Consider the following 57,671-nt stretch of genomic DNA (forward strand, 5'->3'; position numbering starts at 1 on the left):
GGTCTCCGAATTTGGTGGTAGCACGCCCATGGAGCGTCCCGGCCAACCGGCCGAGTTGGCGCCGAGCTATGTGTACCTGGCTTGCGAAGATGCCTCTTACGTCAGTGGACAGGTGCTGCATGTCAACGGCGGCACTGTCCTTAATGGCTGAACAGGCATCGCACTTATTTGCGGCTGTCCCTTGGATATGCCCTCCACACCAGGAGTATTACCGAAATGAACACGACTGCCTCCAGTACATCTGATCTGACTGCCGAGCAGACGCTTTCCCTGGCGCAAGCCTTGGAGATGCCGCGTATTGCCATAGAGAGCATCACGCCGGATGCTGGCGGCGAGCGCTTCGCGGCCAAGGCGGTGGTGCATCAGCCATCGACCATTTCCGCTGTGGTGTTTTCTGATGGGCATGATCAGCTCGCTGTGGATCTGGTCTGGCGGCGCTTCCCCGATGCGCATTGGCAGCGCACGCCCATGGAAGAGCTGGGCAACGATCATTGGAGCGCAGGCCTGACCCCGCATCTGGCCGGCCGCGTGTTATTTGCCATTGAAGCCTGGATTGATTTGTATGGCACCTTCCACTATGAGCTGCAGAAGAAACATCAGGCGGGTGTTTCGGTGGAGCTGGAGCTGCAGGAAGGCGCGACCTTGATCAGGGATTCCGCCGCCCAGGCGGCCGCCCAGCATGTGGAGCGGATGAATGAGCTGGTTGCCGCACTGGACGCCAGTGCTGGCAGAGACCAACTGTTGGCCCTGATGCTTGACCCCGGCACTGTCACTACCATGCGCAGCGCCGGCTTGCGCGCCCACCTGACGCGTAGCCCGGTACAGGCGCTGGAAGTGGAGCGGGAGCTGGCGCAGTTCGCCAGTTGGTACGAGCTTTTTCCGCGCTCAGTGACGGACGATCCACAGCGTCACGGTACCTTCGCTGATGTTACACAGCGCCTGCCGGAAATCAGTCAGATGGGATTCGACGTGCTGTATTTCCCGCCGATCCATCCTATCGGCCGTACCCATCGCAAGGGCCGTAACAACAGTCTGGTGGCAGAGGCTGGCGATCCTGGCAGCCCCTATGCGATCGGCAGCGAGGAGGGCGGGCACGACGCCATTCATCCCGAGTTGGGCAGTCTGGATGATTTTCTCGACCTGGTCGGCAAGGCGCGCGAGCACGGGTTGGAAATTGCGTTGGACTTTGCCATCCAATGCTCGCCTGACCACCCCTGGATTACCCAGCACCCCGGCTGGTTCAGCTGGCGCCCGGATGGCAGCATCCGCCATGCGGAGAACCCGCCGAAGAAATACGAAGATATTGTCAACGTGGATTTCTACGCCGAGGACGCGATTCCGGATCTATGGCTGGCGCTGCGTGATGTGGTCAAGGGCTGGGCCGAGCATGGGGTCACGCTGTTTCGCGTGGACAATCCGCACACTAAACCACTGCCGTTCTGGGAGTGGTTGATTGCCGATATTCGGCGTGACTACCCCGACACGATTTTTCTCGCTGAGGCCTTTACTCGTCCGGCGATGATGGCGCGTCTGGGCAAGTTGGGCTTTAGTCAGAGTTACACCTATTTCACCTGGCGTAACACCAAGGATGAGTTGCAAAGCTACTTTGCTGAATTGAACGAAAGCCCGTGGCGTGACTGCTACCGACCGAACTTTTTCGTCAACACGCCCGATATCAATCCGCGTTTTCTGCATGAGTCAGGCCGCGCCGGGTTTCTGATTCGTGCCGCGTTGGCAACCATGGGCTCGGGTCTGTGGGGCATGTATTCCGGTTTTGAGATCGCCGAAGCGGCGCCGGTGCCAAACAAGGAAGAGTATCTGGATTCCGAGAAGTACCAGCTGCGGCTGCGCGACTATCAGGCGCCGGGGAATATTGTCGCGGAGATCACCCGGTTGAACTTGATTCGCCGTCAGAACCCGGCGCTGCAGACGCATTTGGGCTTTCAGGCCTATAACGCGTGGAACGACAACATTTTGTATTTCGGCAAACGTACCGAGGATCTGAGCAATTTTATCCTGGTGGCCATCAGCCTGGATCCGTATCAGCCACAAGAAGCTCATTTCGACCTGCCGCTGTGGGAGTTTGGCTTGCCGGACGATGCCAGCATGCACGGCGAAGATCTTATGAATGGTCATACCTGGATCTGGCACGGCAAAACGCAGTGGATGCGTATTGACCCGGCTCACCAGCCATTTGGCATTTGGCGTTTGCGCACCGTAGAGGGCACGCAGTTATGACTCAGTCCGCTTTTTTAAACGATCCGCAGTGGTACAAGGATGCGGTGATCTACCAGGTGCACGTGAAATCCTTTTTTGATGCCAATAATGATGGCATCGGCGATTTTGCCGGCTTGATCGAAAAGCTTGATTACATTGCCGGGCTGGGGGTCAACACCATCTGGCTGCTGCCGTTCTATCCATCGCCCCGGCGGGATGATGGCTACGATATTGCTGCGTATCGCGGCGTGCATCCGGATTACGGCACCATGGCTGATGCCCGGCGCTTTATCGCCCAGGCGCACCGCCGTGGGTTGCGGGTGATTACCGAGCTGGTGATCAATCACACCTCCGATCAGCATCCCTGGTTTCAGCGCGCGCGGCAGGCCAAGAAGGGCTCGAAAGCCCGCGATTTTTACGTCTGGTCAGATACCGACGATCTGTATCAGGGCACCCGCATCATCTTTCTGGATACCGAGAAATCCAACTGGACCTGGGACCCGGTGGCCAAGCAATATTTCTGGCACCGTTTCTATTCGCATCAGCCCGACCTGAATTTCGATAACCCGCAGGTCTTGAAGGCGGTGCTCAGCGTTATGCGCTACTGGCTGGACATGGGCGTTGACGGCTTGCGTCTGGATGCCATCCCTTATCTGATCGAACGCGACGGTACCAACAACGAAAACCTGCCGGAAACGCACGTGGTGCTGAAGAAGATTCGTGCCGAACTGGACGCGCACTATCCTGACCGCATGTTGCTGGCTGAAGCCAACCAGTGGCCGGAGGATACCCAGCAGTATTTTGGCGATGGCGATGAGTGCCATATGGCCTTTCACTTCCCGCTGATGCCGCGTATGTACATGGCAATCGCCCAGGAAGATCGCTTTCCGATTACCGATATTCTGCGCCAGACGCCAGATATTCCCGAAGCCTGTCAGTGGGCGATCTTTCTGCGCAACCATGATGAGCTGACGCTGGAGATGGTCACCGACAAGGAGCGCGACTATCTGTGGAATTACTACGCAGCCGACCGTCGTGCGCGGATCAATCTGGGTATTCGCCGCCGGCTGGCGCCACTGGTCGAACGCGATCGCCGACGCATCGAGTTGCTCAACAGCCTGCTGCTGTCTATGCCGGGCACACCGACGCTGTACTACGGTGACGAGATCGGCATGGGCGATAACATCTTCCTTGGTGATCGCGATGGTGTGCGCACCCCAATGCAGTGGTCCATCGACCGCAACGGCGGTTTTTCCGCGGCGGACCCGGCCAGCCTTGTATTACCCCCGATCATGGATCCCTTGTACGGCTTCCAGACCATCAATGTCGAATCCCAGTCCAAGGATGCCCATTCGCTGTTGAACTGGACGCGGCGCATGCTCGCGGTGCGCAAGCAGCAAAAGGCCTTCGGTCGTGGCACGCTGAAAATGCTGGCGCCGAGCAACCGTCGGATTATTGCCTATCTGCGCGAATACCATGACGATGATGGCCGCCATGAAACCATCCTCTGCGTGGCCAATCTGTCGCGTGCGGCCCAGGCTGCAGAGCTGGATCTGGCCGCTTATGATGGACGGGTGCCGGTGGAAATGGTTGGCGGTACCTCGTTTCCACCGATTGGCCGGCTCAATTATCTGCTGACCCTTCCGCCCTATGGGTTTTTCTGGTTTTTACTGGCCGACGAGAAGCAAATGCCGACCTGGCACGTGGAACCACCGGAACCCATGCCGGATCTGCGCACCCTGGTGATCACCGATCATCTGTCCGAGCTGACGCGCGCTACCCAGCGTAATCAGCTGGAACGGGAATCCCTGCCGCCTTACCTGCATAACCGTCGGTGGTTCGCCGCTGGCGATTCGCTTCCCCAGGTGCAGATGCTCTACGCGGTGCCGCTGGATAACTCGTCCACTCCGTGTCTGCTGAGCGAATGGGAGGTCATGCGCGGACGCCAGCGCGAGTGCTATCAGTTGCCCCTTGCCTATGTTGACGAGCAGCACGCGGGCAGCGGCTCAATGCAGCAGGCGGCGCTGGCCATGGCCCGCCTGCGGCGCGGCCGGCAAGTTGGGCTGGTGACCGATGCGGTCAGTCTTGAGAGTTTCGCGCCGCAGATACTGGCACATCTGCGCCAGGGTAGTGTGCTCAAGGGCGAGATGCTGGCAGCGCAGGAAGCCTTTGAAATTCAGTTTTTGCCAGCCCCGGGCCTGCAAGCTCTGGAAGTGCATGAACCGGAGGTTGCCCAGCTCTCCAGTGCAGAGCAGTCCAATAGCTCAATTGCGCTGGGTGAGCGGATGATGCTCAAGGTTATTCGCAAGATCATGCCCGGCACTCACCCGGAAGTGGAAATGGGTACCTTCCTGACCAACGCAGGCTTTACTCATATTCCACCTCTGCTAGGCGAGGTACGCCGGGTAGATCAGGCCGGTGAGCCGCATACGCTGATGGTCTTGCAGGGCTATATGAGCAGCCAGGGCGATGCCTGGCAGTGGACGCTTGATACGCTGGAGCGTGCTGTTCGTGATCAGTTGGCGGGTGGTGAATCGCAAGTGGAGAGCCAATTCACCGCACTGGCTGAACTGGAAACCTTCTCTGGATTGCTCGGCCAACGTCTGGGTGAGATGCATGTATTGCTCGCCCAGCCCTCTGACAACGCCGATTTCGGCCATGTTGTGAGTACCCCGGAAGACGTCAATAACTGGGCCGACAGCGTGGCCGAACAGGTGCAACAGGCGTTGAGTGAGTCCTTGCGCTTTCAGGCTTATCTGAGCGAGAACGACCAACAGCTGTTGCAGTCGCTCGAAGCAAACCACGTCGGCTTGTTGCGCGAGATACAGCAACTGGCCGAGCGCGCCGAGGGCGGTATCTGTATCCGCGTGCACGGCGACCTGCACCTGGGGCAGGTGCTGGTGGTGCAGGGCGATGCCTGTTTCATCGATTTCGAGGGCGAGCCAACCCGCACGCTGGACGAACGCCGTGCCCGGCATAGTCCCCTGAAGGACGTCAGTGGCATGCTGCGTTCCTTCGATTATGCCGCCGCGATGGCGGTACGCAACTCACAGAGCACTGATCTGTCGGAGGAAGCAACGCAAGCCCGAGAGAGTATCGCGCAGACCTATATTGCGCAGGCGCGCACGGCGTTCCTTGACGCCTATCGGGCGGCGGCAGCGGAGTTGCCCCATGCCTGGCGTGACCGCGAGGGTGAGGGCGCTGCCTTGGCGCTCTTTGGTATTGAGAAGGCGGCCTATGAAATGCTGTATGAGGCGCACTACCGGCCAGATTGGCTGAATGTGCCGCTTCATGGGTTGGCCGTGCTGGTACAACCTCTTTTGGAGAGCAGTGCTGATGAGCAATCATGATTCCCGCAGCGATGATCAGCTGAAGCAAGGCCTGGATGCGCTGTTGCGCGCCGAGCACGGCGATCCCTTCGCTCTACTCGGGCCTCAGATAGATGAACAGGGTGTGGTGATACGCACCTTTCAGCCGGGCGCACTGCAGGTCGAATTGATCGCAGCAGAAACCGGGGAGTCCCTCGGCCTGCTAGAGCAAGACGGACACAGCGGCTTGTTCAGCCTGCGCCTGCCCGCGCTACTGGACTACCGGTACCGGATCAGCTGGCCCGGGGCGTTGCAGGAAACCGAAGACCCCTATGCCTTTGCGTCGCAGCTGGGGGAACTGGATATTTATCTGTTCAGTGAAGGTAAGCACCGGGATCTGGGCAAGAGCTTCGGTGCCCAACTGATTGAAGTGGACGCTGTGCAGGGCGTGCGCTTTAGCGTATGGGCGCCCAATGCACGCAGGGTCTCAGTGGTCGGGCAGTTCAATAGCTGGGACGGCCGCCGTCATCCGATGCGGCTGCACCCGACGGCAGGTGTCTGGGAGTTATTCATCCCGCGCCTGGGGCCGGGGGAAATCTATAAGTATGAAATTCTCGGTAGCCATGGTGTGCTACCGCTACGTGCCGATCCACTCGCGCTGGCTACGGAGCTGCCGCCGGCGACCAGCTCGGTGGTGGCTGAAAAGCTGGATTTCGACTGGCACGATGACGCCTGGATGCAGCAGCGGACCTCGGCATCAGCGCAATCCGGTGCGCTGTCCATCTATGAGTTGCACGCGGGGTCATGGCGCCATGGTCAGAGCGAGCAAGAGGGCGATGCGTTTCAGGTACTGAGTTGGCGCGAACTCGGTGAGCAGTTGATTCCCTATGTGCTGGACCTGGGGTTCAGCCATATCGAGCTGTTGCCGATCATGGAGCATCCCTTTGGCGGCTCCTGGGGTTACCAGCCGCTCTCGCAATTTGCCCCCACCGCGCGCTATGGCAGCCCGCATGATTTTGCTGCTTTTGTGGATGCCTGCCATCAAGCCGGGCTCGGGGTGATCCTGGACTGGGTGCCGGCGCATTTCCCCAACGATGAACACGGCCTGGCACGTTTTGATGGTACAGCGCTCTACGAATATGAACATCCCTTCGAGGGCTACCATCAGGACTGGAACACCTGCATCTTCAACCTTGGGCGTAACGAGGTGCACGGCTTTATGCTTGCCTCTGCGCTGCACTGGTTGCGCACCTATCATATCGACGGGCTGCGTGTGGATGCGGTGGCCTCGATGCTCTATCGCGACTATTCGCGCAAGGCCGGGGAGTGGATTCCGAATCGTCACGGCGGCCGCGAAAATCTGGAAGCAATTGATTTTCTTCGCCACCTGAATCAGGTGGTCGCCAGTGAGGTGCCGGGTGCCATGGTCATCGCCGAAGAGTCAACCGCGTGGCCAGGCGTCAGTCGGCCCAGCCACGAGGGCGGCCTGGGCTTTGACTTCAAGTGGAACATGGGCTGGATGCACGACAGCCTGAGTTACATGGCCGAGGACCCACTGCACCGCCAGCACCATCATCATCAGCTGACCTTTGGCCTGCTGTATGCCTTCTCCGAGCACTTCATCCTGCCGATCTCGCACGATGAAGTCGTGCACGGCAAGCGCTCGCTCCTGGACAAGATGCCAGGGGACCATTGGCAGAAGCTGGCGAACCTGCGCCTGTACTTCAGCTTCATGTGGACGCATCCGGGCAAGAAGCTGCTGTTCATGGGCTGTGAGTTCGGTCAATGGCGCGAGTGGAATCACGATGCCGAGTTGGACTGGTATCTCATGCAGTACGGTGAGCACCAGGGGCTACATGGTTTGTTGCGTGATCTGAATCGGCTGTATCGCAGTGAATCGGCGTTGCATAGGTTTGATGATCGCGAAGCCGGGTTCGAATGGCTGATTGGCGATGATCAGGCCAACAGTGTGTTTGCCTGGCTGCGCAAGGGGGAGGCCGACGCTGCGCCGGTGCTGGTCGTGCATAACTTCACGCCCACCCCACGCCTGGGCTACCGGGTCGGTGTGCCGAGCTCAGGTGACTGGCAGGTGTTGGTCAATAGCGACGCACAGCAATACGGCGGCTCAGCTGCCGGCAGTGTGGGGGCGGTGGCGAGCGAAGCGGTCGCCAGTCATGGCAAGGTGCAGTCGTTGCTGCTGGACCTGCCGCCGCTGGCGACGCTGATTCTGCGGGCCTAGCTGTTCTCCGGTTCAGCCCCCGACCCGTCATGCTGGCGGGTTCGGGCTTGCCGTTCCAGTGCCAGATAGACCACACAGGCCAGCGCCAGGGGGAACAGGAAATACAAAGCGCGGTAGCCGACCAACGCGGCCATGATCTCGCTTTGCGGAACCTGATGCTGCAGCAAAGCGATGAATACCACTTCAATGACGCCCAGACCCGCCGGGATATGCGTGATCACCCCAGCGATACTGCTGACCATGAGGATAGCCAGAATGCTCGGGTAGAAGACACCTTCCGGCAGGAGCAGAAAGATCAGCAAGGCCATGAGTGACCAGTTCGCGGCGCCCAGCGCGGCCTGAAGCAATGCAAATTTCAGTGGCGGCAGTACAATCTCGTGACCGCGTATATGCCAGCTGCGGCGCGTGGATAGACCGCACGCCAGCAGGTAGCCGATCGCTACCAGCAACAGCGCAATGCCGATCAGGCGCAGACCAGTCTGGCCGATTTCCCAGCTGTTCGGCAGTTTCAACAAGCCCAAACTGAACAGGCTGCCCGCCAGCAAGATATAGCCCAGCCAGTTGGTCACCATACTCAGGCTCATTACCCGGGTAATGGTCGGCACATCCAGACCGTAGCGTGAATAGAGCCGATAGCGCAGCGCCACGCCACCCACTATGGCGCCCATGTTCAAGTTGAAGGCATAGCAGACAAAGGTCACCGGCAGCACTTCACGGATGCGCATAGCATGACCGGTATACGCACGCCCCAGCAGGTCAAAGCAGCTATAGGTGGCGTAGCTGACCAGCGCAATGAGCGCGCCGATGGCCAGGGTGCTCAGGGGGTAATCGCGCAGGGTGGTAATGACTTCGGCCCAGTCGACATTGCGTGCTAGGTAAAACAGCAGCACCGGCACCGCGATGAAAAAACACCATGTCAGTATCCGCTTGGCCCAGAACCACCATGAACGTTTCGGTGATGGGGCAGCGCTTTGGTCGGCATTGCTCAAGAGGTTTTCTCCTGATTCAGCTGCAGCTCGGGTTCGGCACTAGCATCATTCGCCGGCTCAAGGTGCGGGCGCAGCAGCTTCATCATCGGCACATGGGCCGGCAGCTGACCGGCCATGGCGGGAAAGCGGCGGATGAAATGAAAGCACATCACGGTCAGTGGGGCACGCCACCAGGATCCGCGCATGGCAGTTTCCAGGGACACCTGCTGGCATTTTTCGGCAACCAGTTCCTTCAAGTGCTGGTGCAACTGCTGGTTGAACGGAGGATGGCGGATGATCAGGTTGGCTTCCAGGTTCAGCGACAGGCTCAGGGGATCCAGGTTACTCGAACCCACAGTGGCCCATTCCTGATCGACCAGCGCGACCTTGCCGTGCAGCGGCCGCTCGCGATATTCATAGATGCTCACGCCGTCACGCAGCAGATAGTTATACAGCAGCTTGGCGCAGGCCCGGACCCAGGGCATATCGGGTTGGCCTTGAAGGATCAGCGTCACATCCACGCCGCGCCGCGAGGCATTGCGTAATTCGCGCATCAGCCGGTACCCGGGGAAAAAGTAGGCATTGGCAATCACCAGCCGATAGTTGGCACTGCGGATAGCCTGCAGATACTGGCGTTCGATATCGGTTGGGTGCAGATCATTGTCGCGAATCGCCACGCGCATTCGCGCATCACCGGTGAAACGTGGCAGGCCCTGCATGGCGGGCAGGCTGCGGCGGGGGCGGCCACCTTCACGGTTCTGCCGAAACAGATCCAGGCTGGCACGGTGAATGTCCACCACAATAGGACCGGTAACGCGTACCGCGTAGTCCTGTTTGGCCATGGGCCCGAAGTCGGCCAAGTGATCGGCACTGAAGTTGATACCGCCGACAAAGGCCTCTTCGCCGTCGACGACGACGATCTTGCGGTGCAGGCGCCGAAACATGTTGGTGCGGTATCCGAGGATTTTCGGCTTCGGATCAAACATGTGCAATTTCACCCCGACGCTGGTCATCGCCGCCACAAAGGGCTTACTCAGATCAGCGGTGCCATAGCCGTCAACCATCACCTGGACTTCGACACCGCGGCTGGCGACCTCAATCAGTATCTGCTGCAGCTCATTGCCGACCTTGTCCTCGAAGATGATGAAGGTCTCCAACAACACCTGCTTTTGCGCAGCGCGGATGGCGGCAAAAACGGCGGGGAAGTAGGCTTCGCCGTTGATCAACAGTTCGACATCGTTACCTTCACGCCAGATATAGCTCATAGATGGATCTCCACCACCAACGGGACGTGGTCGGACAGGTGCGACCAGGGCCGTTTTGACAGGACTTCAGGGTTATGGGTACTGGCGTTGCGCACGTAAATGCGGTCCAGCCGCAGTAACGGCCAGCGCGCCGGAAAACTTTTTGCTGGTGCCCCATGCGCTTTGACAAAGGCTTCTTCGAGGCCGCGCTCGGCGAGCTGCGCATCGGCTTGCTGGCGCCAATCATTGAAATCGCCGGCGACGATTACCGGCGCATCGGGCGCCAGGCTGTCGAGCAGCCCGCCAAGCAGGTGCAACTGCTGGGTGCGGTGGCTTTCGCGCAAGCCCAGATGCACGCAAATGGCATGCACTTCTTTATGGCCCGGCACATCCAGGATCGCGTGGAGCATCCCGCGTTCCTCTGTACCATCTATGCTCACATCCAGATTGTTGAACTCGAGAATCGGGAACTTGGACAGTAGCGCGTTGCCATGGTGACCTTCGGGATATACCGCGTTGCGGCCGTAGGCAAAATCCTGCCAGAGGCTATCGGCGAGAAACTCGTAATGCGGTACGTCCGGCCAGTCACGCACCCTCTTGCCATGGCGGTGGTGTGCGCCGAGTACTTCCTGAAGAAAGACAATGTCCGAACTGGTGGTTTGCACTGCATCGCGCAGCTCCGGGAGAATAAAACGTCGGTTCAGCCAGGCAAAGCCCTTGTGCGTGTTGACGGTCATTATCCGCAGGCAGTGAACCTCGGGCGCCGTTTGGGTAGGGCGTTTGGGTATCGGATTGGGCATGTTCATGCGAGCTTCTCCGTCATCTCGCCTGGAGTGACTTCGAGTGTGTCGGTCAGCGTGAGTTTTTCCAGCAGGCGCCGAGCATCAAAGGGAGCACGTACTTTGATATCGTTATCGAAATAGCAGAACAGGTCTCGCGAGCTGCGTTTGGATGGCTGCTTTTTCGATACCCGCTGGGCGTCACGCGGTTGTGCTCCGGAGGTCCAGCTGCGTATGCGTTTTTCCCAATGAGTCAGGGCTTTTTCGCTGTAACCGCTGCTGTACAGCTGCTTGTCACCGTGCAGGCGCAGGTAGAGAAAATCACTGGTGACGTCTTCCAGAAACGGCCATTTGCCCGCCGTGTCTGCTATGACCAGCGCTACCTTGTATTTGCGTAACAACGCGATAAATTCGTCGCAGGCAAAACTGGAATGGCGGATTTCCACTGCATGGCGCAGGCGCGTTTTTGCTGGCAGCTTGGATGTCGGCTGCGGTTCGCCGCGTGTGGCCTGGGCCGCGCAGCGGCGAGCAGCGCTGACCGTCGCGGGCAACAGGCTCAGAAAGTGGCCAAAGCGTTCTGGGTCGAACTTGAAGCTGGGCGGGAATTGCCAAAGGGTAGCCCCGAGCTTGTCGCCTAATTCCAGCACCCCCGAAGCGTAAAAGTTGGCGATGGGTTCTTCGACATCGCGCAAGCGTTTTACATGGGTGATATAGCGTGGCGCCTTGACGCTGAAAACAAAGTTATCCGGCGTGTCCGCGTACCAGCCGGCATAGCGTTCCGGTGTTTGCAAGGCGTAGAAGGAGCCGTTGATCTCAATCGAACTGACTGCCCGGGAGGCGTAGGCGAGCTCCTGACGCTGCTTCAGACCTTCCGGATAGAAGTCGCCGCGCCACGGCGCATAACGCCAGCCGGAAATGCCGATATGGATATCACTCACTAACCCACTACCCCCAAATAGCCAAGGCTATTGCTCGCTTACGTTACCTTTTCCGACTGATTGATCCGCGCTTAGTTCATGCAGCGTCGTCCCTGTGCAGTTCAAACAGCAGCAGCGATCTGTTGGTGACCATGAATTGGCTGGCCAGGTCATGTTGTTCTTCATGACTAAGCTCAGGGCGGTGGGTATCGAGCAAACAGATCCAGTGGGTGCCCTGGGGGACTTCGGGCAGATGGAAATTCACCACATCGTCATGCGCGTTGAAGACCATCAGCATGGTCGAGTCATCCCCTTTGCGGCGCATGCCAGTGGGTCGCGCACGTCCATCCAGCAGCATGCCGATGCATTTGGCGTTCGAGTCCTGCCACTGGTCCTCGTGCATCTCCGAACCGTCGGGTGACAGCCAGGTGACGTCCTTGACCTCCAGTTCCTCATCGTAGTCGCCGACCAGAAAGCGGCCGCGGCGCAGGATTGGATAAGCCTTGCGCAACTTGATCACACGCCGGGTGAAGGCGAGCAAACTGCGGCCTTCATCGTCAATATCCCAGTGGATCCAGCCCAGCTCATTGTCCTGGCAGTAGACGTTGTTGTTGCCGTTTTGCGTGCGGCTGAACTCGTCCCCGGCGAGCAGCATCGGGGTGCCTTGGGAGAGCAGCAAGGTGGCCATCAGATTACGCATCTGGCGGGCGCGCAACTCGCGGATCTCCGGGTCGTCTGTAGGGCCTTCACAGCCATGATTATGCGAGTGGTTATTGTCGTTGCCGTCGTTGTTGTCCTCACCATTGGCTTCGTTATGTTTCTGGTCATAACTGACCACGTCGCGCAGGGTGAAGCCGTCGTGGGCGGTGATGAAGTTGATCGAGGCGAAAGGTCTGCGCCCGCGCTCGTTGAAAAAGTCGCCTGATGCGGTGAGGCGGCTGGCCAGTTCGCCGAGCTGGTTTTCCTGGCCCATCCAATAGGCCCGAACCGTATCGCGAAAGCGGTCGTTCCATTCCATCCAGCCGGGTGGAAACCCGCCTACCTGATAGCCACCGGGGCCACAGTCCCAAGGTTCGGCAATCAGTTTTACCTGGCTGAGGATCGGGTCCTGACGGCAGGCGACAAGAAAGCCGTGGCGCTCATCAAAGCCGTGGGCATGCCGAGCCAGGATGGTTGCCAGATCGAAGCGGAAGCCATCGACCTGCATCTCCGTGGCCCAATAGCGCAGGGAATCCGTGACCATCTGCAGCACGCAGGGGTGGCCCATATCCAGCGTGTTACCGGTGCCGGAGTCGTTGATGTAGTAGCGTTTTTCCTCGGGCATCAGCCGGTAATAGGTGGCATTGTCGATGCCGCGCATGGACAGCGTCGGCCCTAGCTCGTTGCCTTCGGCCGTATGGTTGTAAACCACATCCAGCAGCACCTCGAGGCCTGCCTCATGCATTTGCGCGACCATCTCCTTGAATTCGGCGATGCGGCCACTGGCCAGATAGCTGGGATGCGGGGCAAAGAAACCGATGCTGTTGTAACCCCAGTAGTTGTTCAGGCCCTTGTCCAGCAGGTGCTGGTCATTGACGAACGCATGGATTGGCAACAGCTCGACACTGGACACGCCGAGCGATTTGATGTGTTTGATGATCTCGGGGTTCTTCAAACCAGCGAAGGTACCGCGGAACGTTTCCGGCACATCGGGGTGCAGCATGCTGGTGCCGCGCACGTGGGTTTCGTAGATGATGGTATTGTTCCAGGGCACCTGAACCTTGCGCTGCTCGCCCCAGGTAAAGGCTGGATCAATGACCTTGGCCTTGGGCATAAAAGGCGCACTGTCGCGCTCGTCGAAGCTCAGATCGGCATCCGGTGAGCCGATGGTGTAGCCGAACAGGCTTTCGTCCCAGCACAGTTCACCCACCAGTTGCTTGGCGTAGGGGTCTATCAGCAACTTGTTGTGATTGAAACGGTGCCCGGCCTGGGGGTCATACGGACCATAAACGCGGTACCCGTAGATCTGCCCAGGATGGGCATCCGGCAGGTAAACGTGCCATATTTCGTTGGTGTACTCCGGCAGTGCAATACGTTCCAGTTCCACTTCGCCCTTGTGATCAAACAGGCAGAGTTCAACGCGGGTAGCGTGCGCGGAGAACAGCGCAAAGTTGACGCCCAGGCCATCCCAGGTGGCACCGAGCGGGAAGGGTAGCCCCTCCTTGACGCGCGAGCGTTGGGTCGGCTGGAACTGGGCGCGCTCGGGCTGTCGGTGCTTGGTCATCTGGGTTATCTCGCAATTATTGATCGGTGGACTTGCCGGGTTTAGCTGTTTTGGAAGCGCTGGCCGACGGCTTCTTGACCGCCGCCTTGCGTGCGCCGGGGGTGCCTAGAAGCGCCGGTTTTTCTGCCTGGGTTTCGGCTAGGCTAGGGGCCTTGCGGGTGCGCTTGATCTTGCCGGGCGGCGCGGCCGTGTCACCGTGGCTTTCGCTTTCTACCAGTTCACGGGCCAGTGCCCAGTGTTCCTCTGTTTTGCCCTCTGGTCGGCCTTCGTTCTCCCAGATCTGGTAGGCGAGTTCACGGATGCGTTGCTCGTCATGGCTCATGAATTAACTCCTGTGGTGGTGGTCATGAACTGGTGAACAGGGCGACGGGAAAATGCGCCAACAAAGTGCCGACAGCCAGTGTTTCCTGCCCTGGGTGCTGTTGAGTTGGACCTAGCACGCTGGTCCAAGTGCGATCTTTCAGATGACCGGGCATCTGAATGCGGGTATCGCCCCAGCGCTCCACAGCGACTTGCGGAAAAGCTTGGCGTGCGACCAGATCAGAGGCCAGACGCGGCACCAGGACGAGCAGCAGGCGGCCCTGATATTCACGTAAAAAGGCCAGAGCCTGGTGCTTTTGCGCACCCTCCATTTCCAACGGGAGATAACTGCCAGAACTGAATAGCTGTGGATCTGCTTTACGCTGCTGCAAGGTACGCGCGATCAGATATTGTTTGATCCGACCATCGCGCCAATGTATCAACAGCTCACGCTCGGACACAGGCTCGGCTAGAGCGCCTATCCTCGCCGCGTAATCCACGGGCCGGCGGTTGTCTGGATCCACCAGGCTGAAATCCCAGAATTCTGTGCCCTGGTAAATATCTGGAACGCCGGGGCAGCAGAGTTTCAGCAGGCACTGGGCAAGACTGTTGAGTGCGCCGGCCGGAGCAAGCTCGGCAGCGGCTTTCGCCAGGCTGGCGCGCAGAGGAGCGGCATCCGGTTGTTCGAACAGGCCATGCAAATACTGCTGGCAGGCTTCCTCGTAGGCGCTATTGGGTGCGGTCCAGCCACTGTGCAGTTTGGCTTCGCGTAGCGCCTTCTCTTGCCAGCCCTGGAGCCGTTGGGCGTAGTCGTGGCGCTGTGCGCTGTCTCCCAGGTTCAAATCAAGTGGCCAGCTTGCGAGTATCGACTGAAACAGCATCAGCTCGTCCGCAGGGGAGGGTGCCTGTTCCTCGGCTATCTGGCTGCGCAGAGGTGCCGCGAGGTTGCGCCACTGGCGGGTTTTTTCCGCGTACCAGGCGCTGCGCTCACTGACCACCGCCAGCCGCGCACGGGTATCTTCTCCACGCTTGTGGTCATGGGTGGCGGTGGCCAGCAGGGTGTTTGGGCAGGCTATGGCGCGCGCCACATTGAATGCGTGGAAGGCCTCGATCGAGGAGGCAAAGTGTTGTGGATCAAAGCCCACGTCGTTCCGCGACAACAATGCGCCGTACCGATAGAAAGCCGTATCCTCCACCGCTTTGGCCGCGGCCGGCGCGGTGAGCTGGTGAAAGCGAGTTAGCGTGCGTTGGCGTAATGAGCGGTAGGGTCCGGGAGGCAATTGTGCCAGTGGTTCGGCACCCAGCCAGGCGTTGAGCTGTTCCAGCAACGCCGAATCGGCTTCCGGCAGGCTGTTCTTGGCACCCTGCAGCGCTTGCTGGAACACCGCCTCATCTGCCTGACTGCGTCCCGCCGCGGCGGCATAGGTGCGGTAGACCGGAAAGTGCGCGACCAGCTCCAGCAGGCCCCGGCGGATGGCATTCAAGGTAATGTCGCGCGTGGCAAGATCGGCGCGGGAGATTTGCAAAAGATTGTCGGAAACGCTATCGAAATCACTTGCCAGAGAATGAGTCAGCACCAGCCTGCGCGCCTGCTCCACCTCGCGCATAAAGTTTGCCGGGCGGCCGGTCAGCCTGTGCCAGTGGGTCTGCAAGGGATGACCACCCATGGGGTCGTGCTGCAGCAGCGAGACCTGGTTCATGAACTCATAGCCCGTCGTGCCATCGGCGCCCCATTGCGGCTCCAATACTTCACCTGCGCCGAGTATTTTCTCCACGTGAATGGGAAAGGGGATGAGGTCAGGAGCGCATATTTGTTCGACGCGCCGGCGCAGCCTGCGGCAGTAGGCCCGCGGATTGGCCAGGCCGTCGATATGATCAATGCGCAGACCGTCAACTTTGCCATCGCTGATCAGCTGGAACACCTTGGCATGGCTGGCTTCGAACACGTCGCCACGCTCGGCGCGCAGGCTGATCAATTCGTTGATATCGAAAAAGCGCCGCCAATTGATCTCGTCGTTGGCCGTGCGCCAGTTGGCCAGACGGTAGTGTTGGCGCTCAAGCAGGTGATGGAGCCGGTCGTGCCGCTCTCCGACTTCTTGCGGGTCGGGGTTGAGACGCGCCAGCGCGTAGTGAATCAGATCGTCGGTAGTGCCTTCCTGGCAGAGCGCGGCCAGCTCCAGACAGAGTGCTGACGCTTGGCTGAACGGATCAACGGCATCCTCGAGCGCGTCAAAACGGATCCCCAGGTCGTTCAATCGGGCATCCTGGGTATGCTGCAGAATGTTGCCGTAGCTGGGAGGCGTGAGCGGCACACGGTGGTCAAAATAGTGCAGGCAAAATTGTCCTGCTTGTTTGTCCAGCACCACTTTCAAGTCGCCTGCGTCAAGCTCTGCAGCATAGTCGGTGGCAAGGATAGGCAGCAGCACGCGGCCCTTGAGCAACGGATTGGGGCTGTCCCATTGAATATCGAAAAATTCCGCATAGGGGCTGACCCGGCCCCATTCCAATACGCTCCGCCACCAGGGATTGAGGTGAGTGACGGCCATATGGTTGGGTACAATATCCAGTATCAGGCCCATGTTCCGTGCACGTAGACCGCTGACGAGGCGATCAAAAGCGGGCTCCCCACCCAGCTCGGGATCGATCTGGGTGGGGTCTATCACGTCATAACCGTGGGTCGAACCAGGCTTTGCGGTCAGCAGCGGTGAGGCATAGACATGGCTGATTCCCAGATCAGCAAAGTAGTCGAGCAGCAGCAGCGCATCATCCAGAGTGAACTCCGGATGAAACTGCAGCCGTACGGTGGCTCTTAATGGGGTCATGGCTTTGCTTTCTCTACTGTGTCTGCCGGTGTTGACTGCGGACTGTGTGGCGGCGATGCGTCGACTGCCAGCCTGACGTTGTTAAGCCGGGCCAGACGTTCAGCCGTGCGCGCGTCGTTGAGCAGTTGCTCCACTGGTTGGGTCCAGCGTCGGCGCCAGTTGGGATGTTCGTCGCCGGGCCCAGGCAGGTTGGGCTGTTCTGCGCTGGCCAGGGCGTCCTCCAGTGGCAACAGCACCAGCGGCGCCGGAGTTCTGCCGATAAAGCCGATGGCGGCGGTGAGTTGCTGCTCGGGGTTCGTCGTCGGTTGGAGTAGTTCGCCTGCATCCAGCAGCGCCTGAAGCAAAGCGCTCTTGTCGATTTCGCGCTGCTCTCGATCCTGTTGACTTTGCTCCGAATCACGTTGGCCAACCTGTTCTCGCCACTCAATGTCGCGCCCGTTAAACCAGCCCATCAAGCTCGGCAGATCATGGGTGGTGGTGGTCGCCAGCGCCGCATTCGACCATTTTTCCGGGGCGATGAAGTGGCCACCCTCATGTTCGAACTGCAACACGCGCATGCCGAGCAAATGCTTGTCCGTCAGGCTGGCGCGTAGTTCAGGGGCCACCGTGCCCAGATCCTCACCAATGACCAATGCATGATGGCGCCAGGATTCCAGGGCGACCAGGTGCAGAAGGTCATTCAATGGATAATTGAGGTAGGCCCCGGCAGAGGAGGGCGCCCCACGGGGAATCACCCATAAGCGCTGTAAGCCCATGACATGGTCAATACGGATGCCGCCCGCGTGGGCCAGGTTGGCTCGCAGCATATCGATAAAGGCGCTGTAACCCTGGCGCTGTAAGCCATCGGGTGAGAACGCCGAAACGCCCCAGTCCTGGCCCTGCTGGTTGAGGATATCCGGTGGTGCACCCACGCTGACGTCTGCCAGCAACTGGGTTTGCCGGGCCCAGGCAAGACTGCCTGTGCCATCGGCGCCCACTGCCAGGTCGGCGATCACACCGATGTGCATGCCGCTGCTGCGGGCGACTGACTGTACCCGTTCCAGACTGCACGCGGTCAACCACTGGCAGAACGCGTGGAAATCAACCTCGTGCCTATGCTCCTGGGCAAACCGGTCTACAGCCGAGCCATTCGGATCGCGATAAGGCTCGGGCCACTGACGCCAATCGCCGGGGTGTCCGCTCGCGAGCATATGCGCGTGTAACGCTTCGAACCGGCAGTGCTGTTCCAGCGTGTCGCCACTGCGTTGACAGAAATGGCTGAGATCCTTCGTCAGCGGGTTACTGGCTTTGCAGAACTCTTGGTACAGGTGTCGCCATAGCTGTCCGCGCACTTTGGCCACACCAACCCAGTCAATCAGGGGTAGCTGTTCAAGCCGATCCCATTCCTGCCGCAGGCCGATGTCCTCAAGCGCCTGTTGCACCAGGGAGTCACCCAATACTCGGGCGGGCGAGGCATACAGCGGATTCAGCAGCAGCCGGCTTGAGGGTGAATAGGGGCTGTATTGTTCCGGGCGGGCACTGAACATGGCGTGAATCGGACTGATGGCTACCGCATCCGCGCCTTTGCTGGCGGCCTGCCTGACCAGCGTCTCCAGCGCCAGGGTATCGCCCAGGCCGCCATCACCTTGGCGGCGTAGCGAATACAGCTGGGCAGACAACCCCCAGATGTGACTGCGCTGCCCCTCGGTGAGCTGGCTGACGCTTTGGCAGCGCAGCGGCGCCGTGGCCAGGGTCAGTTTGGTCTCTGCGATCATCAGTTGGTGATAGCCGCAGCTAGAGATTGGTGGCAGCCGGCCTTGTTCATCCAGGCGGCCGCTCACATTGCCACCCTGTTCCAGCTCTATTCTAAATGCGCTGCCCGCCGGAAACCGCTCCTGCAAGGAACAGGGATGATCGACCAGCGCCATAACAAGAGGGCCTTCCTTCGCCAGACGCAGCCGCTCGCGTTGTTCAGCCAGGCTAGCGCGAATCTGCTCGTCATTCTGCGCGGGAAGGCCCAGGGCACTCAACACCCCCTGCAATGCCTCAGGCGTCAGTTGTTGCGGTTGGCCGAAGGCGTCATCCCAGCGCAGCGTGATGCCGACGGCCGCGGCCAGTGCCATGAGCGATGTGTCGTTCATGCTTCGGCTTCCACGCTGACAACCACGCTGAGAGGTGGTAAATGATTGGCGGCTCCAGCGACATCCTCGCCGTAAGCGAATATCACCTTGGCAGCTTTGGTCAAAGGTGGTGTTGTCACCGACGTCTCTGACAGGTTCAGGTCGATGCGCAACCGGCTCTGATTACCCAGGGTCCAGGAAGCGGTCACCGCTTTGTCAGCCAGTACATGCGCCGCTTCAGCGCGGCTACCGACAAGGTGTGGAATGATGTATTGATGGCGAATCTGCAGTAGTCGACGATAGTAGTCAGCCCACTCCCGATGCTTGGGAAGTTCCAGGTCAGACCAGTTTGGCTGAGATGCCTGGAAAGTCGCGACAGCATTCGGATCGGGTATGTGGTTGCGGGCAACGGCGTCGGCAAAGGCGGAGAATTCGGAGAACTCGTTACGCCGGCCTTCGCGCACTGCCTGCGCCAGTTCGTCGTGGTAATCGGTGAAAAACTGAAAGGGTTGTTCGCTGCCCCATTCTTCACCCATGAATAACAGCGGAATCATTGGGCTTAACAGCAACAGCGCGGTAGCGGCTTTTAGCGCAGGTTGTTCGGTGAGGTGGATCAAGCGCTCGCCGAGCGCTCGATTGCCCACCTGGTCATGATTCTGCAGGAACAGGACAAACGCCGTGGGAGGCAACTCGCCGCTGGGCTCGCCGCGCGCTACGCCATGCCGGTTGGGCTCGCCCTGATAGACAAAACCTTCCTGCAGACAGCGGGCCAGTTTATGAGTGGTGTCCGTGGCGAAGTCGGCGTAGTAACTTTCGCTTTCACCGGTAAGCAGGGCGTGCAGGGTATTGTGCCCGTCGTCGTTCCATTGGGCGTCGAACCCTTCGGCCAGCAAACTTGCGTCGTTGTGTTCATTTTCCAGCACCAGGTGCACATGGCGCTCGGGCGGTAAAACACTGCGTACCTGGCTGGCGAGTTCCACCAGGAAGCTCTGTTCGCTGATCGCGTGTGCGGCGTCCAGACGCAGACCGTCGACGCGGTAGTCCTGCAACCACATCAAGGCATTTTCACAGAAGAACGAGCGAACCGCTTGCCGACGAAAATCGATAGCCGGACCCCAGGGAGTTACAATATCCGTGCGAAAAAAATCCGCGGCGTACTCGCCAAGATAGTTGCCTTCCGGCCCGAAGTGGTTGTACACCACATCGACAAACACCATCAGCCCCAGCGCGTGGGCCTGGTCTATAAGTTCACGCAGTTGCTCGGGGGTGCCGTAGGAGGACTGGGGCGCAAAGGGTAATACACCGTCATAGCCCCAGTTGCGCTGCCCGGGCACTTCATTCAAAGGCATGAGCTCAATCGCGGTAACACCCATCTCGGCTAGTCGCGACAATTGCGCTTGAATGCCGCTGTAGCCGCCCATGACGCCGGGGTGAACTTCGTAGAGCACCGTTTCATGCCAAGGGCGCCCTAGCCAGTTGCTGACCTGCCAGCTATAAGAATGCGGGTCGATCACACAACTGGGCCCCGCGGCGCCCTCGGGCTGCCAGCGCGATGCCGGGTCAGGCACCTCCAGCTGGTGATCTATGCGGAAACGGTAGCGGCAACCAATAGCCTCTGGCACCCGTGCGGTAAACCAGCCGTCCTGCTCAGCGGTCATGACCAGTTCTGGCCTGTCCGCTATAGCCCTGTCTGCCATAACAAGGGTGACGTTCCGAGCATTCGGCGCCCAGAGAGAAAAGTGGGTGCTACCATCAGCCTGTACTTGAGCGCCATGTTGTGGGGTCACCGTGACCGTCTGCCTCACAGTGACTGCGTCCTCTGATCCCTACCGGGCCGAGCGAGGCTGGCGAACAACGATTGTTCCGCCAGACTGTGATACAGCTGAGCGTAGGGTTTGGCGGCCTGCAGCCAGTATTGGGGCGCCTGCATGGCCTTGCAACGCATGGCCTCAAGTAACGGTGGCAGCAGGTAGGTATTCAGCGCCCGCTCGATAGCCCCGGCAAAGCTGTCAGCGGTCATCTCATCGAACAGGAAACCCGTCTGGTCATCTTCAATGGTGTCGGCCAGCCCACCGGTACGATGGGCTATAGGCAGCGAACCGAAGCACTGCGCATAGCTCTGACTCAGCCCACAGGGTTCATAACGCGACGGCATCAACAGAAAATCACTGCCAGCAAACATGCGCCGGGCATCGGCTTCATTGAAACCGCGATGAAAGCCGACATGCTCCGGGAATCGCTGCGCAAGCTGGGCAATCATCTGCTCCAGTTCCGGCTGACCCTGCCCGAGTACTACCAGCCGGCCGCCACCGGCGATAATCTGTTCAATAACGCCGGGCAGCAGGTCCAGCCCTTTTTGCTCAACCAGGCGGGAAACAATCGCAAACAGCGGACCCTCCGAGGGTTGCAAGCCGAATAACTGCTCGACATACCGTGTATTGGCATGCCGTGCCTCCCACTCGCCGGCACTGAAGTTCTGGATCAAATGGGAATCGGTTTGCGGATCCCAGCATTTGTCGATGCCGTTTACAAAGCCGCTGAGTTGCTGATTCTCCGCTCTCTGGCTGAGTAAGCCATGCAACCCACAACCCATTTCGGGTGCGGTGATTTCCTCAGCGTAGGTCTTGCTGACGGTTGTTATGTGGTCGGCGTAGGTGAGGCCTGCCTTGAGAAACGACAGCTTCCCGTAAAACTCCACCCCGTCGAGATTCAGCGCCTCGGGTGGCAGACCCAACTCTACCGCACAGTGCATCTCACACAGACCCTGGTAAGCCAGGTTATGGACGGTAAACACGGTAGGCGTATGTTGGCCACGCCAGGTCATGTAGGCCGGGGTGAGAGCTGCAGGCCAGTCATGCGCATGCACCAGATCCGGCTGCCAACTGGGGCAGACCTCGCCAGATGCCAGGGCGGCAGCGGCAAGACCAAAGCGCGCGAAACGTATGTGATTATCCGGCCAGTCGCGGCCATTGCTATCGCCATAGGGCGTCCCGGGACGGTCATAGAGCTCCGGGCAGATGACCACATACAGGGTCAAACCATCCTCAAGCGTCATCCTTCCGATCTGGCAAGGCGGCAGGGCGGCATAGCCCGGCAAATCAGCGATGATCTGGATAGGATAGCCGCTGTTGATTACCTGCGGATAGCCAGGGACCATGACTCTGACCCAGTGATACCGCGACAAAGCACGGGGTAAAGCGGCAGAAACATCGCCCAAGCCGCCGACCTTGACCAGGTCTGCCAGTTCGGACGTCACAAACAGGACTTTCTTGCGATGGATGGGCAGGATATCAGCCGGTTCCTGAATCAGGGTAGGCTCGATCGGTGCGCCGCGAGTGTTGCTTTCGATTGTCTCCTTAGTCAGAGCCTTACCCATGCTGCCATCCTCCGCGCAGTTATTGAAACTGCAAAAATTGATCAATGCTGCGTCAATGACGCAGCTGCAAGATGCTTTTCTAGTCAAAAGGCGGGTTCGGGAGAAACAGCTTGAAACAACGCCCCTACATGGAAAATGACCGGGCTATTTTTCAAAAGTTTCGACTTTTTTGGCGGGTTCAGTGGAAAAAAATAGCTTGAACTTTTACTGACCCAATCAGGGTGTTTTCACGGCTTGGACGGTCGGCAACACCTGGCTCAGAATCCAGGGGGGTGGCGGTCCTTGAGATAGGGCAGTAACAGATTGAAAGCCTTGCTAAAAAACACCTCCAGGCGACTATCCATAACCATTTCGTTAATCGCAGCAGGTAAGGTTTCCTCGTGGCGAGTAGACTGATCGGCCGCGAAATACTGCTCATGTATCACTCGCTGCTTATTTTCCTCAGCCAATACCTGATAAGTGCTGGCTTTCGCATCACCCTGCCGCCGCACGCTCAAAGTAAGGCGGCTGAGTGAGGGGTCAATCCGTTCGAAATGCGCACTGGCCTCAAGGTTCTGGCTTTCAGCATAGCGGCACGCGCGGTTGAACCCGGGTAGTCCACAGCTTTCAAGGCGCTGCGCCAAGGTTTCATTGTGAACGTCCTGCTGGCTGTTATTGGGCAGATGATCATTCATGGCTTTCTCCTGACTTAGCCTGTGACGGTGATAACGGCGTAGATGCTCAGCTGCTTAGAGGGCAAGGACCGCTGTTAAGTGCCATGAATCTGTATGCCGGGCTCGCCTGATTAGTTGGAGAGTGCGCTGCGGTGGGGCGCAATTCTCATTTGCGTGGTCTTTGCTATGGTGCCGGTAGCCTGTGGCAAAAACCCCTGATAAGCTCGGGGTTTTATTTCGCCCATTCGGGGCTCATCGATTGAGGTAAGCATGAAGCGTAATTTACTGGCAGCCAGCGTTGCACTCAGTATTCTCACCCTGGCAGGTTGTGGGGAAAAAGAGCCGGAGCTTTCCAGCTCTATCCAGCAGGCCTCCTACGGTATTGGTCTGAACATGGGCGAAAGTCTGCTTAACGATGGTCTGGATGATATTGATCCGGATGCGCTGGCGCTGGGTATGCAAGATGCATTGGGCGGGACTGAGCCGCGTTTGAGTGAAGAAGAACTGACCGCAGCATTTACCGAGCTGCAGACGCGCGCTGAAGAGCGCAGCACCGAGCTGGCTGAAGAGGCGTTGTCGGCCAATGAAGACTTTCTGGCAGAGAATGCCAAGCGCGAAGGCGTAACCACCACCGCCTCAGGCTTGCAGTATGAAGTGATCACCGAAGGTGAGGGCGAAGAGCAGCCCGCAGAGAGCGATGTAGTAACAGTGCATTATGAAGGCAAGCTGGTAGACGGAACTGTATTTGATAGCTCCATCAGCCGCGGCGAGCCAGTGGAACTGCCAGTTAATGGCGTCATTCCTGGCTGGGTTGAGACCCTGCAGTTGATGAATGTGGGCGACAAGTGGAAGGTCACCATTCCGAGCGAACTGGCCTATGGCGCGCGTAGCCCGAGCCCGGTGATTCCGCCGAATTCAGTGCTGGTGTTCGAGCTGGAACTGCTTGGCATTCAAGGCGAAGAATAAGCCTTGCTGACGTAGCGCGAAAGTAACACTGCCTGAGGCTCGAAACAGAGCGTTCGAACCTCAGGGTGTTACTGTTATGCACATTCTGAAGTAACACTCAATAATCTTTTTCCGCTTTATCGGTGTTTTCTTCTAAGTAATTAAGTAGTTGATTTTAAACGTTTTTATAGTTGGTTAAAAAACATTCATTTTCACTGCTACCGCATTCTTCAAGGCTCCTGGCCTTTTCCCCATACGTTGTGCACAGACTTATCCACAGATGTTGTGGGTAACTGATAAACCTGCCCTGCAGCCCCGTAAATACGTTTGCGCAGGCAATTGCTCGGCTGGAATTACGCTGTGGGAGAGGTGATCAGCGTCGGCATCGATGCTTCGGCATGCAGTCAGGATGCGACTGGCTAAGTCAATAGATAAAAGAGTCGGGGGGAAGAACTACTGCGGATAGGCTGGGTAACGCTGCCCCAAACCCGACGGCCAAAACAACCGAACGGGTTTGGATGGAGAGATATTTAGCTGGCGTCGGCTACTTGATGTTGCAGCTCCAGCAGGTCGATGAGAATCTGCCCGGTTTCAGCCAGGAAAGGATCCTCTTCGGCGTCATCTTCGTCGGCAACAGCCGGGTTCAGCTCAAGTAACGGATCGGTTTCTTCCAGTTCCTTAAGCGGCTCTTCACCCCGAGCCACCCGACGCTGGTTTTCCAGCTTCAGCAGGGTCGCGTCGAAGGCATCCTGTTGCTCACGGCGCACGGCTTCGTTCAGCGGCAGGTACTCGCGATCCTTGATCCCACGGTCCAGCTCAACCCTGGCGAGCGTGTAGGTAAACTCCGGGTCGTTGGCCGCCCGTAGTTGGTGGCGCTCGTTAAGACGTTTGACGAAGGGGCTGACCTGATTGCCAATAGCGTAGTCAGCCGGCTCTATGGTGTCCCAGGGTAGCGCGCGGGGCAGATAGCTTTCGCCGATCTCGGTGGTATCGAGCAGCGAGGGGTAGGTGATATCTGGCACTACACCGCGATTCTGCGTGCTTTGCCCGGATACGCGGTAGAACTTGGCCAGTGTCAGTTTCAACTCGCCATGGTTCAGTGGTTGAATGGACTGTACGGTGCCTTTGCCGAAGGTGGGTTCGCCCACCACCAGCGCGCGACCGTAATCCTGCATGGCCCCGGCAAAAATTTCCGAGGCCGAGGCAGACAGGCGGTTGACCAGCACAGCCATGGGGCCCTTGTAGGAAATGCCCGCGTCGGGATCATCCAGCACCTGTACCTGCCCATCGGTGTCGCGTACCTGCACCGTGGGGCCGCGATCAATAAACAGGCCGGTCAGTTCGGTAGCTTCCTGCAGCGAGCCGCCGCCATTGTTACGCAGGTCCAGTACCAGGCCATCAACGTTCTCGGCTTCCATTTCTTCAAGCAGGCGCCGCACGTCCCGCGTGGTGCTGCGGTACTCGGGATCACCCCGGCGCTGCGCTTTGAAATCGATGTAAAAACCGGGGACTTCGATCACGCCGATGCGCTGTTCGTTTTCACCGCTGCCATACTTGATGATGGACGAGGCTGCGGCCTGGTCTTCTAGCTTGACGGCTTCACGCACCAGTACCACTTCACGGCTACTCAAGTCGGTAGGTGGGTTACTGGCCGGAATCACTTCCAGGCGGACGTTAGAGCCTTTGGGGCCGCGGATCAGTTTGACGACTTCGTCAAGACGCCAGCCAACGACGTCGACCATTTCCTTTTCTTCCTGGCCAACGGCAATGATCCGATCAGCAGGCGCCAGTTTCTGGCTTTTTGCAGCGGGGCCGGCGGGTACCAGACGGACGATTTTGGTGAATTCTTCATCGGCCTGGAGCACGGCGCCAATACCTTCGAGCGACAGGCTCATGTTGATGTCGAAGTTCTCCGCATTCTCAGGAGACATGTACTGAGTGTGCGGATCATAGACCTGGGCAAAGGCGTTAATGTAGTTCTGGAATACATCCTCGCTGCGAGTTTGGGTCAGGCGCAGGGTCTGGCCCTTGTAGCGCTTGCTCAACAGCTCCTGGATGGCGTCCATATCCCGACCCGCCAATTTCAGTCGTAGTACCTCATCCTTGATCTGATGCCGCCATAACTGCAGCAGATCAATATCAGTCGCAACCCATTCAGCCTTTTCACGGTCGGCCAGAATCTGTTGGTCAGAGCTGAAGTCCAGGCTTTGCAGGTCTTCATCCAGCAGGCTGTTGGCAAATTCCAGGCGCTGGCTCAAACGCTCTATCTGACGCTTATGCATCGCAAAGCCAATGGTCAGATCGCCGGCGAGCAGGAGATCATCCAGACGATAACGGTACTCTTCAAAGGCTTGAATATCCTCTGCAGTAAACAAGCTGCGCTGGGGATCCAATTGACGCATATAACCGTCGAAAATGTCGCTCGACAAAGCGTCGTCGAGGCGAATACGGTTGTAGTGATGGCGGCGTAGAAGCTCAACCGTATTCAGGCTGGCTACCATCTGATCACGCGTGGGCTGGATGCTGTCCAGGTCGAGGTTGGCCGGCTGTTCTTCTGCCACGGCATGAGTGCCGATTGCGAAGAATGCAACTAGGCAGGTGGTACGCAGGCTGTTGAAGCGTTTCATCAAGAGAGAGTATCCAGAATTAGATGGAATTCGTGCTTGCCAGTTTAGGCGCAATAAAGGAGGCTGAGTTCCCGTTTTGATTAACACATATTTCACTATGGAGGCACCGTGAGAGGATTGCAAGCCGAGGGCGGCTCCCTGGAATGGCGTGAACAGCCCGCTGTAGAGCTGCAGGATGGGCAGGTACGAGTGGCTATAAAGGCTGCCGGACTGAATCGTGCTGATTTGTTACAGAAGGCGGGGATGTATCCTCCGCCTGCTGGGGTAACGCCGGTACTGGGATTGGAGTGCGCTGGCACCGTTCTGGAGGTCAAGGGCAACAGTCGCTGGTCTCCGGGTGATCGGGTCTGTGGCCTGTTGGCCGGCGGCGGCATGGCGGAGGAGGTGGTCGTCGATGGCCGGCACCTGTTGCCGGTCCCTGCGGAGTTGAGCTGGGCCGAGGCCGCTGCTCTGCCGGAGGTGTTTGCCACCGCCTGGTTGAACGTGTTCGAGCTGGGCGCCGCGCAGCCGGGTGAGAAGGTGCTTATTCATGCTGGCGCCAGCGGGGTAGGTACCGCGGCGATCCAGATATGTAAAGCGCTGGGCAATCCATGCTGGGTAACGCTGGGCAGTGAAGACAAGCTGCAGGCCTGTATCGCCTTGGGCGCTACCGGCGGGGCTTTGCGCCAGAACGGCATCATGGCCTTGCAGTCTGAAGGTCCGTTCAATGTGGTGCTGGACCCGGTCGGCGGCACTTACGCAGAGCACCATCTAGACCTGATTGCCTTGGATGGTCGTTGGGTGGTTATTGGTTTGATGGGTGGCCGTGAGGCGAAGCTGGATCTGGGCAAGATGCTGGTCAAGCGCATTCAACTGACTGGCTCGACCCTGCGCACCCGCAGCGACAACTACAAGGCGGACCTGCTGGCGCGGATGGAAGAGCGCCTGTGGCCGCTTTTTGCCAAGGGTGAGCTAAAGCCGATGGTAGCCAAAACGTTCAGTTTTGAGCAGGCGGATGCCGCTTTTGCTGAACTGGCTGAGGACAAGATCGTCGGTAAGGTGATTCTGGTCAAAGAGTGACTAGTACCAGCGGCAGTCTATGGTATGCCTGCCGCTGGATGTTTCCGCCAGTACCACCGTTCAGATAAGTTGGGCACTATTAAAGTAGTGTGTCAGCACCTTGATCAAATAGGCCGCATCCTGGCTACCCGCCAGCTCCCTGATTGAATGCATGGCAAAGGTCGGCACACCGATATCCACGGTCCTGACACCTAGACGGCTGGCAGTGATCGGCCCGATGGTGCTGCCACAGCCCATATCACTGCGTACCACAAAACTTTGAACCGGCACCTCGGCCTGATCACACAGGTGACGAAAGAAGGCGGCCGTTTCGCTGTTGGTGGCGTAACGCTGGTTACTGTTGATCTTGATTACCGGGCCGGCATTCAACTTGGGTCCATGATTGCCGTCGTGGCGATCGGCGAAGTTAGGATGTACCGCATGGGCGTTGTCGGCAGAGACCATCACTGAATGTTGTAACGCGCGAATGCGCTCAGCGTTATCGGGTAGCAGGCGCGACAACACGTCTTCCAGGAAGGGACCATCTGCGCCGCACGCGGAGCTGGAGCCAATTTCCTCGTGATCGGTGCAGACCAGCACACACGGCTGGGCGCCGTCGCTCTCCAGCAGAGCGGTCAGCCCGGCGTGGCACGAGAGCAGGTTGTCTAGCCGTGCTGAGCTGAAAAAGTCGCCCTTCAGACCCAGGGTGGCGGGAGCTTGGGTATCGTAGAAACTCAGCTCGTAGTCCAGCACTTGCTCAGCCTGGCAATCCGGGTGTTCGTCCAGCAACTGTTGCTTGAGCAGGTCACGCAATTGTCGTTTCGGCTCGTGGCAATGCGCGAGCAGTGGCGGTAGATCAGTCTGCGCGTTAATCGCCACGCCGTCATTGGCCCCGCGATTAAGGTGAATAGCCAGGCTGGGTATGGTTGCGATAGGACGTTTGAAGTCAATCAACCGGCTGCCCAGGTGCCCATCGCCAGTACGAAAGGTCAACCGGCCAGCGAGAGACAGGTCGCGATCAAACCAGGGTGCAAGCAATGCGCCGCCGTACACTTCCACGCCCAATTGCCAGAGTCCCTGTTGCTCCAGCTCGGGTTGCGGTTTTACCTTCAGGCAGGGGCTGTCGGTATGCGCGCCGACCAGGCGTAATCCGGTGTGCAATTGATCCGGTCGACCGAGGCTGAAGGCGATCAGGGATGAGCCGTTGCGGGTGACCAGGTAGCGCCCACCTTCTTTCAATGCCCAGTCTGTTCGTTCATCCAGATGTTCATAACCGGCAGCAACCAGCCGCTGCGCCAGTTGCTCGGTAGCATGAAAAGGCGTGGGTGATGCCTGGATAAAATCAGCCAATGACTGGTTGATCGCGGAGTGGGTCATGAAATGGTCCTCGTGTACGTCACGGCTCAAAAGGGAGCGGGGCTTTCAAACAGCATGGGCTTGCCATCCACCGGGTGGCGTATACCCAGGCTCGCGGCATGCAGGGCAAGTCTTGGGCAGGCCGCCAGCGCCTGCTCGTGGGCGTAAAGTTGATCGCCGAGCAAGGGGTGGCCGATAGATAACATATGCACGCGAAGTTGATGCGAGCGCCCGGTAATGGGGGTCAGCTCGACCCGGCAGTAGTCGGTATGTCGCTCAAGTACGCGCCAGAATGTCTGTGCGTGCTTGCCGGCGTCATGGTCGACAATATGTCTTGGCTTGTTCGGTGGGTCATAACGCAGCGGCAAATCGATATGCCCGGAATCTGCTTGGGGTTGCCCCCAGCACAGCGCAATATAGGTTTTTTGTGTCTCGCGATCATGGAACTGGCGGGATAACTCACGATGGCTATCGGCGTTTCTGCCGAGGACCAGCAGGCCGGAGGTTTCCCAGTCCAGCCGATGCACGATTCGAGCTTCGGGGTAACCGTTGTCCTGCAGGCGGGTAATCAGGCAGTCCTTGTTGTCCTCGGCACGTCCAGGCACCGATAACAGCATGGACGGCTTACAGACGATCATAAAGGCCGGATCCTCATGCAAGATGCGGATGTCAGTCAGGGGCATGAGCTCACCAGCGGGTTGCACTGGCACCCTGCAGCAGGGTGCCGATTCGTTGCTCAGGGTCCGCTCAGGGACGTTCTGGCAATGTGATGTTGAGTTCCAGAATGGAGCAATCATCCTGGTTTTCCAGGGCGACGTGCACTTGATCGCGGTCGATCTTCACGTACTTGCTGATCACATCAATGATTTCCTGCTGCAACTGCGGCAGGTAATCAGGCTGTGAGCGCTGGCCCCGCTCGTGCGCAACAATGATCTGCAGGCGTTCCTTGGCCATAGATGCCGTTGAAGGTGCTTTCTTGCGATCACGGAAATAGTCGAAAAGACTCATTAGCGACCTCCGAACAGGCGCTGCAGAAGGCCTTTCTTTTGTGCCTCAAGGAAGCGGTGCGGCTTTTCTTCGCCGAGCAGACGATCAACGGCATCGCCGTAGGCCTGACCTGCGTCGCTGGCTTCATCCATGATCACAGGTACGCCCTGGTTGGAGGCCTTGAGCACCGCCTGGGATTCCGGAATAACGCCGAGTAGAGGGATCGACAGAATATCTTCGACGTCGCTGACTGAGAGCATTTCGCCGTTTTCAACCCGCTCGGGGTTGTAGCGCGTGAGCAGCAGGTGCTCCTTGATCTTCTCGCCTTTTTCGGCCATGCGAGATTTGCTTGCCAATAGCCCAAGCATACGGTCGGAGTCACGCACCGAAGATACTTCAGGGTTGGTCACAACCACCGCTTCATCGGCAAAATACATTGCCAGGTGGGCGCCTTTCTCGATACCGGCCGGCGAATCACAGACGATATAGTCGAACGTTTCTTTCAGCTCGTTGAGTACGCGTTCGACGCCATCTTCGGTCAGGGCATCTTTGTCGCGGGTTTGCGAGGCGGGCAGGATAAACAGCTTCTCGCAGCGCTTGTCCTTGATCAGAGTCTGATTCAGGTTCGAATCACCGTTGATCAGATTAACGAAATCATAAACCACGCGGCGCTCGCAGCCCATGATCAGGTCCAGATTACGTAGGCCAACATCAAAGTCTACGATGACGGTTTTGAATCCACGCAGAGCGAGTCCGGTGCCGATGGCAGCGCTGGTAGTGGTTTTGCCCACGCCGCCTTTGCCTGAGGTGACGACAATAACTTTAGCCAAAATGACCTTCCTGTCCGGTATTTGAATGGGTGTTGGAAGCACTGTTGCTGTCCATATGACAAGAGTCATGACAACGGTGCGGCAAAGAGGTTTCGCAATTGCCTGGAAGTTGGCTCAGGCTACGGCTGGCGGGCACCCCGTAATGGTTGCACAGTATCTGTCATAGGGCGGCTATCTTCAAGCTGTCGCCGTCCAGACTGACATGCACAGCTTCTTTCCACAGGCTCTTGCGGAGATCTTCAGCGACCTTGTAATGCCCGGCGATGGAGACCAATTCGGCTTCCAGCGACTGACAGAAAACCCGTGCTTCAGTATTTCCGCGCACCCCGGCCAGCGCGCGGCCGCGCAACGGCCCATATACGTGGATATTGCCATCAGCCAGGAGTTCGGAGCCGGCGCTGACCGGGGCCAGTACCACCAGATCGCCGCCTGGCGCATAGACCTGCTGCCCGGAGCGGATCGGCTGGGTGATGATCTTGTTCGGCACGCCGCCACTGGGCAATGCTTCTGCCACCGGTTCAGGCGCGTGCGGCTGGGCTTCGGCAACCACCTCGGCGGGCTTGTCGCGGCCACGACCGGGCGGCATCAGTACCAGTCCGCTCTGCTGTGCCAGCGGTCGGAAATTTTCTGAACCACGCAATGCTACGGGTAACAGGCCGTGGTTCTTGCACACCTGCAGCAGCCCTGCCAGGGTGCTCAGGTTCATGTGCGCGTCAAGCTTTTCCAGGCTGATCACCACCGGAGTGTCGCTGAAAAAATTTGGCGCTTGCTGTTTCTTTTCCGCCAACTGTTTGGCGAAGCGCCCGGTGTCCAGGCGAACCACTTCAATCACGGTGACAGTCAGCATGCCGCCCTTGAGATTGAATACGGGTTCTTGTTCGAGCAGGTCGAGGTTTGTATCAACAGTCATGTCAGATCCACAGAGCGCAGTTTGTGGGCACACTTATATAGATTGGCCGCGCTGATCGCAAGCGGTGCGCTGCTTGGGTAGAATGCCCTTTTTATCAATGACGGTTCTCTTATGAGCGGTACGTTATGAGTAGTTCGGTATTCAGTCGTAGCCTTTTGCACCCGAGGTACTGGTTGTTGTGGCTGGGATTGGGCCTGTTATGGCTGGTGGTTCGTTTGCCCTACCGGGTTTTGCTCGGGTTGGGACGGCTGCTCGGCTGGGGTATGTACTGGGGTATGCCGGAGCGCAGGCGTATTGCCCAGGTTAACCTGGCACTCTGCTTCCCGGATTGGACGGAGGCGCGCCGCGCTGAGGTGCTCAAGGCCAACTTCGCCTCTAATGGCATGGCCCTGTTCGAAATGGCCATGGCCTGGTGGTGGCCGAAGGAACGCCTGGCCAGGTTGGCGCAGATCGAGGGGTTGGAGCATCTGCAGCAAGCACGGGCTGCGGGGCAGGGCGCGGTGCTGATGTCACTGCATTTCACCACCCTCGAGCTGGGTGCGGCGCTGTTGGGCCAGCAGGCGACAATCGACGGGATGTATCGCGAACATCGCAATCCAGCTTTTGATTACGTGCAACGCCACGGTCGGGAAAGACATAACGCGGATGCTGTTGCCATCGAGCGCGAAGACGTACGGGCGATGTTCAAATCCCTGCGCGCTGGGAGGGCGATCTGGTACGCGCCTGATCAGGATTACGGTCGCAAGGCCAGCGTGTTCGTCCCCTTGTTTGGCGTGCAGGCCGCCACAGTAACGGCCACCAGTACCTTTGCCCGCCTGGGCAAGGCCAAAGTGATTCCCTTTACCCAGACACGTCTACCAGGCGGGGAAGGCTACAAGCTGATAGTCCACCCGCCGCTGGAAAACTTCCCCAGTCAGGATGAGATCGCGGACGCGCTACGGATCAATCAGTGGGTAGAACAGGCGATTCTGGCTCAACCAGAACAATATATGTGGGTACACAGGCGCTTCAAGACCCGGCCTGAGGGGGAAGAGCGACCCTATGACAAGAAGCGTAAACGTCGTCGGGCTCGCGGATGAATGATTCGCCCCAAGCCCACATGCCCTGCGGGCCAGGCACCACCGGGCTGATTCTTTCCGGTGGTGGCGCCAGAGCGGCTTATCAGGTCGGTGTACTGCAGGCGATCAATGAGTTGTTACCAGACAACAAATTCAATCCTTTTCCGGTCATCTGCGGGACCTCGGCGGGGGCCATCAATGCGTTGGCGTTGGCGACTAACGCCACCGATTTCAGCTATGCGGTTCAACGGATGCATGAGGTATGGTCAAATTTCCGCTGCCATCAGGTTTATCGCACTGACTGGCCGGGTGTGCTGGCCCAGGCGCTGCGCTGGACCGGCTCCAACCTGATGGGCGTAGGGCGCAAACATCCCAGCTCGCTGCTGGATAATCGCCCCCTTCGGCATCTGCTGGCCAACAGTCTGCACTTTGGCAAGATCGAAGAATCTCTGCTCAGCGGACACTTGCGCGCCGTATCCGTCAGCGCCTTTGGCTACCAGTCAGCGGAATCCGTGTGTTTCTATCAGGGCCATGAGCGGATCATGCCGTGGAACCGGCACCGCCGGGTCGGGGTACAAACACCTTTGAAGCTCGATCATCTGATGGCCTCGGCCGCCATCCCTCTGCTGTTTGCACCGGTGCAGTTGAATCGCGAGTGGTTTGGGGATGGTGCCGTGCGTCAGCGTGCACCGATCAGCCCAGCGCTGCATCTGGGCGCCAACCGCGTGTTGGTAGTGGGGGTTTCCGACAACCTGGCCAATGATCCAGCCGCAGGCCGGCGCGGCCCACGACTGCGCAGCGCTTTGCCGCCGACGCTGGCGCAGATTGGCGGCCATCTGCTCAACAGTACCTTCGTCGATAACCTGGAAACGGACGTGGAATTGCTCGAGCGGCTGAACCGCCTGGCCGGCTTGTTGCCGCGCGGCGCGCAGGAGCATGGCAAGGGGCTGCAACAGGTAGAGGTGCTGATTATTTCGCCAAGCGAGCCGCTGGATATTATTGCTGCTCGCCACCGGCGTGCCCTGCCTGCGCCGTTGCGCGCATTCCTGCGTGGCAGCGGCGCGACGCGCGCATCCGGTGGCAGCGTGGTCAGCTATCTCTTGTTTGAAGCGGAGTATTGTCGTGAGCTGATCGCGCTGGGCCACCGTGATGCGATGGCCAAGCGCGAAGAGTTACAACGTTTTCTCGGGCTGCTCTGCCCGATTGATTAACCCACCACCAGCATACGGATGGCGTCCAGGCGAACCTTGGCGTGGCCAATGTGTGCCAAGCCCTCGGTCTTGTGCCGTTCCAGCGTATCGATTTCCTCTGTACGCACCAGCGGGTTAACTGCGCGCAGCGCATTAAGCCGCTCGATTTCCTCATCCAGATCAGTGGCAAAGCGCCGGCTGGCCTGCTCCATCAGCTGACGATGCTGCGCTTCGGCAACCACTTCGGCCTGGTTGAGCATGCCCTGGACCACATCGCGCTGGCTTTTGGCGATCTTGCTCGCCAGATGCTTGGGCACGCTGTCCAACTGGCCGTCCAATGTCTCGAAGCTGACCTTTGCCGCCAGATCATTGCCGTTGATATCCAGCAGGCAGCGCACTGGCGTAGGCGGTAGGTAACGTTGTAGTTGCAGCGCTCGCGGCGCTATGGCTTCGCTGACGAACAGGCACTCAAGCAAAAGAGTGCCAGGTTTCAGGCCCTTGTTCTTGAGTACAGCCACCGCGCTATTGCCCATGCTGCCGGACAGCACCAGATCCATCCCGCCCTGCAGCATTGGATGTTCCCAAGTGATGAACTGCATATCTTCGCGCGACAGGGCGGTCTCGCGATCATAGGTAATGGTCACGCCTTCGTCGTCGCCGAGTGGAAAGCCTGCGTCGAGCATGCGTTCGCCGGGGCGCAGCACCAATGCATTGTCGGAATGGTCCTCGCTATCGACGCCGAAAACGTCGAACAGCCGCTCCATATAGATAGCCAACTGTGGGTCGTTATCCTGGCGCTCGATCCGCGCCATCATCTGCTGCGCATCACCGTGACCGCGGGAGTGGATTTCCAGCAAACGGTCACGGCCGTTGTGCATCTCCTGCTCCAGTGCCAGTCGGCTGGCCCGGGCCTGTTCTAGCAGTTGCTGCCATTCACTGCTTTGGGGGTGATCCAGCTGTTGCAGCAGTTCAGTGCCGTATTGATGTTGTATCGCGTTGCCGGTCGGGCAGGTCGCCTCGAAGGCATTCAGTGCCTGGTGATACCAGTTGAACAGATACTGCTGAGCGGTATCTTCTATATAGGGCACATGAATCTGAATGCGCTGCTGTTGGCCAATCCGGTCCAGTCGGCCAATGCGCTGCTCCAGCAGATCCGGATGGGTGGGAAGATCGAACATCACCAGATGGTGGGCAAACTGGAAGTTGCGACCTTCGCTGCCGATCTCGGAGCAGATCATTACCTGGGCGCCGAACTCTTCTTCGGCGAAGAAGGCCGCTGCGCGATCACGTTCAATGATGCTCATGCCCTGATGGAATACAGTAGCCGGAATGCCACTGAGAACCCGTAACGCGCCTTCCAGATCCATTGCCGTTTCGGCATGCGCGCAAATCACCAGTACCTTGCTGCGCTTGAGCATTTTCAGCGTATCGATCAACCAGTCAACCCGCGGATCTTCCAGCCACCAGGGGGATTCGGCGCTTTCCAGTTGGTCCTGAAAGGCTACCTCGGGATAAAGCGCGCTGCGGCCTTCCAGGTCCTGATAGACCTCGGGGCAGGGCAGTGGGTGTTGGTGCAGGTCGCGCTCGGGAAAGCCGGCAATCGCCGCGCGGGTGTTGCGATACAGCACCCGGCCGGTACCGTGGCGGTCCAGCAGCTGGCGCACCAGGCTGTCACGCGCTTCGGTTGCGTCATCGCCGGATTGCCCAAGCTGATCGAGCAGATGGTCGGCGCTGCCGCCCAGCCACTGGCTTATGGTCTTGCGCTCGCTGGCTTCAAGTGGTGCGTCCTCAAGCAGCGACTGCACGGCCTCAGCGACTGGGCGGTAGCTCGCGGTTTCATCACGAAAGGCCTGCAAGTCATGGAAACGATCGGGATCGAGCAGCCGCAGGCGGGCGAAATGACTGGCCTGGCCGAGCTGCTCCGGCGTAGCCGTGAGCAGCAGGACGCTGGGGATGCGTTGCGCCAGCTCTTCTATCAGACTGTACTCGGCGCTGGGGTTGTCATCGTGCCAGACCAGATGATGGGCTTCGTCCACCACCAGCATGTCCCAATCGCTGGCTTCCAGGCATTGGCGGGCAAAGGGGTTGTCGAGCAGAAACTCCAGTGAGACCAGCGCCAGTTGCTCTTCTTCAAACGGGTTGTCTTCTGCACCTTGGCAACGGTCAAGATTGAACAAGGCAAAGCGCAGATTGAAGCGCCGGCGCATCTCGACCAGCCATTGATGCTGGAGGTTCTCCGGCACGACAATCAATACGCGGCGCACGCGACCCATTTGCAGTTGCCGGTGAATAATCAGGCCCGCTTCGATGGTCTTGCCCAGGCCCACTTCATCGGCCAGCAGAACCCGTGGGGCGATGCGGTCGGCGACGTCCTTGGCGATATGCAACTGATGCTCGATGGGTTGGGTGCGCACGCCGGCAAGACCGAGTAGCGGTGATTGCTGAATGCGGCAGTAATGCCGCAGGCTTTCATAGCGCAAGCTGAACCAGGGCAGGGGATCAATCTGGCTGGCGAACAAACGGTCGCTGGCCAGACGGAACTGAATAAAATTGTCCAGCATGGTTTCCTGGAATTCCGCAGCGCTGCCATCGTCGCGCAGGCCGCTATAGACCAGCAAACCGTCCTCTTCGCGGACATCCGACACGGTCAGCAGCCAGCCCTCATGGTGGCTGATACTGTCGCCCGGGCTGAAACGCACGCGGGTGAGTGGCGCATTACGCAGTGCGTAGTGGCGGGTTTCACCGCTGGCCGGGAAGAGCATCACCAGCAGGCGGTCGTCCTGTGACAGTAGCGTCCCCAGTCCGAGTTCCGATTCGCTGTCACTGACCCAGCGTTGCCCCGGGGTATAAACCGTCATGCCACTCTCCTGCCCATTCGAAAAAGGCGTTTATATTAACCGATCCACCTCTGTGCAGAAACCGCCGCGGACAAGCGCATTGGCGGAGCTAGTGTTCCAGCTTGAGTGAAAAGTATGACTTTCGTCACATTCAAGTGGATAAAGAATGAACAGTTGTGGTCGATACATAAGATGCCGACCCATAAAGGGTTGCCCAAGAGGCCCAGACCAGCGATCTATTCGGTATGGCGCACCTTCACCACAGGTCTGCTGCAGGAGTCAGGCCAAGCGAGGCGGTCATGCTCATTCCCGGGCTTCCAGTAGTGGGAGCACAACAGGACGTTATAACGCCGAAACGGACGGTCCAGCCGACTGCGGAAAGTGAAAAGGTGCACGAAGCCTTGGCGGAGGTAGGTGATCGGCGCCAACGCAATCAAAGCCACTATCCCGAGCGCCGGCAAAACCGGGCGAGACGACGCGCGGTGGCTAAAGAGCCAAGCCGGCCAAATCTCGAAGATCTGCCCAGCAAGGGCTTGCTGGTTGACATAAAAGTCTGAGGCGGTGCTAAGCTGGCAGCTCCTTGACACCGCCAATGGGTACGCTTTATGGCAGACGATACCGATACCCCCATTATCGATTTTCAGCAACGTCGCCGCGAACGATTGCATGTGGTGCACGACGCGCGTCTCGAAGAGATGCGCTCGGCGTTCGAGAAAGCCTTTCCGATCCCCGGCAAGCCGCAGGCGAAAACCAGCAAAGCTGCTAAGAAAAAGAAAAAGCCGCGCAAGTCCTGACATGTATCTGCTCATCTACTAACTCGGCATAGATTGATCCGTATCAATAACCGCTATTCGATGCGCGGATATTCTTCAGTCATGGATGCCTGAGGAGTAGAGAACATGTTTATCGATGAAGTGGTAATCGCCGGTGTGGTCACTGTCGGCATGATGGTCGCGTTTCTGGGTGGCGTGGTCTGGTTTATCTGGCGCGACAGTCACAAAAAGCGCAAAACCCCCAATACTCCAGACTGATAGCTCTGATTGATTCGCTGCGTGGTGGACGCTGCCACGTGGTGAAAAGCAGTGCATAGCTCGCAAGGCCTTTGCGGACGCATGGTGCATGTTGTCCGCTTTTTTTTGTGTGTTGAGCTGCATGCCGCTACCATCGTTGGTTCCATCTGCCTTTCAGCGTGACGCTCCGTTGTGAACCCCAACGCCCCTTCCCGTTGCGAACGTTGCCTGCGTCCCGCCGCGCATTGCCTGTGCGCACTGATACCCCATATCTCAACGCGTACTCAGTTGCTGGTCATCCAGCACCCGAGCGAACGTAGTCACGCGCTGAATACGGCACGTTTGCTGGTAGAGGGTGTGGTCAACGCGCACTTGCTAATAACCGAAGTTATCACTGCGGACTCTCCCTGGCATGACCTGCTGGCGGATCCGCAATGGCAAACCGAGCTTCTATTTCCAGGCGCCGACATCCCCCTGGTGACCGCCACTTTAGATAGCGGGCGACCCAGGCGCCTGGTCCTGCTGGACGGTACATGGCGCAAGGCGCGCAAGTTGCTCTACCTGAACCCGGTGCTGCAAGGCTTGCCCAGGGTGGCGTTGCCGGACGGGCTCCGTAGCCGTTATCGCCTGCGCAAAGCGCCGCAGCCGGGGGCGCTCTCTACGCTGGAGGCCGGAGTCGAAGCGCTGCAGCGTATAGAGCCTGAAACTGACTTCTCTTCCCTGCTCAAGCCATTTGAGGCGCTCATCGATGGGCAGATTCAGGCCATGGGCCAGGCTCGTTACCAGGCAAATTACCTGCGCCCTGGTCAGAAGCCGGCATAACAAAGCGCAAAGAACGCCAGCCTATTCGCCGGATTTATTATGGTCATTTTCTCCCATCCCCACGCCGGCTAATGGGTAGACTGGCTCTGTCAGCAGTTCTGAGACAAAAATAATAAATGGTTCGCAGGTGGACGCCTGCGATCAGCAGAGGACGTGATCATGCAGGCAAATATGCATTCTGGTGGGCAGCGGGTCGTCATTACTGGCGCCGGCAGCGGTTTGGGTAGGGAGTTGGCCCTGTGTTATGCGCGAAATGGCGCACGGCTGGCATTGGCTGACCTTCAAACCGAAGGCTTGAAAGAGACGCTGGCGTTGGTTGAGCAGGCTGGTGGCAATGGTTTCTGCCAGCGTTGTGATGTGCGCGATTTCAGTCAACTGGCCGCGTTGGCGCAGACGTGCGAAGAGCGCATGGATGGCATTGACGTGCTGATCAATAACGCCGGCGTGTCCTCGGGCGGGTTCTTCTGGGATCTATCACTGGAGGACTGGGAGTGGCAGATCAGCGTTAACCTGATGGGCGTGGTCAAGGGTTGCAAGGCCTTTATGCCGATTCTCATGCGTCAGCGCAGCGGCAGAATCATCAATATCGCCTCGATGGCGGCACTGATGCAGTCGCCTGGCATGAGTAATTACAACGTCGCCAAGGCTGGCGTGGTGGCCCTGTCCGAAAGCCTGCTGGCGGAACTGCAGCCGCTGGGTATCAAAGTAAATGTTGTCTGCCCATCCTTTTTCCAGACCAATTTATTGGACTCCTTCCGCGGCCCGGACCAGGCGGCCAAGCAGCAGGTAGCCAAGTTGCTGGAAAGCTCGCCGATCAGTGCAGCGGACGTCGCCGGTATCATCTATCAGCAAAGTGCTGCTGATCAGTTCATGATACTGCCGCATGAGAGTGGCCGGATGGCCTGGGCGGCCAAGCAGGCTGATCCACAGGTTATCTATGACGAGATGACACGGTTGGCTGCCAAACGCATTGAGCAAGCCAAAATCTGAGATAAACGCCGGTATGGGGTATTATCATTCCGAGCAATAATACTTAACCGCAGGCCCTGCTGGTCTTAAGCTCTGCGGTCTTTGCGCGGCCTGCTAACTCGGCGGGCCGTATTCTTCACCCAATTCCGAGGTATCACGATGCGCGAAGTAGTTATTGTAGACAGCGTCCGCACGGGTCTGGCCAAGTCCTTCCGTGGCAAATTCAACACCACCCGTCCTGATGACATGGCTGCGCATTGCGTTAACGCTCTGCTCGAGCGCACGGGTATCGACCCCATGCTGGTGGATGACTGCATCGTCGGTGCTGGCTCGAACGAAGGCGCTCAGGGTTACAATATCGGCCGCAACGTTGCCGTGTTGTCCGGCCTGGGTATTCATGCTGCAGGGATGACGCTGAACCGCTTTTGCTCCTCAGGTCTGCAATCGATTGCCATTGCTGCCAACCAGATCGCCTCCGGTTGCTCTGATGCGATTGTCGCCGGCGGCGTCGAGTCGATCACCATGACCGCCAAGAGCAGAAACACCGATAACCTCTACAACCCGATTCTGCAAGAGCAACTGCCCGGCATTTATTACCCCATGGGTCAAACCGCCGAAGTGGTAGCCCGCCGTTACAACGTCACCCGTGAAATGCAGGATGCCTATTCGCTGCAGAGCCAGCAGCGCACGGCGCGCGCGCAGGCAGAAGGCCTGTTCAGTGATGAAATCGTACCCATGAAGGTCAAGTATCAGGTACAGGACAAGCAGACCGGCGAGATCAGCATGGTCGATGGCGTTGTGGATGTGGACGAGTGCAACCGCCCAGACACCACGCTGGAAGGTCTTTCCAGCCTCAAGCCAGTATTCGCTGACGACGGTTCCGTTACCGCCGGCAATGCCTCGCAGCTGTCTGACGGCGCTTCCATGACCCTGGTCATGAGCCTGGAAAAAGCCCTGGAGCTGGGCCTGAAGCCCAAGGCGTACTTCCGCGGCTTTACGGTTGCCGGCTGCCAGCCTGATGAGATGGGCATCGGCCCTGTTTACTCGGTGCCCAAGCTGCTTGAAGCGCGCGGTTTGAGCGTGGCGGATATCGACCTGTGGGAACTGAATGAAGCCTTTGCTTCCCAGTGCCTGTATGCCCGCGATTATCTGGGTATCGACAATGACAAGTACAACGTCAACGGCGGCTCAATCTCAATTGGTCACCCATTTGGCATGACTGGCTCGCGACAGGTCGGTCATCTGGTGCGTGAGCTGCAGCGTCGCAACCTGCGCTACGGCATCGTTACCATGTGCGTAGGCGGCGGCATGGGCGCAACCGGTCTGTTTGAAGCCTACCGGTAACACCGCTCAGCGCTGCTGAGTGGCGCTAGGGAAAAACGCATTGCTTCGGCAGTGCGTTTTTTTTGCCTGCGATCCGGTCGCGCGGGTACTAATGCTTTTGTAGCAGACACCGATGCCAGCCCCCATCGCTTGTGGCACAATGCGTTTTTGCAAAATCGGGACTGAAGCAAAGCATGTTCGGTTGGCATGGCGAGTGTGGGTCAGTGCATGGCGGGTGAGCTACGGCGAGTGGCCTTTCTGCTGTGGCCGGGTACTCACCCGGGTGCGGTCATGCCTGCGCTGTCGGTCCTGCGCTCAGCCAACCGAATGGCAGAGACCGAACTCTACCAGGCTGACTGCTTCACCCTGAACGAGCAGCCATTGCTCAGCCCTGAGGGCTGGCAACTGCCGGCCAGGGTGCTGCCGCAGCAGCTTCGCGGTTACGCGCGCCTGTGGTTGGTGGCTGATCCGGCTAACCTGCCGGACATTCTCAGTACCGGACTCACCCAGCAATGTCGGAATCTGGCGCGCGAAGGCGTGGTGCTCGGAGGTCTGGAGGGCGGCATTTTTCCGTTAGCGATGACCGGCTTGATGGACGATCATCGCTGCGCGGTGCATTGGCGATTGATTGATGAATTTCGCGAGCGCTTCCCCAGCGTGATCGCCGGCAACGAGCTGTTCGAGAATGATCGCGGCAGGCTGACCAGCAGTGGCGGTCAGGCGACGCTGGATCTGTTTCTCAGCATTCTGGCCGAAGAACAGGATCAGGACCTGGCGGCGTTGGTCGCTGAGGACCTGATTGTCGAGCGGCTTCGCGATGGCAGCGAAAAGCAGCGCGTACCCCTGCGCAATCGTCTGGGCAGCACGCATCCCAAGCTGACTCAGGCGGTGATCCTCATGGAGTCGAATATCGAGGAACCGCTGACCACGGACGAGATCGCGCGCCATGTCTGCGTCTCGCGCCGACAGTTGGAACGTATTTTCAAGCAGTATCTCAATAGCGTACCGTCACAGTACTATCTGGAATTACGGTTGAATCGCGCGCGGCAGATGCTGCTGCAGACCAGTAAGTCGATTATCCAGATCGGCTTGTCGTGTGGGTTTTCCTCGGGACCGCACTTTTCCAGTGCATACCGCAATTGCTTCGGTATCACGCCCCGGGAAGATCGTAATCAGCGCCGGGCACAGCAGGCGGTAGATACCAGCGCAAAAGTTGAAAATTGAACAAGCCAGGCAGTATTGATCCAGAATCACCGTATTGGTAACCGAATTAACACGAGCAGCCTCACGGGGCCGCTACAGGAGAGCAGGTAATGTCAGAGTCGATGCAGGTAGGCCGGGCGGATTTCGACCGGGTCATGGTGCCCAATTATGCTCCGGTGGACATGATCCCGGTACGCGGTCAGGGTTCCCGCCTGTGGGATCAACAAGGCCGTGAGTATATTGATCTGGCCGGAGGCATCGCTGTCAACGCGCTGGGTCATGCCCACCCTGGGTTGATTGAGGCCTTGACCGAGCAGGCCGGCAAGCTTTGGCACGTATCCAATATCATGACCAATGAGCCGGCACTGCGTCTGGCCAGCAAGCTGATTGACGCGACCTTCGCCAACAAGGTGTTCTTTGCCAACTCAGGCGCTGAAGCCAATGAAGCGGCCTTCAAGCTAGCGCGGCGCTGGGCTCATGAAGTCGCGGGGCCGGACAAGAACGAGATCATCGCCTGCACCAACAGCTTTCACGGACGCACACTATTTACCGTCAGCGTCGGTGGTCAACCGAAATATTCCCAGGGCTTTGGTCCGGCGCTGGAAGGCATCAGTCATGTGCCGTACAACGATCTGGCCGCGCTCGAAGCGCAGATGTCGGCGCGAACCTGTGCCGTGGTGGTTGAGCCGATCCAGGGCGAAGGCGGGGTGATTCCAGCGGCGATGGGGTATCTACAGGCCGTGCGTGAGTTGTGCGACAAATACGATGCGCTGCTGATTTTTGATGAAGTGCAGAGCGGTATGGGCCGAACCGGCAAGCTCTACGCTTACATGCATAGCGGCGTGCAGCCGGACATCCTGACCAGCGCCAAGAGCCTGGGTGGCGGCTTCCCGATAGCCGCCATGTTGACCACCAACAAGGTCGCCAGCCATTTTGGTGTGGGAACGCATGGCAGTACCTATGGCGGAAACCCGCTGGGGTGCGCAGTCGCCGAACGGGTACTGGATATCGTCAATACGCCGGAAGTGCTTGAAGGTGTTGAGCATCGCCATCAGTTGTTGGTCGAGGGTCTGTTGGCGATTGCCGAAGTCTATCCGGTATTCTCCCGCGTACGGGGCAGCGGGTTGTTGCTCGGTGCGGTACTCTCTGAAGCCTGGAAAGGCCAGGCCCGGCAGATTCAGGAAGCCGCGCAGCAGGAAGGCCTGCTGGTATTGCAGGCCGGACCTGATGTGATACGTCTGGCGCCCAGCCTGATCATCCCCGAGGCCGATATTCAGGAGGCCCTTGAACGTTTGAGTAAAGCCCTGGCCAGGTTGGTCGGTTAGTATTTTGGAGAGCACCTAGATGCTGGTTCAGCGCCTGAGCAGGATGACGGATCTGCCTGAAATCGAACGCCTGGCTGCGGCTAGCCCGGTCGGCGTGACGGCGTTGCCGGCGGATGTTGAGCGCCTGGCGAATATCATCGAGGTGTCGGAAGCCTCCATGGCGGAAGACGTCAGCTTCAGCGGGGAAGAACGTTACTTTTTCGTCATGGAAGATACGCAAACCGGCCGGCTGGTGGGCTGCAGCAGCATCATCGCTTCCGCCGGCTTTACCGAGCCCTTCTATACCTTTCGCAATGAAATGTTCGTACATGCCTCACGTGAACTGGGTCTGCACAACCGCATCCATGTGCTCTCACTCTGCCATGACCTGACCGGGCACAGCTTGCTGGCCGGCTTTTATATGCAGCCGGCTTTCCAGCAAGCGTCCTGGGTTGAGCTCAATGCGCGCGGTCGGCTGCTGTTTATGGCCAATCACCCGCAGCGCTTCGCCGAGTCCACCTCGGTGGAGATTGTCGGCGTCAGTGATGAGCAGGGTAATGCGCCTTTCTGGGACGCGCTGGGTCGGCACTTTTTTGCCGTCAGTTATAGCGAAGCTGAACAGATCGGCAGCAGCCGTGGCCGCAGCTTCCTTGCCGAGTTGATGCCCGGCTATCCCATTTACGTGCCGATGCTGTCCGATGCCGCGCAGGAAGTTATTGGCCAGGTGCACCCATCCGCCCAAGCGATGTTTGACGTGCTGATGCGTGAAGGTTTCGAAACGGATAATTATGTCGACATATTCGACGGTGGGCCGGTAGTGCATGCCCGCACCGCTGAGTTGCACAGTGCGCGCGATAGCCAGCTGGTGGAAGTTGAAGTGGGCCATCCGGGTGCGGTGACCGGCAACTGGCTGGTGGCTAACCAGCGTATTGGCGATTTTCGCGCGGCCTGCCTGGATCTGGCCTGGACACAGAACGAGACACTGGTGCTATCTCGGCATGATGCGGATTTATTGCAGGTCGCCACTGGCGACCGCCTGCGACTGGTAAGGGGAGCCTAGCATGCTGGTGCGCAGCGCACGACAGACCGATCTTGCAGTGCTGATGCAGATGGCCGCCAACGCTGGTTCCGGTTTGACCTCCTTGCCAGCCAGCGAAGAGCGCTTGGCGCGGCGCCTGCAGACCGTGGAGCGCAGCTTCCTCGGCCAGGTTGAGCAAGCCGATGCCGACTATCTGTTTGTACTGGAGGATCAGCACGGCCAAGTGATCGGTACTAGCGGCATGCTCGCCGCGGCGGGCATGCGCGAACCCTGGTACAGCTATCGCATGGGCCTGACGGTGACCGCCAGCCGTGAACTGGGCGTTTATCAGCAGCATCCGACACTGTTTCTGGTCAACGACCTGACCGCAGCGACCGCGCTGTGCTCATTGTATTTGCCGGCCGAACATCGCCAAAGTGACAAGGGCAGGCTTATCTCCAAGGCACGCTTTCTGTTCATGGCCGAATACGCTGCGCATTTTTCCGAGCAGGTGATTGTAGAAATGCGCGGTCTGTCCGATGCCGTCGGCCGCTCGGCATTCTGGGATAGCCTGGGCCAGCATTTCTTCAAGATGGATTTTGCCCAGGCGGACTATCTGACGGGTATTGGCAACAAAGCTTTTATCGCCGAGATGATGCCGCGCTTCCCGCTCTACGCCTGCTTCCTCAGTCAGGCCGCACGCGATGCCATTGGCCAGGTGCATCCGGATTCCGAGCCGGGTCTGGCCATGGTCAAGGAAGAGGGAATGACCTATCAGGGTTATATCGATATTTTTGATGGTGGGGCTACCCTTGAGGCGCCGCTGGCGCAAATCCGTGCCGTACGCGAGAGTCAGTTGCTGCTGCTGTCCATCGGCACGCCAGGGGATGAGGCCGAGTCCTACCTGGTGCACAATCGCAGCCGCCCTGACTGCCGCATCATCAGTACGCCCGCACGGGTCGCGGCCGGTACGCTGGTGGTCGCACCCGAGGCCGCAGAGCGTCTGCGATTGCGTGCCGGCACCCTAGTGCGCGCGGTATCGCTGATTGGGCGTGACTCTGCACACCTGCCAGATCCGTACGGCGCCTGACATAACGGGTTACAGGCGTACGCTGGGCGGGTCAGGCCATTGCCTTATACTCGGGTGATCATCAGCGCTCACGGAGCTCTACTCATGTCTCACGTCACCCTGCGCTGGGCCTTGCCACTATGCATGTTGGTCAGCCCGCTGGCGTTCGCCGATTGCGCGGATATTCTCCGCCACGAGCTGCAGGCGCTGCGCTCCAAAGACAGCATCAACCTGTGTGAGCGGTACGCTGGAAAACCCCTTGTCATCGTCAACACCGCGAGTTTTTGTGGTTATACACCGCAGTTCAAAGGGCTAGAGGCGGTGTTCCAGCGCTATCGCGAGCGGGGGCTTGAGGTGATTGGCGTACCTTCCAATGACTTTCGTCAGGAAGCGCAGGACAAGGCCGCTATCGCCGATGTCTGTTACGTGAATTATGGCGTGACCTTTGCGATGACGGAGCCGCAGCGGATCACCGGTAGCGCGGCGCATCCCTTCTATCGCGATTTAACCGAACAGGCAGGGCAGGCGCCCGCCTGGAATTTTCACAAGTATGTTCTGGATCGTGACGGCAAGGTTGTCGGCAGCTTCCCCAGCAAGGTCTCGCCGGAAGACCCCGAGTTCATCAAGGCCATCGAGTTGGCGCTCTGACTATGGCGGCAATAGAGAGATTAAGCCTAGCGCATGATGCATGTGCGGCGCTGATGCCTATATAATGCGTCCCTAATTCCGCCTGCGCTGTCTAGCGCAGGCACACCCGATTCTGGTAAGGGACCTATGAAAAGCGCAGAGATCCGTGAAGCCTTCCTCCACTTTTTCGAACAGAAAGGGCACACCCGTGTTGCCTCGAGTTCGTTGATTCCGGAGAACGATCCGACCCTGCTGTTTACCAACGCAGGCATGAACCAGTTCAAGGACTGCTTTCTGGGCCTGGAAAAGCGCGCCTATACCCGCGCTACCAGCAGCCAGAAATGCGTGCGCGCCGGTGGCAAGCACAATGACCTGGAGAACGTCGGTTATACCGCGCGGCACCATACCTTCTTCGAAATGCTGGGCAACTTCAGCTTCGGTGACTATTTCAAGCGCGACGCGATTCTGTATGCCTGGGAGTTTTTGACCTCAGAGCAGTGGTTGAACCTGCCCAAGGACAAGCTCTGGGTGACGGTTTACGCGACCGATGACGAGGCCTACGACATCTGGACCAAGGAAGTCGGTGTGCCTGAAGCGCACATGGTGCGCATTGGTGACAACAAAGGCGCGCCATACGCCTCCGACAATTTCTGGGCGATGGGTGATACCGGGCCCTGCGGGCCTTGCACCGAGATTTTCTACGATCATGGCGCCGACATCTGGGGTGGCCCGCCTGGCAGTCCGGAAGAGGATGGCGACCGCTATATCGAGATCTGGAATAACGTCTTCATGCAGTTCAACCGCACTGCCGATGGTGTCATGCACCCGTTGCCCGCGCCGAGCGTGGATACCGGCATGGGCCTGGAGCGCATCAGTGCGGTGATGCAGCATGTGCACGCCAACTATGAGATCGATCTGTTCCAGAGCCTGCTGTCGGCCTCTGCCAAAGCCATCGGCTGCGAGCAGGACGACGCCGCCTCACTGAAAGTGGTGGCTGACCATATTCGCTCCTGTAGCTTTCTGATTGCCGACGGTGTACTGCCGTCCAACGAAGGCCGTGGCTACGTACTGCGGCGGATCATCCGTCGCGCTTGCCGTCACGGCAACAAGCTCGGCGCGCAGGGGGTGTTCTTTCACAAGATCGTTGCCGCGCTGGTCGCCGAGATGGGTGAGGCTTTCCCTGAACTTAAAACTCAGCAGGCGCATATCGAGCGCGTGCTCAAGGGTGAAGAAGAGCAGTTCGCCAAGACCCTGGAGCAGGGTCTGAAGATTCTTGAGCAGGACCTGGCCGGGCTGCAGGGTAGCGAAATCCCCGGCGAAGTGGTGTTCAAGCTCTATGACACCTATGGCTTCCCGATGGATCTGACGGCGGATATCGCCCGGGAACGCGAGTTGAGTATCGATGAGGCCGGGTTTGAAAAGGCAATGGAAGCTCAGCGTGAACGTGCGCGTTCGGCCAGCCAGTTCGGTATGGACTACAACGGCCTGCTCAAGCTCGACGTAAAGACCCGCTTCCAGGGTTACGAAGGCACATCTGGCTCAGGCACCATTATCGCGCTGCTGCGCGACGGGCAGGAGGTCGATCAACTGAACGATGGCGAAACGGGCGTTGTGGTGCTGGATCAGACGCCGTTCTACGCCGAGTCCGGTGGGCAGATTGGCGACAACGGTTATCTGGAAGGTGCTGGCGTGCGCTTTGATGTGCGCGATACCACCAAAGCCGGCGCCGCGCACTTGCATCACGGTGTGGTAGCCCAGGGCAGCCTGAGCAAAGGCTCCAGTATCAAGGCGGTAGTCGATGCAGATGTGCGTCAGGCGACCAAGCTCAATCACTCCGCGACGCATCTGTTGCACGCGGCGCTGCGCCAGGTACTTGGCGAGCACGTCAGTCAGAAAGGCTCGCTGGTAGATAGTCAGCGTTTGCGCTTCGATTTCAGCCATTTTGAACCGATCAAGCCTGAGCAGTTGCGTGAGCTGGAGGAGTTGGTCAACGAACAGATTCGTCTGAACACCCCTGCAGCCGTCGAAGTAACAGATATAGAGACGGCCAAACGCAAGGGCGCCATGGCGCTGTTTGGCGAAAAATACGGTGATGAAGTGCGCGTATTGACCATGGGCGACGGCTTCTCAGTGGAGTTGTGCGGCGGTACCCACGTCTCCCGCACCGGCGATATCGGTTTGTTCAAGATTACCAGTGAGGGTGGCATTGCCTCCGGTGTGCGTCGTATTGAAGCGGTGACGGGGCAGGGTGCGATCGAGTTTATGCTGGCAGCGGAAGATCAGTTGCGGCAGGCTGCGCAGTTGGTCAAAGGCAATCGTGAAACGCTGCTCGACAAACTGACGGCGGTACTGGAACGCAACCGCCAGTTGGAAAAGGATCTGGAGCAGGCCAAGGCCAAGGCCGCCAGCGCTGCTGGCACCGACCTGGCCTCGGAAGTTCAGCAGGCAGGGGATATCCCAGTGCTGATCAAGCGCCTGGATGGTCAGGACGGTAAAGCCTTGCTGGCGCTGATGGATCAGCTGAAAAACAAACTGGGTTCGGCCGTGGTGCTGTTGGGTGGTGAGCTGGATGGCAAGGTCGTGCTGGTCGCCGGAGTGACCAAAGACCTGACCAGCCGGGTCAAGGCCGGTGATCTGATCCGCAATACTGCTGCTGCGGTGGGCGGCAAGGGCGGTGGTCGTCCCGATATGGCTCAGGGCGGCGGTACTGATCCGGCGGCGCTGGATGCGGCGTTTGCCGATGCGGTGCGTTGGTTGCAACAGCAATAATACGGGCAGGCATCCCTAAGGATGACTGAAGGAACAGTCGGTTAAGCCGATTTCTCAATGGGGGTTAGTGCAACAAGATGGCACTTATTGTCCAGAAGTTTGGTGGTACCTCGGTCGGCAGTGTGGAACGTATCTGCCAGGTCGCGGAGAAGATCAAGGGCTTCCGAGCTCGTGGCACTGATCTGGTGGTGGTGGTCTCAGCCATGAGCGGCGAAACCAATCGCCTGATCGAGCTGGCCAAGCAGGTGCAGGGCGAGCCTGACGCGCGTGAGATGGATGTGATTCTGTCCACTGGCGAGCAGGTGACCATAGGCCTGCTGGCGATGGCGCTCAAGGCCATTGATGTGCCGGCGGTGTCCTACACCGGCTCCCAGGTCAGGATTGTCACCGACAGTGCGCACAACAAGGCGCGGATTCAGCATATTGACGATGCCAACATCCGTGCCGAGCTGACCGCTGGCAAGGTGGTGATCGTCGCTGGTTTCCAGGGGGTGGATGAGCAGGGCAATATCACCACGCTTGGGCGTGGCGGCTCCGACACTACAGGCGTGGCCCTGGCGGCTGCGCTGAAGGCCGACGAATGCCAGATCTATACTGACGTGGACGGTGTTTATACCACCGACCCGCGCGTGGTCGAGAGCGCTCGCCGGCTGGACAAGATTACCTTCGAGGAAATGCTCGAAATGGCCAGTCTTGGCAGCAAAGTGCTGCAGATCCGAGCAGTTGAATTCGCTGGCAAATACAGTGTGCCGCTGCGCGTTCTGCATAGTTTCAAGGAGGGTCCCGGGACCCTGATTACTCTTGAGGAAGGTGCTTCAATGGAACAACCTGTTATCTCCGGCATTGCCTTCAACCGTGATGAAGCCAAACTGACCATCCGCGGTGTGCCGGACACCCCCGGCGTGGCTTTCAAGATTCTCGGCCCGATCAGCGCCGGCAATATTGAAGTGGACATGATCGTGCAGAACGTCTCGCGCGATAACACCACCGACTTCACCTTTACCGTGCACCGCAATGACTTTCGCAGGGCCGAGGAAATCCTCCGCCAGGTAGCGGAAAGCATCGGCGCGCGTGAAGTCGCCGGTGACAGCAAGATCGCCAAGGTCTCGATTGTCGGCGTGGGTATGCGTTCACATGCCGGTGTGGCGAGCAAAATGTTCGAGGCGTTGTCCAATGATGGCATCAATATTCAGATGATCTCCACTTCCGAGATCAAGATTTCTGTGGTGATTGATGAGAAGTATCTCGAGCTGGCCGTGCGCGGCCTGCATACGGCGTTCGGTCTGGACGCGGATACTGCAACGGAAGATCACTTGTAAGGGTTTAGGGCTGGGCAGATGCTTTGCGCAGCTTTAGGGCACGGTTTCTGGCTGTCGTGCCCTTTTGTCGGAACCATACTGAGCTATGTATATAGCATGCAACAGTTTGCAGCGAACGAGTTGTTAGCTCCTGTTGTCCATGTCATAGCGCAGCGAGGTGCTGACAGACAACGTGCCGGTTTTTTTGCAGACTGCTGTGTCCTGATCATGAGCAAGGAGAAATGGAATGCTAATTTTGACTCGACGGGTCGGTGAGACCTTGATGGTGGGTGACGAAGTCACTGTAACGGTACTGGGTGTTAAGGGGAATCAGGTACGAATTGGGGTCAATGCTCCCAAGGAAGTGGCTGTTCACCGCGAAGAAATTTACCAGCGCATCCAGAAGGAAAAGGATGAAGAACCAAATAGTTAATTTCATTAAGTTTTTCATTGCATTGAGCAATGGGCGCAGGTAATATTCTGCGCGTGTTACGGAGAGGTGGCCGAGTGGCTGAAGGCGCTCCCCTGCTAAGGGAGTATATCTCAAAAGGGTATCGCGGGTTCGAATCCCGCCCTCTCCGCCACTTTTGTGCTATAGGGTTTTTTGAAGGTTTGGTTGAGCGTTAGTTTCTGAATCAAAAGGAAAAAAGCGTTTGACAGCGAAGTTTCAATCCCTATAATACGCCCCACGATGCACTCGTAGCTCAGCTGGATAGAGTACTCGGCTACGAACCGAGCGGTCGGAGGTTCGAATCCTCCCGAGTGCACCATTTAAGAAACCCATTGATTATTCAGTGGGTTTTTTTTTGCCCGCTATTTAGTTGGCGTCGCCTGGCGATGCTCGCAGGCAAAACTGCTAGGCTTAGTCGAAAGCGCCGTCCTTTCGTGTATCGACAGGGGTCGGTAGTTCCGGATTGGGGTCTGCTGATCCTGGTTCAACCCTGTCAGGTAGAGTCAGCATGTCATCACCCAATAGAAAATCCCCCGAGAGCCTTCAGGATCGCCTTGATCAGGTAATGCATCTGCTGCATATGCCGGGTCAGTCGCCTGCGGAGGAGGATGAGCTCTCGCCGGCTGAGGAGCTGGCAAGGGAGCAGCGTAATCAAGAGCTGCAGCGCAAGCTGGAGGAGCTGCATCCGGCGGACGTGGCCTTTATCCTGGAGTCGCTACCGTTAGAGGAGCGTCTGGCAGTTTGGCAGCGGGTCAAGTCCGCTCAGGATGGTGAGATTCTGCTGGAAGTGTCTGACGCAGTGCGTGAGACCTTGATTGCAGACATGGATAGTCAGGAAATCATTGCAGCAGCCAACAACCTGGATGCGGATGAGCTGGCCGATCTGGCCCCGGATCTGCCGCGCGATGTAGTGCGTGAGTTGATGGATACCCTCGATGCGCAACAACGCGAACGCTTGAAGTCGGCATTGTCGTACGACGACGATCAGGTTGGGGCGCTGATGGACTTCGATATGGTGACCATTCGGGATGATGTCACCCTGGAGGTCGTCAGCCGCTACCTGCGCCGCTTTGAGATGTTGCCTGATCATACTGACAAGCTGTTCGTTGTGGACTATGACGGCTTTCTCAAGGGCGTGCTGCCGGTGAAGAAGCTGTTGGTCAGTGCGCCAGATGAGCTGGTGGCGGATGTGATGTCGGAAGATCCGGTGATTTTTGCTCCGGAGGATGACGCGGGCGAGGCAGTCCAGGCGTTCGAACGCTACGATCTGGTATCGGCGCCGGTGGTCGATGTGCGCGGGCAATTGAAGGGCCGCCTGACCATCGACGAAATGCTCGATTATATTCGTGAAGAGAACGAAGCGGACGTGCTTAGTGCAGCGGGTCTGCGCGAGGAAGAGGATATCTTCGCCTCGGTATGGAAATCAGTGCGCAACCGTTGGGCCTGGCTGGCTGTCAACTTGTGTACAGCGTTGATTGCCTCGCGGGTCATCGGGTTATTCGAGTACTCCATCGAACAACTGGTAGCGCTCGCAGCCTTGATGCCCATTGTGGCGGGTATTGGCGGCAACTCGGGCAATCAGACCATTACCATGATCGTTCGCGGCGTCGCTACCGGCCAGGTCCAGGTCGCGCATGCCCGGCGTTTGATTCGCAAGGAGGCGAGTGTGGCATTGATCAATGGCAGTTTCTGGGGCGTGGTGCTGGCCGGAATAGCCTATCTGCTTTACGCCAATGTTCCATTATCCATTGTGCTGATGACTGCGATGGTCCTCAACATGCTCCTCGCAGCGTTCATGGGGGTTGTCATTCCGTTGGTCCGGATGCGTCTAGGACGGGATCCTGCGCTGGGTTCCAGCGTGCTGATAACGGCCATTACCGACAGCGGCGGGTTCTTTATCTTCCTGGGTTTGGCGACCTTGTTCCTGTTGTAAAAGAATGTCGCCTGGTTTGCCAAAAATGTCACATCAGGATACATTAGCCCGGTTTTGCGACCCTTTGGGATGAATTCTGTACAGGATTTACGTAACTTGATGTGTTCCTGCGCTGAATAAGTCCCGTTGATTCCGCCGAGGCGCATTAATTGATGCGCTGTATCATTGCTGGAGAGACAATGAATTCGTCCAATTTGATCATGACTGGTTTGGAACTGATGGTGCTGGGCATGGGCTCGGTTTTCGTGTTCCTTATCCTGCTGGTCGTGGTGACCACCGGAATGTCCCGTGTCTTGACCCGCTACTTTCCTGAGGCGGCACCCGTACCCAAGGCCCCGCCAAGACGTGCCAAGTCGCCCGCGACGATTGATTCTGAACTGATAGCGGCTATCGGTGCAGCCATAAAGCAGCACCGCAGCCGTTCCTGATACACCCAATTGCACGTTTTATCTTAAAAACTAGAAAGGCCATAACACTATGACCGATACCAAGCAGCAGCCCTTGGGCATTACCGATGTCATTCTGCGCGACGCTCATCAATCCATTCTGGCGACACGCATGCGCCTGGATGACATGTTGCCGATCGCGGGCAAACTTGATCAAGTGGGTTTCTGGTCAGTTGAGTCTTGGGGTGGCGCGACTTTTGATTCCTGTATTCGCTATCTCGGTGAAGATCCCTGGGAGCGTATCCGCGAGCTGAAGAAAGCGATGCCCAATACCCGTCAGCAGATGCTGCTGCGTGGTCAGAATTTGCTGGGTTATCGTCACTATGCCGACGATGTAGTGGAAAAGTTCGTTGAGCGTGCTGCGGTCAATGGTGTGGATGTGTTCCGCGTATTCGATGCAATGAATGATCCGCGCAACCTGGAAACTGCGCTGAAAGCGGTCAAGGCGCAAGGCAAGCATGCCCAAGGCACCATCTCCTACACCACCAGCCCGGTGCACACCCTGGAAATGTGGGTAGACCTGGCCAAGCAGATCGAAGACATGGGTGCCGACTCCATTGCGATCAAGGACATGGCCGGCATCCTCAATCCCTACGTTGCCTTCGACCTTGTTACTCGCCTGAAAGAAACCCTGAGCATTCCGGTACACATGCAGTGCCATGCGACAGCAGGCCTGTCCACCGCAGCGATCCTCAAGGCAGCCGAAGCGGGTATCGATAATGTGGATACCGCGATTTCCTCACTGTCGATGACCTACGGCCATTCGCCAACCGAATCGGTGGTGGCGATATTCCAGAACACCCCGCGTGATACCGGTCTGGATTTGCTGTTGCTTGAAGAAGTAGCGGCCTATTTCCGCGAAGTGCGGAAGAAATATGCCAAATTCGAAGGCAATCTCAAGGGTGTCGATTCGCGCATTCTGGTTGCGCAGGTACCTGGCGGCATGTTGACCAACATGGAAGGCCAGTTGAAAGAGCAGGGCGCTGGCGACAAGTTCGACGAAGTGCTGGCAGAGATCCCACGGGTCCGCGAAGACCTCGGGTTCATTCCACTGGTGACGCCGACCTCGCAGATCGTCGGCACCCAGGCAGTGATCAACGTGCTGACCGGTGAGCGTTACAAGTCTATTACCAAGGAAACCTCCGGTATCCTCAAGGGTGAGTACGGCGCTGCGCCGGCCCCATTCAACAAGGAGCTGCAAGCGCGGGTTCTGGATGGTGCTGAGGCCATTACTTGCCGCCCCGCCGATCTGCTCGAGCCGGAAATGGACAAGCTCACAGCAGAGCTCAAAGGTCTGGCCAAGGAGAAGGGCATCAAGCTGGCAGCAGACGAAATTGATGACGTGCTGACCTACGCCCTGTTCCCGCAGATCGGTCTGAAGTTTCTGGAGAATCGTGGCAACCCTGACGCCTTCGAGCCTGTGCCTACCGGCAAGGACGTAGCCGCGGCTGCCAAGTCTGGCGAGCCCGAGGTCTACACCGTTACGGTGAGCGGCAAGGAATATGTTGTTCAAGTGGCTGATGGTGGTGATATCACCGGCATCAAGCCAGTGGGTGAAAGTGCCTCTGCACCTGCGGCCGCAGCGTCTGCGCCTGCTGGTGACGGTGAGCCGCAAAAAGCACCTTTGGCAGGCAATATCTTCAAGGTACTGGTCACACCAGGCGACATGGTTGAAGAGGGTGATGTGGTAATCATTCTCGAGGCCATGAAAATGGAAACTGAAGTGCAGGCATTCAAGGCCGGCACCGTGGGTTCTGTCGATGTCAAAGTGGGCGATGCGGTTAGCGTCGGCGACACCTTGCTGACCATAGGTTAAGGAGAATCTGGATGGATAACCTTCTCCAATTATGGGAGTCGACGGGGATTTATCGGATGGAGCTGGGTCAGGTAATCATGATCCTGGTCTGTCTGGGCATGATCTATTTGGCTATCCGCAAGGGTTTCGAACCATTACTGCTGATCCCGATTGGCTTTGGCGGCATTCTCGTCAACCTGCCGGTGGCGGCGATGGGTGATCCGGGCGGCCTGTTGTATCTGATCTACCAGGTGGGTTTGCCCACGACCGTGTTCCCGCTGTTGATCTTTATGGGTGTGGGAGCGATGACCGATTTTGGTCCAATGCTGGCCAACCCTAGAACCTTGCTGTTGGGCGCTGCCGCGCAATTCGGTATCTTCGGTACGCTGATGGGCGCATTGGCGCTGACATCTTGGGGTATTCCGGGTTTTGAGTTTACGTTGAAGGAGGCTGCCTCGATCGCTATTATCGGCGGTGCTGACGGTCCCACCTCTATCTTCGTTACCTCCCAGCTCGCACCGCAGTTGTTGGGTCCCATCGCTGTGGCCGCTTACGCCTATATGGCGCTGGTGCCCATGATTCAGCCGCCGATCATGCGCGCGCTGACCACTGAAAAAGAGCGGGCCATCACCATGACCCAGCTCCGAGTCGTGAGCAAGACCGAGAAAATCATTTTCCCGATACTGCTTCTGCTGTTGGTGGCGTTGCTGTTGCCGTCTGCTGCGCCGTTGGTGGGGATGCTGTGCTTCGGTAACCTGATGCGTGAGTGTGGTGTGGTCGAGCGTCTGGCGGATACTTCGCGGAACGCCCTGATCAACATCGTCACCATGGGTCTGGGGTTGGCAGTGGGTTCGAAGCTGTCTTCGGAGTCATTCCTGCAGCTGACCACCCTGGGTATTCTGGTACTGGGTATGATTGCCTTTTGTGTTGGCACCGCCTCAGGCGTGTTGATGGCGAAGCTGATGAACGCGGTTAGCAAGCAGGCGATCAACCCTTTGATCGGCTCTGCCGGCGTATCCGCTGTGCCGATGGCGGCGCGGGTATCCAACAAGGTTGGTCTCGAGGCTAATCCGCAGAACTTCCTGCTGATGCATGCCATGGGTCCGAACGTGGCTGGTGTGATTGGCTCTGCGGTGGCGGCGGGTATCCTGTTGTCCTTCGTTGGCTAAAAACCTGATTGGCAGAATCAAAAAAACCGCTCAATGAGCGGTTTTTTTGTGGGTCAGGTAAAGATCAATTGTGCGGGAGTATCAGGCTTGTTGCTGTTCTTCGCCGGGCAGTAGCGCAAGCAGAGCATTCTGCTGGCGTCGGCTCATTTCACGGAACCGCAGAAGCAGGTCGCGCTCGGGGTGGCTTAGGCCATCCAGCTGCTTATCGTTAAGTAGCTGTCGGGAGGGTTGCTCGGGCAGCGTCGGCAGATCCAGCAGGCTGTGTTCAAGCCGGGCTATGATCTCGGAATTCATGCTGCGGTGATGCTGCCGGGCAACTTCGGCGATATGTTCCCGCATACCCTCAGGCAGGCGAACGACGAATTTGTCAGCAGTACGACTGGTGTAATGTTGGGTAGCAGTTTTCATATGGGCAACATTAATCGCTTGAGAGAATAAAATCGATACTGGCCATTTGGAAACTGGCCAGTTGCCTTTTAAGTCAGTTTAGCTCCAAGCATAGAATTTGCCTCTGCGCAGGGCTGACTTGCCTACAAGGGTCCAATTCAGCTCTTTATACCTGTTTTATCCTTACGTGTCAGTGCGCGACAGAAAAATGCCTCTAATTTGTGACGTATTTCCGACAGGTGGCATTGTGCAACTACAGACGGTTGCGACCTGCACCGGTGGCCAATCCTGGCCGTGATCGGGTAATATGCACGCGCTGTTAAGGTGCTACGTCGATACGGCGTTGATCCGTCAGGCTATTTCCGAAGCGCGCTTGTAGCTCAGCTGGATAGAGCGACCGCCTCCTAAGCGGTAGGTCCCCGGTTCGAATCCGGGCTCGCGCACCACGGAAGCATGTTTATCAGGTTTTATCCCCTTGCAGGATTTCGCCGCAGGCGATGGACGTCTCTGGCGTCAGGGCTTAGGCTAGAGCCATCCAATAGCTATTCTGCAGGCAGCACATGCCTTACCGTTCCAACCCTGTTGATGATAACGCTAGCCCGATGCGGCATGCCGCTGTGGCAACTGCGGGTATGGCCAACCGCCAGGGATTTGTTGAGCTGGATGCTGACGGCTCCGCCGGTGATGCGGTGCTGGCAGAGGAATGCGCGCTGGCCTTGAGCTATAACGGCATCGCCCAGGCGGTGATGATGATCTCGCCGCATGATCTTGAGGATTTCGTCTTCGGTTTCAGTCTGAGCAACGGATTGATTGGCGCTGTTGATGAGATTTTCGATCTGGTACTGAGTGGCGAGGGTGGGCATTGGCAGGCCGCGTTGCAGATCAGCAGCCGGGCGTTTCATGCGTTGACGCTGCAGCGTCGGCATCTGGCCGGTAGCAGCGGCTGCGGGTTGTGTGGTGTTGAATCGATGGCGCTGGCACTGCCACAACTGACGCCACTCAGTAGAAGCGTGTTGCCGCCCTTGGGACATCTTGACGACCTGCGGGGCCATATCGATCAGGCTCAACAGCTGGCTCGCGCCAGCGGCGCGATGCACGCTGCGCTGTATGTGGAT

At 58.3% G+C, this 57,671-nt stretch carries 45 protein-coding genes and 3 tRNA genes (2 of these 48 only partly in view); 29 read left to right on the plus strand and 19 right to left on the minus strand.

Features of this window, described 5'->3' with window-relative positions; genetic code table 11:
* The 4 genes from DT594_RS00860 to glgB all read left to right on the plus strand — a co-directional run.
* On the plus strand, positions 1–151 hold the 3' portion of the coding sequence (locus tag DT594_RS00860; RefSeq protein WP_149330949.1) for an SDR family oxidoreductase. It extends 707 nt beyond the left edge of the window; the window shows 151 of its 858 coding nt (coding positions 708–858); the start codon falls outside the window, past its left edge; it ends in the stop codon at positions 149–151.
* A 65-nt stretch (positions 152–216) separates the two neighbouring features.
* Complete coding sequence (locus DT594_RS00865; protein WP_149330950.1) at positions 217–2,238, plus strand: alpha-1,4-glucan--maltose-1-phosphate maltosyltransferase; 2,022 nt, start codon at positions 217–219, stop codon at positions 2,236–2,238.
* Positions 2,235–5,567: a maltose alpha-D-glucosyltransferase gene (gene treS, locus DT594_RS00870; protein ID WP_149330951.1), complete on the plus strand. Its 3,333-nt coding sequence runs from the start codon at positions 2,235–2,237 to the stop codon at positions 5,565–5,567. The genes DT594_RS00865 and treS overlap by 4 nt, the downstream gene beginning before the upstream one ends.
* Positions 5,554–7,764, plus strand: coding sequence for a 1,4-alpha-glucan branching protein GlgB (gene glgB, locus DT594_RS00875; protein WP_149330952.1), 2,211 nt, complete (start codon positions 5,554–5,556; stop codon positions 7,762–7,764). Before treS ends, glgB begins: the two co-directional genes overlap by 14 nt.
* Here glgB and DT594_RS00880 read toward each other — a convergent pair.
* The 11 genes from DT594_RS00880 to DT594_RS00930 all read right to left on the minus strand — a co-directional run bounded on the left by DT594_RS00880 (position 7,761) and on the right by DT594_RS00930 (position 23,206).
* A complete protein-coding gene (locus tag DT594_RS00880) occupies positions 7,761–8,753 on the minus strand; it encodes a lysylphosphatidylglycerol synthase domain-containing protein (RefSeq protein ID WP_149330953.1) in 993 nt (330 codons plus the stop codon). The two genes, glgB and DT594_RS00880, sit on opposite strands and share 4 nt — an antisense overlap.
* Positions 8,750–9,997, minus strand: a complete 1,248-nt coding sequence (clsB, locus tag DT594_RS00885) for a cardiolipin synthase ClsB (protein WP_149330954.1) — start codon at positions 9,995–9,997, stop codon at positions 8,750–8,752. Before clsB ends, DT594_RS00880 begins: the two co-directional genes overlap by 4 nt.
* Positions 9,994–10,782, minus strand: a complete 789-nt coding sequence (locus tag DT594_RS00890; RefSeq protein ID WP_149330955.1) for an endonuclease/exonuclease/phosphatase family protein — start codon at positions 10,780–10,782, stop codon at positions 9,994–9,996. Before DT594_RS00890 ends, clsB begins: the two co-directional genes overlap by 4 nt.
* The gene (locus tag DT594_RS00895; RefSeq protein ID WP_149330956.1) at positions 10,779–11,693 is read right to left on the minus strand and encodes a DUF72 domain-containing protein; all 915 of its coding nucleotides are present in this window, start codon (positions 11,691–11,693) and stop codon (positions 10,779–10,781) included. Before DT594_RS00895 ends, DT594_RS00890 begins: the two co-directional genes overlap by 4 nt.
* 76 nt (positions 11,694–11,769) lie before the next feature.
* On the minus strand, positions 11,770–13,935 hold the full coding sequence (gene glgX, locus DT594_RS00900; protein ID WP_149330957.1) for a glycogen debranching protein GlgX: 2,166 nt from the start codon (positions 13,933–13,935) through the stop codon (positions 11,770–11,772).
* 16 nt (positions 13,936–13,951) lie between these two features.
* On the minus strand, positions 13,952–14,257 hold the full coding sequence (locus DT594_RS00905; RefSeq protein WP_149330958.1) for a DUF2934 domain-containing protein: 306 nt from the start codon (positions 14,255–14,257) through the stop codon (positions 13,952–13,954).
* A 22-nt stretch (positions 14,258–14,279) separates the two neighbouring features.
* Positions 14,280–17,057 carry a malto-oligosyltrehalose synthase gene (treY, locus tag DT594_RS00910; protein ID WP_149330959.1) on the minus strand — a complete coding sequence of 926 codons (2,778 nt, stop codon included), beginning with the start codon at positions 17,055–17,057 and terminating at the stop codon, positions 14,280–14,282.
* Positions 17,054–19,177 carry a 4-alpha-glucanotransferase gene (malQ, locus tag DT594_RS00915; RefSeq protein WP_149330960.1) on the minus strand — a complete coding sequence of 708 codons (2,124 nt, stop codon included), beginning with the start codon at positions 19,175–19,177 and terminating at the stop codon, positions 17,054–17,056. The genes treY and malQ overlap by 4 nt, the downstream gene beginning before the upstream one ends.
* On the minus strand, positions 19,174–20,961 hold the full coding sequence (treZ, locus tag DT594_RS00920; RefSeq protein WP_425460499.1) for a malto-oligosyltrehalose trehalohydrolase: 1,788 nt from the start codon (positions 20,959–20,961) through the stop codon (positions 19,174–19,176). The genes malQ and treZ overlap by 4 nt, the downstream gene beginning before the upstream one ends.
* Positions 20,958–22,532 (minus strand): glycogen synthase GlgA, encoded by a 1,575-nt coding sequence (glgA, locus tag DT594_RS00925; protein WP_149330961.1) that lies wholly within the window; start codon positions 22,530–22,532, stop codon positions 20,958–20,960. Before glgA ends, treZ begins: the two co-directional genes overlap by 4 nt.
* Positions 22,533–22,789: 257 nt before the next feature.
* The gene (locus DT594_RS00930; RefSeq protein WP_149330962.1) at positions 22,790–23,206 is read right to left on the minus strand and encodes a hypothetical protein; all 417 of its coding nucleotides are present in this window, start codon (positions 23,204–23,206) and stop codon (positions 22,790–22,792) included.
* Between the two features lie 249 nt (positions 23,207–23,455).
* On the opposite strand from DT594_RS00930, the gene bamJ reads away from it, so the two are divergent.
* Positions 23,456–24,151 (plus strand): BamJ family beta-barrel-assembly machinery protein, encoded by a 696-nt coding sequence (gene bamJ / locus DT594_RS00935; protein WP_149330963.1) that lies wholly within the window; start codon positions 23,456–23,458, stop codon positions 24,149–24,151.
* A gap of 509 nt (positions 24,152–24,660) precedes the next feature.
* Here bamJ and DT594_RS00940 read toward each other — a convergent pair.
* Positions 24,661–26,757 (minus strand): carboxy terminal-processing peptidase, encoded by a 2,097-nt coding sequence (locus tag DT594_RS00940; protein WP_149330964.1) that lies wholly within the window; start codon positions 26,755–26,757, stop codon positions 24,661–24,663.
* A 108-nt stretch (positions 26,758–26,865) separates the two neighbouring features.
* Between DT594_RS00940 and DT594_RS00945 the strand changes: the two genes are divergently transcribed.
* The gene (locus DT594_RS00945) at positions 26,866–27,816 is read left to right on the plus strand and encodes an NAD(P)H-quinone oxidoreductase (protein WP_149330965.1); all 951 of its coding nucleotides are present in this window, start codon (positions 26,866–26,868) and stop codon (positions 27,814–27,816) included.
* A 60-nt stretch (positions 27,817–27,876) separates the two neighbouring features.
* Here the strand turns inward: DT594_RS00945 and DT594_RS00950 are convergent, their stop codons facing one another.
* The 5 genes from DT594_RS00950 to minC all read right to left on the minus strand — a co-directional run bounded on the left by DT594_RS00950 (position 27,877) and on the right by minC (position 31,878).
* On the minus strand, positions 27,877–29,172 hold the full coding sequence (locus tag DT594_RS00950) for a M18 family aminopeptidase (protein ID WP_149330966.1): 1,296 nt from the start codon (positions 29,170–29,172) through the stop codon (positions 27,877–27,879).
* 26 nt (positions 29,173–29,198) lie between these two features.
* Positions 29,199–29,834, minus strand: a complete 636-nt coding sequence (locus tag DT594_RS00955; RefSeq protein ID WP_149330967.1) for an RluA family pseudouridine synthase — start codon at positions 29,832–29,834, stop codon at positions 29,199–29,201.
* A gap of 64 nt (positions 29,835–29,898) precedes the next feature.
* Positions 29,899–30,159 (minus strand): cell division topological specificity factor MinE, encoded by a 261-nt coding sequence (minE, locus tag DT594_RS00960; protein ID WP_149330968.1) that lies wholly within the window; start codon positions 30,157–30,159, stop codon positions 29,899–29,901.
* Positions 30,159–30,968 carry a septum site-determining protein MinD gene (gene minD / locus DT594_RS00965; RefSeq protein ID WP_149330969.1) on the minus strand — a complete coding sequence of 270 codons (810 nt, stop codon included), beginning with the start codon at positions 30,966–30,968 and terminating at the stop codon, positions 30,159–30,161. The genes minE and minD overlap by 1 nt, the downstream gene beginning before the upstream one ends.
* Before the next feature lie 160 nt (positions 30,969–31,128).
* Entirely contained in the window at positions 31,129–31,878 is a 750-nt protein-coding gene (minC, locus tag DT594_RS00970) for a septum site-determining protein MinC (RefSeq protein ID WP_149330970.1), read from the minus strand.
* 125 nt (positions 31,879–32,003) lie between these two features.
* On the opposite strand from minC, the gene DT594_RS00975 reads away from it, so the two are divergent.
* Complete coding sequence (locus DT594_RS00975) at positions 32,004–32,957, plus strand: lipid A biosynthesis lauroyl acyltransferase (RefSeq protein ID WP_149330971.1); 954 nt, start codon at positions 32,004–32,006, stop codon at positions 32,955–32,957.
* A 20-nt stretch (positions 32,958–32,977) separates the two neighbouring features.
* Entirely contained in the window at positions 32,978–34,147 is a 1,170-nt protein-coding gene (locus DT594_RS00980; protein WP_149331904.1) for a patatin-like phospholipase family protein, read from the plus strand.
* Here the strand turns inward: DT594_RS00980 and rapA are convergent.
* Positions 34,144–36,984 carry an RNA polymerase-associated protein RapA gene (gene rapA / locus DT594_RS00985; RefSeq protein ID WP_149330972.1) on the minus strand — a complete coding sequence of 947 codons (2,841 nt, stop codon included), beginning with the start codon at positions 36,982–36,984 and terminating at the stop codon, positions 34,144–34,146. The genes DT594_RS00980 and rapA overlap by 4 nt on opposite strands.
* Before the next feature lie 584 nt (positions 36,985–37,568).
* Here rapA and DT594_RS00990 point away from each other — a divergent pair.
* From DT594_RS00990 to DT594_RS01075, 19 genes are all read left to right on the plus strand, one after another.
* Positions 37,569–37,757, plus strand: coding sequence for a hypothetical protein (locus DT594_RS00990; RefSeq protein WP_096346160.1), 189 nt, complete (start codon positions 37,569–37,571; stop codon positions 37,755–37,757).
* A 105-nt stretch (positions 37,758–37,862) separates the two neighbouring features.
* On the plus strand, positions 37,863–37,994 hold the full coding sequence (gene ccoM, locus DT594_RS19125; protein ID WP_281290867.1) for a cytochrome c oxidase subunit CcoM: 132 nt from the start codon (positions 37,863–37,865) through the stop codon (positions 37,992–37,994).
* Between the two features lie 171 nt (positions 37,995–38,165).
* Positions 38,166–38,795 carry a tRNA-uridine aminocarboxypropyltransferase gene (locus DT594_RS00995; protein ID WP_246164521.1) on the plus strand — a complete coding sequence of 210 codons (630 nt, stop codon included), beginning with the start codon at positions 38,166–38,168 and terminating at the stop codon, positions 38,793–38,795.
* A gap of 159 nt (positions 38,796–38,954) precedes the next feature.
* Entirely contained in the window at positions 38,955–39,785 is an 831-nt protein-coding gene (locus DT594_RS01000) for an SDR family oxidoreductase (RefSeq protein WP_246164522.1), read from the plus strand.
* Positions 39,786–39,923: 138 nt separating this feature from the next.
* Positions 39,924–41,108: a thiolase family protein gene (locus tag DT594_RS01005; protein WP_149330973.1), complete on the plus strand. Its 1,185-nt coding sequence runs from the start codon at positions 39,924–39,926 to the stop codon at positions 41,106–41,108.
* Positions 41,109–41,315: 207 nt separating this feature from the next.
* Positions 41,316–42,311, plus strand: coding sequence for a GlxA family transcriptional regulator (locus DT594_RS01010; RefSeq protein WP_149331907.1), 996 nt, complete (start codon positions 41,316–41,318; stop codon positions 42,309–42,311).
* Between the two features lie 89 nt (positions 42,312–42,400).
* On the plus strand, positions 42,401–43,615 hold the full coding sequence (locus DT594_RS01015) for an aspartate aminotransferase family protein (protein WP_149330974.1): 1,215 nt from the start codon (positions 42,401–42,403) through the stop codon (positions 43,613–43,615).
* Positions 43,616–43,634: 19 nt separating this feature from the next.
* Positions 43,635–44,654 carry an arginine N-succinyltransferase gene (locus DT594_RS01020; protein WP_149330975.1) on the plus strand — a complete coding sequence of 340 codons (1,020 nt, stop codon included), beginning with the start codon at positions 43,635–43,637 and terminating at the stop codon, positions 44,652–44,654.
* Between the two features lies 1 nt (position 44,655).
* Positions 44,656–45,702 carry an arginine N-succinyltransferase gene (astA, locus tag DT594_RS01025; protein WP_149330976.1) on the plus strand — a complete coding sequence of 349 codons (1,047 nt, stop codon included), beginning with the start codon at positions 44,656–44,658 and terminating at the stop codon, positions 45,700–45,702.
* A 123-nt stretch (positions 45,703–45,825) separates the two neighbouring features.
* Entirely contained in the window at positions 45,826–46,329 is a 504-nt protein-coding gene (locus DT594_RS01030; RefSeq protein WP_178091443.1) for a glutathione peroxidase, read from the plus strand.
* Between the two features lie 126 nt (positions 46,330–46,455).
* Positions 46,456–49,077 (plus strand): alanine--tRNA ligase, encoded by a 2,622-nt coding sequence (gene alaS / locus DT594_RS01035; RefSeq protein WP_149330978.1) that lies wholly within the window; start codon positions 46,456–46,458, stop codon positions 49,075–49,077.
* A gap of 77 nt (positions 49,078–49,154) precedes the next feature.
* On the plus strand, positions 49,155–50,396 hold the full coding sequence (locus DT594_RS01040; protein ID WP_149330979.1) for an aspartate kinase: 1,242 nt from the start codon (positions 49,155–49,157) through the stop codon (positions 50,394–50,396).
* 226 nt (positions 50,397–50,622) lie between these two features.
* Positions 50,623–50,808, plus strand: a complete 186-nt coding sequence (gene csrA, locus DT594_RS01045) for a carbon storage regulator CsrA (protein ID WP_022963267.1) — start codon at positions 50,623–50,625, stop codon at positions 50,806–50,808.
* A 60-nt stretch (positions 50,809–50,868) separates the two neighbouring features.
* Positions 50,869–50,959 (plus strand) — tRNA-Ser (locus tag DT594_RS01050).
* Between the two features lie 109 nt (positions 50,960–51,068).
* Positions 51,069–51,145: transfer RNA gene (locus DT594_RS01055), tRNA-Arg, on the plus strand.
* Positions 51,146–51,334: 189 nt separating this feature from the next.
* Positions 51,335–52,759 (plus strand): magnesium transporter, encoded by a 1,425-nt coding sequence (mgtE, locus tag DT594_RS01060; protein WP_149330980.1) that lies wholly within the window; start codon positions 51,335–51,337, stop codon positions 52,757–52,759.
* A 179-nt stretch (positions 52,760–52,938) separates the two neighbouring features.
* On the plus strand, positions 52,939–53,187 hold the full coding sequence (locus DT594_RS01065) for an OadG family protein (RefSeq protein WP_149330981.1): 249 nt from the start codon (positions 52,939–52,941) through the stop codon (positions 53,185–53,187).
* A 49-nt stretch (positions 53,188–53,236) separates the two neighbouring features.
* Positions 53,237–55,021, plus strand: coding sequence for a sodium-extruding oxaloacetate decarboxylase subunit alpha (gene oadA / locus DT594_RS01070; RefSeq protein WP_149330982.1), 1,785 nt, complete (start codon positions 53,237–53,239; stop codon positions 55,019–55,021).
* A gap of 11 nt (positions 55,022–55,032) precedes the next feature.
* Entirely contained in the window at positions 55,033–56,169 is a 1,137-nt protein-coding gene (locus DT594_RS01075; RefSeq protein ID WP_149330983.1) for a sodium ion-translocating decarboxylase subunit beta, read from the plus strand.
* 81 nt (positions 56,170–56,250) lie between these two features.
* Here the strand turns inward: DT594_RS01075 and DT594_RS01080 are convergent, their stop codons facing one another.
* Positions 56,251–56,577, minus strand: a complete 327-nt coding sequence (locus DT594_RS01080) for an Arc family DNA-binding protein (protein WP_096346147.1) — start codon at positions 56,575–56,577, stop codon at positions 56,251–56,253.
* A gap of 346 nt (positions 56,578–56,923) precedes the next feature.
* On the opposite strand from DT594_RS01080, the gene DT594_RS01085 reads away from it, so the two are divergent.
* Both DT594_RS01085 and fdhD read left to right on the plus strand, forming a co-directional pair.
* Positions 56,924–57,002: transfer RNA gene (locus DT594_RS01085), tRNA-Arg, on the plus strand.
* 186 nt (positions 57,003–57,188) lie between these two features.
* A protein-coding gene (gene fdhD / locus DT594_RS01090) for a formate dehydrogenase accessory sulfurtransferase FdhD (RefSeq protein ID WP_246164563.1) crosses the window boundary here: on the plus strand, positions 57,189–57,671 show its 5' portion. The gene runs 306 nt beyond the window's last position; the window shows 483 of its 789 coding nt (coding positions 1–483); the start codon lies at positions 57,189–57,191; its stop codon lies off the right edge, out of view.

The sequence above is a fragment of the Halopseudomonas laoshanensis genome (genome assembly GCF_008365385.1).
Classification (GTDB): Bacteria; Pseudomonadota; Gammaproteobacteria; order Pseudomonadales; family Pseudomonadaceae; genus Halopseudomonas; species Halopseudomonas laoshanensis.

Bases quoted from the DNA above. Each gene is read 5' to 3' on its own strand.
- DT594_RS00950 (WP_149330966.1), bottom strand. From the start codon at position 29,172: ATGACCCACTCCGCGATCAACCAGTCATTGGCTGATTTTATCCAGGCA.
- DT594_RS00940 (WP_149330964.1), bottom strand. From the start codon at position 26,757: ATGAAACGCTTCAACAGCCTGCGTACCACCTGCCTAGTTGCATTCTTC.
- bamJ (WP_149330963.1), top strand. From the start codon at position 23,456: ATGAAGCGTAATTTACTGGCAGCCAGCGTTGCACTCAGTATTCTCACC.
- oadA (WP_149330982.1), top strand. From the start codon at position 53,237: ATGACCGATACCAAGCAGCAGCCCTTGGGCATTACCGATGTCATTCTG.
- minE (WP_149330968.1), bottom strand. From the start codon at position 30,159: ATGAGTCTTTTCGACTATTTCCGTGATCGCAAGAAAGCACCTTCAACG.
- DT594_RS01005 (WP_149330973.1), top strand. From the start codon at position 39,924: ATGCGCGAAGTAGTTATTGTAGACAGCGTCCGCACGGGTCTGGCCAAG.
- treY (WP_149330959.1), bottom strand. From the start codon at position 17,057: ATGACCCCATTAAGAGCCACCGTACGGCTGCAGTTTCATCCGGAGTTC.
- alaS (WP_149330978.1), top strand. From the start codon at position 46,456: ATGAAAAGCGCAGAGATCCGTGAAGCCTTCCTCCACTTTTTCGAACAG.
- DT594_RS01030 (WP_178091443.1), top strand. From the start codon at position 45,826: ATGTTGGTCAGCCCGCTGGCGTTCGCCGATTGCGCGGATATTCTCCGC.
- glgA (WP_149330961.1), bottom strand. From the start codon at position 22,532: ATGGGTAAGGCTCTGACTAAGGAGACAATCGAAAGCAACACTCGCGGC.
- rapA (WP_149330972.1), bottom strand. From the start codon at position 36,984: ATGACGGTTTATACCCCGGGGCAACGCTGGGTCAGTGACAGCGAATCG.
- glgX (WP_149330957.1), bottom strand. From the start codon at position 13,935: ATGACCAAGCACCGACAGCCCGAGCGCGCCCAGTTCCAGCCGACCCAA.
- DT594_RS00930 (WP_149330962.1), bottom strand. From the start codon at position 23,206: ATGAATGATCATCTGCCCAATAACAGCCAGCAGGACGTTCACAATGAA.
- DT594_RS01040 (WP_149330979.1), top strand. From the start codon at position 49,155: ATGGCACTTATTGTCCAGAAGTTTGGTGGTACCTCGGTCGGCAGTGTG.
- DT594_RS00990 (WP_096346160.1), top strand. From the start codon at position 37,569: ATGGCAGACGATACCGATACCCCCATTATCGATTTTCAGCAACGTCGC.
- minC (WP_149330970.1), bottom strand. From the start codon at position 31,878: ATGACTGTTGATACAAACCTCGACCTGCTCGAACAAGAACCCGTATTC.
- DT594_RS00980 (WP_149331904.1), top strand. From the start codon at position 32,978: ATGCCCTGCGGGCCAGGCACCACCGGGCTGATTCTTTCCGGTGGTGGC.
- DT594_RS00905 (WP_149330958.1), bottom strand. From the start codon at position 14,257: ATGAGCCATGACGAGCAACGCATCCGTGAACTCGCCTACCAGATCTGG.
- DT594_RS01080 (WP_096346147.1), bottom strand. From the start codon at position 56,577: ATGAAAACTGCTACCCAACATTACACCAGTCGTACTGCTGACAAATTC.
- astA (WP_149330976.1), top strand. From the start codon at position 44,656: ATGCTGGTGCGCAGCGCACGACAGACCGATCTTGCAGTGCTGATGCAG.
- clsB (WP_149330954.1), bottom strand. From the start codon at position 9,997: ATGAGCTATATCTGGCGTGAAGGTAACGATGTCGAACTGTTGATCAAC.
- DT594_RS01020 (WP_149330975.1), top strand. From the start codon at position 43,635: ATGCTGGTTCAGCGCCTGAGCAGGATGACGGATCTGCCTGAAATCGAA.
- DT594_RS01075 (WP_149330983.1), top strand. From the start codon at position 55,033: ATGGATAACCTTCTCCAATTATGGGAGTCGACGGGGATTTATCGGATG.
- ccoM (WP_281290867.1), top strand. From the start codon at position 37,863: ATGTTTATCGATGAAGTGGTAATCGCCGGTGTGGTCACTGTCGGCATG.
- DT594_RS01065 (WP_149330981.1), top strand. From the start codon at position 52,939: ATGAATTCGTCCAATTTGATCATGACTGGTTTGGAACTGATGGTGCTG.
- csrA (WP_022963267.1), top strand. From the start codon at position 50,623: ATGCTAATTTTGACTCGACGGGTCGGTGAGACCTTGATGGTGGGTGAC.
- treS (WP_149330951.1), top strand. From the start codon at position 2,235: ATGACTCAGTCCGCTTTTTTAAACGATCCGCAGTGGTACAAGGATGCG.
- mgtE (WP_149330980.1), top strand. From the start codon at position 51,335: ATGTCATCACCCAATAGAAAATCCCCCGAGAGCCTTCAGGATCGCCTT.
- DT594_RS00975 (WP_149330971.1), top strand. From the start codon at position 32,004: ATGAGTAGTTCGGTATTCAGTCGTAGCCTTTTGCACCCGAGGTACTGG.
- DT594_RS00955 (WP_149330967.1), bottom strand. From the start codon at position 29,834: ATGCCCCTGACTGACATCCGCATCTTGCATGAGGATCCGGCCTTTATG.
- DT594_RS00890 (WP_149330955.1), bottom strand. From the start codon at position 10,782: ATGAACATGCCCAATCCGATACCCAAACGCCCTACCCAAACGGCGCCC.
- DT594_RS01000 (WP_246164522.1), top strand. From the start codon at position 38,955: ATGCAGGCAAATATGCATTCTGGTGGGCAGCGGGTCGTCATTACTGGC.
- malQ (WP_149330960.1), bottom strand. From the start codon at position 19,177: ATGAACGACACATCGCTCATGGCACTGGCCGCGGCCGTCGGCATCACG.
- DT594_RS01015 (WP_149330974.1), top strand. From the start codon at position 42,401: ATGTCAGAGTCGATGCAGGTAGGCCGGGCGGATTTCGACCGGGTCATG.
- DT594_RS00865 (WP_149330950.1), top strand. From the start codon at position 217: ATGAACACGACTGCCTCCAGTACATCTGATCTGACTGCCGAGCAGACG.
- DT594_RS01010 (WP_149331907.1), top strand. From the start codon at position 41,316: ATGGCGGGTGAGCTACGGCGAGTGGCCTTTCTGCTGTGGCCGGGTACT.
- glgB (WP_149330952.1), top strand. From the start codon at position 5,554: ATGAGCAATCATGATTCCCGCAGCGATGATCAGCTGAAGCAAGGCCTG.